A 57,671-nucleotide genomic window follows, 5' to 3' on the forward strand; every position below is an offset into this window, starting at 1 on the left:
GGCAACTAAAAGCACTAATTTCCAATCCACGTTGATGGATACTTTCAATAAAAGCATTACGTTGAAGTTCATCATCTAATAAGTTATCCATTGGACAGAATTGATTCCCAGGGTTACCTCCTGTTCCTATTTCCACCATTTTGACTCCAGCATTTGCTACATAATCTAACATTTCTTCAAATTGTTTATCTTGGAACAATACAGAAAACACACCAATTTTCATAAATAATCCTCCTTTAACATTATAACTAGTTCAATTTAATACTTTGACCAGTTTCACTACTTTGATAAATTGCATCTATGATTTTATTTATTTTTAATGCTTGTTCTGGTTGTATGATAAGTGTTTCATTACCAAGACAACTATTTACAAAGTTCTGAGCTTGTCGTTGTGCCGCTATATCTTCATCATGTTCTGCATATGCTTGTTCAGTAAAATAAGTCCCTAATTTCGGTCGATATATTTCAAATGGGTATAAATTTAGACCGCCATCAACTCCAGAGATACTTAAATGTTTTGTGTCTTCTTTTATATTTGCTGACCACGAACACTCAAATTGAAGCGTTGAATTATCATTAAAAGATATATAGCTTGTCACGTGATCATCTACATCAAACTTTTCATGGTCAAATGGTCCCCAATCATTCAATTGATTTGGTAATTTGCTAAGACGATTATAAGTTTTACCTAACACCTCTTTTGGTTCAATATCATTTAGTAACCAAAGTGACAAGTCGAGCATATGACAGCCATAATCTATTAGACTACCTCCGCCCTGCAACGTTTTATTTGTAAACACACCCCATCCAGGAACTTTACGTCTACGTAATGCTTGTACGCGGGTAACTAGAGGATCACCTACTACACCATTATCAATAGCTTTTTTTGCCGTAATCGCTGCATCTGTGAAGCGGTAATGATATCCTATTGCCAACAATTTATCAGCTTGTTTTGCGGCATCCACCATAGCTTCACATTCAGTTAAATTCATGGCCATTGGTTTTTCACAAAACACATTAACTCCTGCTTCTAGAGCAGCAATACTTATTTCCGCATGAAATTTATTTGGTGTACAAATAGCTACTGCATCAACTTGTTCAAACATTGTATGATATGATTCATGGATATTTTCAATGTGAAAATCATTTGCAACATTTTTTGCCAACGCTATATCAACATCTTGAACTGCCACAACATCCACTAGATGATTTAAATTTTGAAAAGCTGGAATGTGTCTGTTACATGCAATGCCACCGCATCCAATAATACCCACTTTTAATTTATCCATAAGCAGACAACTCCCAACATTATTTTTTTGATATTTCTTCTAATGGTTGCGCGTTTCCATATTGATGTCTTGGCGTATTATTGTTAAATGCCCACTTCACAGCATTCTTAATAACCTTTTGCACATTTACATTGTAATAAGTAGGATAGCTTTCATGGCCCGGTCTAAAGTAAAATATTTTTCCATTACCTCTTTTAAAAGTCACTCCACTTCTAAAGACTTCTCCACCTTCAAACCAACTGATGAAAACTGTTTCGTCTGGTGACGGTATATCGAAATGTTCTCCGTACATTTCTTCTTTTTCAAGTTCAAAATATGAATCAATTCCTTCAGTGATAGGATGCGTGGGATCAACGACCCAAAGACGTTCTTTTTCATCTGCCTCTCGCCATTTAAGGTCACATGATGTGCCCATTAAACTCTTGAAAATTTTTGAAAAATGTCCTGAATGTAATACAACTAACCCCATACCTTCTAATACTTTTTGTTTCACTTTTTCTACCACTTCTTCATCAACTTCTTCATGTACTTTATGCCCCCACCAAATAAGTACATCTGTTTGTGCTAACACATCATCTGTTAAACCATGTTGAGGTTCATCTAATGTTGCTGTAGTCACAATATGATCATCTGTTAAAAATGATGCTATTACATGATGTATACCGTTTGGATAAACAGCCTGTACATCTTCATTTTCTTGTTCATGTCTAAATTCATTCCATATTGTAATATTCATAAAATACCTCCATAAGCTTTATTTATCATTTAAATAAACAGCTTGTCCTGTTTTAGCTGATTCGTATATAGCTTCTAATATCTGAGTTACAACAAACGCTTCTTTAGGTTTAACCACGGGTTCTAAGTTGTGAGTAATACTATTTATCCAAGCTCTCGCTTCTTCTTCTGCTTCATCTATCTTTTCACCTTCATAAAAATCAACACCAGCATTTTCTAATTCAATTTCAGAAGTATACAGTGTTTTTAAGTCTTCACCGTGTATACGTAAGCCATTTTTCATGTCAGCGCCACCATCAGTACCTGACAATGAACATTTAGCTTCATCAACGTCTAAAGAATTAAGCGCCCAACTTGATTCTAATATAATTGTGGCCCCGTTCTTCATCTTGATAAATCCAAATGCAGAGTCTTCTACCGTGAATTTATTTGGATCCCAAGAACCCCAAGCATTAGCTGCATTCGCTTGTTTACCTAATTTATGAAATGTAGAACCCATCACGGATTCAGGCTCATAATTATCCATCATCCATAATGTGAGATCTAACGCATGTGTTCCTATATCAATTAACGGGCCACCTCCCTGTTTCTCTTCATCTAGAAAAACACCCCATGTTGGTACTGCACGTCTTCGAATAGCATGAGCCTTACTAAAATATATATCTCCTAGATCCCCACGTTGCGTTACTTTTCGTAAATATTGACTATCAGCACGAAATCTATTTTGATAACCAATAGTTAACTTTTTATTGTTGTGCACTGCAGCATCAATCATTAATTGTGCTTCTTCAGAAGTTTTAGCCATAGGTTTTTCACACATCACATGCTTGTTTGCATTTAATGCTGCTACAGTAATCTCTTGATGCGTATTATTCGGTGTACAAACATGAATAACTTCAATCGAATTATCTTTTAATAATTCAATGTAATCTTCATACACTGTTGCATTTTTATCACCATAGCGCTTTGCCGCTGCTTCAGCTTTTGTTTTATCTATATCACAAAAGGCAATCATTGATACCTCCGAAATTTTTGCTAAACTTGGTAAATGTTTACCATTTGCTATACCTCCACAACCAATAACACCAACTTTAACTGTCATCATCTCATCTCCTTAATTTTTGAACTTTCTAAAAGAAAACGCTTACAATAAAATACAAAAAAATATTTAAGTCTTCTTTCTTACTTTAACTCCTTTAAAATTATAGTAGAATAAAAAATTAAAAACACCAATAAGTTTGACGTATTTAGAATTTATATATTAACATTAGAATATATTTTCAAAATTCGGAAATTTTTCCAATGGATAGGTGGAATCTTTTTATATGGTACTAGATCATCTTATTAATAAACATTTTGAACAACTAACAGAAAATGATTTACATATTATCAATATTATCAGACAAAACATTGATCAAATTTCGAACATGAAAATCCATGATTTAAGTAAACTTACACACACATCTATCTCTACGATTCATAGGTTAGTTAAAAAAATGGGATTTGAAGGTTATAGTAATTTCAAGTTTTACTTGAAAATGGATACAAACACATCACCTACGCAATTCACGGATGCAGATACAATTGTTGAAGATGTTCAAAGGACTGTTGAACATCTTGAAATGTTTGACTATCAACCACTTAATGAATTAATTGAAGCTGCTCCATTCATCTATATCTTTGGCACAGGTATGGCGCAACAAAACGTAGCTCGTGAAGCTCAAAGACATATGCTATCTATTTCTAAAAGAGCTATTGTTATTAACGATGAAACGGAATTACGTTTAGCTATAAACCAAATGTCCTATGATGATTTACTTTTTGTTATATCATTATCAGGAGAAACTAAAAATTTAATAGAGCCTATTCAACTCATCAAGGCCCGCGAACTACTTTACGTGTCAATTACGACTTTGCACGATAACTATATTGCTAAACATGCTGCATTTAATATTTACGTTAATAGTGCACCTATTCAATTTTTTAATAATACAGAATACTACAGTTTCACACCTTATTATGTGGTATTTGATTTTATAGCAAGAACTTATCATAATTATAAAATTAATAGTTAGTTTTCATGTACATCCACGTCTGTTTTTATTACTACAAAATTTCAAATAAGTCATTATATACGCTATATCGATAAAAAGTGGGGCGTTGTTTGAAAAACTCATCTCATGTTTTACTTTCTACACTGCCCCACTAATTTAAAATATTAACAAGGCTAACTTAATTTGTTTAAAATTTGTTCCACTTCTTCTCTTACTTGTGAAACCGAAAGTCCAACAATAACTTGAATATTTTTACCACTTTTAACAAGACCATGGGCCCCGCCTTCTGCTTTAAAATAATTATCTGCTGCTACCTTTTCAGGATCATTTACAGTCACTCGTAGTCTTGTGGCACAATTAGTAACATCAACTATATTATCTGCACCACCTAACCCTTCTATATATACATCTGCTTTCATTTGATATTCACTATAACTATCAGAAAGCGAATCTTGTTTTTTATTTTCGCGGTAGTCTTTTTTTTTATATAGTTTAGTATCTTTATTGTCATCTTTTTCTCTACCAGGCATTGGAATATCAAACTTCAAAATTATAAACCTAAACAAGTAATAATAAATAAAGATAAAAATAATACCTATTACAAATTGAGCTAAATAGGTGCCCCAATGTGTTCCAAATAAAGGAATCCAATTGGTTGCTGCTATTTCAATAAAACCGCCACCTAAATTTCCAACTAAGCCAAATGCATGCATAATTGTAACCATTGTTGCACCTAAAATAGCATGTATCAAGAATAAGAAAGGTGCTATAAATATGAATGTAAATTCTAATGGTTCGGTAATTCCTGCAAAAACAGCAGTCAATGTGGCTGCCAATAATAGTGCACCTACCTCTTTCTTTTTATGAGGTTTAGCTGTGGAATATATCGCCAGCGCTATGCCAATTGAACCAAATATTTTTGTGTTACCTTGTAATAAGAATCCACCACCAGGGAATATATCTTTCAATGATTTAGTTGTCTCAGAATATTCAGTAAGATGTGATATCCAATATGATTTAATACCACCATCTACAACAGCTGGACCATACTCAAATGGTGTATAGATAAAATGATGTAAACCTGTTGGTATCAATATCCTTTCTAAGAAGTGAAATAACCACACGCCAACATAACTTGATGAAGCAAGAAAGACTTGTAACGACGCAATCCAACCTTGAACAATCGGCCACCCCCAACTTGTTAAAAATGCAATTGGAATCATACAAAAGAATGCAAGCATAACTACAAAGGGTGACCCCTGGAATATACCTAATGATTCAGGCAATTTCTTATCATAATAACGGTTATGTAACCATATTGCGATACCCGAGATAATTAAAGCACCAATAATATTAGTATCTAAGGTTTTAATACCTACTAATTCTGTCAGTCCTGTCGCATCGTCAACATTCTCTTTAAAGTTAACGCCAAAAGCAGGTCCCCACGTCATTAATATGCCATTAATAAAATAATTAAACATCATATAAGTAACTACAGAAGACATCACTGCATGTCCTGCTGATTTTTTCGCTAATGAAATAGGTAATCCAATTACAAAAATGAGTTCTATATTTTCAAATACAGTCCATCCTCCGTTTTCAATTAATGACCATATTTGAAACCATAAACCATCAGGATTGGCGAGCCCTCCCATAATAGCTTCATTTTTGAAAAGTGTCGCAATTCCAATAATAATACCGAAAAATGGGAACAATAACACAGGTACTATCATCGCTCCACCGAACCTACGTATTGCATTGCCAATGTTTCGTCCAATATTCATAATCATCATCCTTTTCATACAACTTGGAAGCGCTTTCTTAAAATGATGATATGCTTAAATATTTATAAGTTCAATATAATAACCTGATTCTGACATAATGTACCCTTGAATGATTTTATTTCCATCAAAAGGTAAATTTTCCAATCTTTTAATAAAGCAGCAATTATAAATATATCTCCTAAATTACAAATTCTTGATTCTATTTATTAAAAAAACAGCACTTTAATCCTCGTATTCGGATTAAAATACTGCATTCACCTTAGTATTCATTATTTATTGACCATGATAAATATTAAATTCAAGTGGTTTCACTTCATTGTCTAACCATTCTTGATAAATTAATTTTTTCTTCACTTTATTATCGATAATTGTAATACCACAATCACCGCCGCCTGCGCCTGATGTCTTAGCTGCACCACCGTATTTTTCGGCTACAGAGCATAAAACTTTCAAGTGCGCTGTCTCAATATCAATCGTTGCCTCTTTATCCATCGATTGAATAATCTCACGGTTTGTACGAATCATTTGCTGTACGCCTTTAATGTGGTTTGTTTTGAAGGCGTGAATCAGTTTTTCTACGCATAAATGTGAGCGTTCTAAGAATTTACCATAAAATGTGGGATCTGATTTTAAGCGTTTAACTTCACTAACAAGATGATGTGATGACGCGGGAGATCCTGTCCAACCAATTAGCACCTCCATGTTTTCAGGAGGCTGTAATGGTTCAATATGTAGACCAGGCCAGTTTTTATTTAGTACTTCGTTGACAGAAGTATCCTCTATTTGTTGTGAAACCCACTCATGATCAAATGTACTATACGCTAGCCACCCTGTATAAATACTTACAGCAATATCTCCACATGAACTTAAGCTTTGTAACTTCATATTAGCAATCACGGCTAATTTATATATATATAGGTTGGATAAATGTGTCTCATAAAATTCATTTAATACTTTTACAACTGAAACGAGCACAGCTGCACTAGACCCTAGCCCATACTTATGACCATTCGCATCGTCTAGATTACTATCTATCGTTAAATTAAAATGCTTCAAACTGATATTGTTACTACGAACATACTGCTCAAACACTTCAATCGCAGTAATGACATACTTCAATTGTTTAGCAGCATGTACATCTGAAACAACAATTCTATCTTCACGTCTTTGGAAAGTCACAGGTTCATGGTGTAATGTTTTTGAATGTATTGTGCCTTGAGAAACACTAGAATCTTCAATAGTAGCTGTTACAAATCGATCTACTGCAATTAATACAGATTTATATCCAGGTTCAGTAACAGCATATTCACCTGCAATATATAGCTTACCTGGTGCTTTGACTTGAATCATTTTATCTCTTCCTTACTCAATAATTTCAACGCCTGTGCTTATAATATCACTCGCAATGATTTGTGTTTCGTCAAATGATTTATATAAGGCATCCATCACTGCTTGTTGATTTTTCTTTTCAACTAAAATTTTCACATTAGGTCCAGCATCCATTGTAAAGTAGCACGGATAACCCGCTTCTCGACATTGGTGTACAATATCCATTACAAGATAACTATCATCTACCATATACGTAAATGGTGGTTGTGCTCCTAAGTTCGTTGCATGCATACGTAAACCATTTGCCTCTATAACTTCACCTAATTGCTTAAAGTCTTTCTGGTTTATTGCATGCTTAACTGCTGTTATATCTTCATCTACATGATCCAACCAATATTGATAAAATCGAGATGTATCACGTGTTAGTGACATACCAGCACGGCTAGATACTTTTTTAGATTTATTGTTGATTACTACGAATATCATTGCTAAGTCATTTTCCCAATTGTCTGCTTCAACAGGAAAACTGTATGATGTTTCATCATCATGACCTTTTTCCCATTCTACAAAGCCACCGTAGATACTTCTTGATGCTGATCCAGAACCTCTACGAGCTAACCTAGATAAGGCTTTACCCGTTAATCCAAGATTTAAAGCCTTGTCACACGCAGCTGCTAATGCGGCATACGCACTTGCTGAAGAAGCAAGTCCTGCTGCAGTTGGTACATAATTCTCACTTTCAATATACGCATGCGCAGATGTTCCACCTAATTCTCTGACGATATCCATAAATTTACTTATCTTAACGGCCTCATTTTCTTCAACCACTCCACCATTTAAAATAAGCGTATCTTTGGCATAACTCTCATCAAAAGTAACTTTTGTTTCAGTATAAAAACGGTCTAATGTTACAGAAAGACTATTATTCATCGGAATGATATAAGTTTCGTCAGCCTTCCCCCAATATTTAATCAGTGCAATGTTTGTATGCGCACGTGCTTTACCACTATTGACCAACCTCATTACCCTCCTAAGTATTCAATCCATGTATGATGTGCACCTAAATCTGTTGCACATTTAACGATGTTCTCTGCTATTTCTAAATCAGTAGCTAATACAATCATACTACCACCTCTACCACCACCAGTTAACTTACCGGCAATAGCACCTTGTTGCTTACTTACTTGTAATATTTCTTCAATCTTCTCATGACTTACAGTTAATGTTCTCAAATTCTCTTGGCATAAATTAAATACAGAGGCTAATTGTTCGAAATCATGGTGTTCAATTGATTCACTTGCTTCATGTACAAGTTTACCAATATGCTTTACATTTTGCAGATATTTACGATCTTCCTTACATAAATTATGCACATCTTCTACTGCTTGTTTCGTAGAACCACGAACACCTGTATCGATAACAACCATATAGCCATTTAAATCTAATGGTTTTAAGTTTTGTACTTGTCCTTGTTGAAACCACACAGGCTTATTGGAAACAATAGTTTGTGTATCAATACCGCTTGGTTTACCGTGTGCAATGCGCTCAGCCCAATTCGCTTCTTCAATTAACAGTGCATCAGATAACGGTTTTTTAAGATAATCAAAACTTGCACGCACAAAAGCCACTGCCATAGCAGCACTAGAACCTAATCCTCTAGAAGGTGGTAAGTTTGTATCAATCGATACTTTTATAGGCGTTTTAATACTATATTTTTCAATAAATCTTGTAATTACTGCTTTTAAATGTTCAGGTGCCTTGCTTAATTCACCTTCAAATACTTCACTTTTGATAAAAGAAACACTTGTTTCCTTCAAAGATTCAATTGTTGCTTTTACTTTACCAGTCGTGAATGGAATTGCAATTGCTGGTTCACCAAATGTTACAGCATGTTCACCAATTAATATTACCTTACCATTCGCTTCCCCGTATCCTTGTTGTGCCATATTTTCAATCACCTTTAGTATTTTCTTTAAATTGTATTTATATGTACTTATTTGTACAGTTCAGGCTTCTATTCATTTACCCATAAAAATGCATTCATCATTTAAATCATATTTCCAAGGAAATCTTCTGTTTTCATTCTATGAAAATGAAAAAGAAGGCGTATTTAAGTATGCAATTTTTAAATTTAGCTAAAATCTCATTAGCATTAAACATTTTCATTATTTTTGCAAACATCATTTTATATTATCTCACAAATTCTATATAATGCCATACGACTCTGGTCATAGTTTATCAAATTCTATAAACTACACCTTCTTACATTATGATAGAGACCTATAAACAACCATCGCAAAAATTAATACCAGATGCTAATTCATGTTCATACTTACTCATTATAAAACGCCTAGGCCATATATTCAAAAACTTACATTGAAAATGGCCAAATTTATTAATTATTAGTTTTTAAACCATACTTTCACTATATTACTTATTTCATTTCTATAATTCAACAGATTTAAAAACCTATTGCTATAAATCTTATTTAATTTAACAAAATAAAAAAAGACTAGTATGTATACTTAATCTTCAAGTACCCATACTAGCCTTACTCTAATCTAATTCATTGTTTGATTGATTTTAGCGTTACGCTCTATCATTTTTTCAAAATAACCTTCATATAATTGCCATTCCTCATCAGTTATTGGCTCCATGTTCAAGCGTCCGCCTAAATCTTTGATTGCATACAACAATTGGAACATCACATCTTGGACTGTTATCTTCTTATTTAATAGCGTTTCTAAAGACGCCATACAAGATGGTTCAATATTTGGATAAGTGAATTTGGTTTCGCCATCTTTTAATGCACGTTCATAAAAGGACTGCATCATCTCAGCTCTTTCACTGCCATCACCTTCTACACAAAGGTAAACTTGAACTGCAATACCACCACGAACGCGTCTTTGCGAAATACCAGCAAACTTTTTACCATTAATGCTCAAGTCAAATTTACCTGGACAATATGACCTTTCGATTTCATGTGTCGCTATTTCAACATCTTCATCTTCAAACATTTTAGCAATTAATAAATACATTACTGAAAAAGCTTCATCAATCGTTATGTCATGTTTCCCTTTAAAAATCAATGATATGTTCAGCACACCTTGATCTAAGACCACACCTAGTCCGCCCGAGTTTCTAACAATAGCATTATAACCACGCTCTTCAGTAAGATAACGTATACCATCTTGCAAATAAGGTAACCTTGAATCATGAATACCTAATATTACAGTATGTTGATGTACCCATGTGCGAACAACACTACATGATAAATCTTTCCCTACACTTTCAGAAAATGTATCATCAAATGCAAATGACTGCATAGGCGCCAAACCCGAAGAATGATCTATATAACGCCAATCTGAGGTATTAAAATATTTACTTGCTAAATCCATTATTGTAATGATTGTGCAGCAGTAATGATTGATAGATTATATACGTCTTCTATAGAACAGCCACGTGATAAATCATTTACTGGTGAGTTAAGACCTTGTAATACTGGACCAACTGCATCAAAGCCACCAAGACGTTGAGCAATTTTATAACCGATATTTCCAGCTTCTAAACTTGGAAATACGAATACATTTGCATCGCCTTGAATTTTAGCGTCTGGTGCTTTTTTCTTCGCAACTTCTGGTACAATTGCTGCGTCAAATTGGAATTCACCATCTACAACGACGTCTTCAATATTATCAGCTTTAATTTTCTCTTGAGCTATGTCTACAGCGTTTGAGACTTTTTCAACATCATCTGATTTAGCAGAGCCTTTTGTTGAGAAACTTAACATTGCCACGCGTGGTGACATACCGAAACTTTTAGCAGACTTAGCACTTTCAACTGCAATTTCAGCTAAATCTTGTGCTTCAAGTGTAGGATTAATTGCACAATCACCAAAAATGTATTGCTGATCGTCTTTAATCATAAAGAAGATACCTGAAGTTTTAGAGACACCAGGCTTTGTTTTGATAATTTGTAATGCTGGACGCACAGTATCTCCAGTAGAATGAGCCGCACCACTAACAAGACCTTCTGCTTTACCAGTATAAACAAGCATTGTGCCGAAGTAGTTAACATTTTTCAACATTTCTTGTGCTTGTTCTTCTGTTGCTTTACCTTTACGACGTTCAACAAAAGCAGTTACTAATTCTTGTTTTAATTCACTTGTTTCTGGATCAATAATTTCTAAATTTGCAATATCTAAACCTTTGTCATTAGCTAAGGCTTTAATATTTGCTTCGTTACCTAATACTACAGGTGTCACATAGTCTGTCCCTTGTAATTGTGTTGCTGCTGTTAGTACTCGTTCGTCTTCTCCTTCAGGTAAGACTATTTTCACGTTTTTTCCTGAAAGTTTTTCTTGTAATACATCTAATAAAGACATAAGGGCCTCCTCAAAATTTCAATTCTTTTTATTTTACGAATACCATTATACGTTATTTTTTCTTAGAATTCCATGTCACCAATTTGTAATCATTTACTTATGTTTTAATACTCCCTTTATGGTAAAATTTTGTAGTGAAGACATAAAAATTTTCATAAAAGGAGAGATTTAAATGCCACAAGCACCAGAAACACTAGATGGATGGTACAGTTTACATTTATTATATGCTATTGATTGGTCAAGCCTACGTTTAGTTCCGAATGAAGAACGTCAAAATCTCGTAGAAGAGTTACAATCATTTTTAAATAAACATGAATCAGCTCGCATAAACAATACTGGTGACCATGCATTTTACAATATAACAGGTCAAAAAGCAGATATTCTTTTATGGGCATTACGACCAGAAATGAAAGACTTAAACGCCTTTGAAAATGAATTCAATAAATTAAGAATCACTGATTTCTTAATCCCAACATATTCATATGTTTCAATCATAGAATTAGGAAATTATCTTGCTGGAAAATCTGATGAAGATCCTTATGAAAACCCTCATATTAAACCAAGATTATTCCCTGAATTACCACATTCTGAATATATCTGTTTCTATCCAATGGATAAACGTCGTAATGAAACTTATAACTGGTACATGCTCCCACTTGAAGAACGTCAAGAGCTTATGTATGCACACGGCAAAATCGGTCGTCAATACGCTGGAAAAATCAAACAATTTATTACAGGCTCAATGGGATTCGATGACTTTGAATGGGGAGTAACATTATTTGCAGATGATCCATTACAATTCAAAAAAATCGTCTCTGAGATGAGATTTGATGAAACAACAGCACGCTATGGTGACTTCGGTAGTTTCTATGTAGGCCACATTGTTAAGAAAGAAAATTTACAAGACCTTTTTTCATTATAAATATATGAAGAAAGAAAAACAGAATGAGAAGTAGTTTACATTAGTGCTACTAGCTCATTGAAAAAATTTCACATTACGATTAGAAAAGACCTCGTCACTAGCTTAACTAATGACGAGGTCTTTTAATTTTGAGACAAGGGCGACGCCCTTATACTCATTTTATTGTAGTGTGTTTGGGAGAACTTTAGCCACTACTTAATTTAAATATTAACTGTTTATATTGTCGCTACTCAATATATGTCTGTAACAGTTAACTAATACTATTTTAACCTATTTGAAATATTTGAAACATAAATGTATCAGAACAATTGCACGAAATACATTAATTCCCTTATATAATAAGTTCAGAGCGATTCTTATAACAAAATGTAATAATAAAGTGTTACAATAAAAAATATTAATTCAATAACTTATTCCCACTCTATGAGAATGATTCAATAGTGTTGGTTAAATACATTTTTATTTGGTGATTAAATGACAATTTATAATCAAGCAATCGAGAGTTATGATGAAAAAATGGCAAAAGATGTTATTATGCTTGCTGGAAGAATTCTATTAGAATCAGGTGCAGAAGGTTCACGCGTGGAAGATACAATGACTAGGATGGCTTTTACTTTAGGCTATAAAGAGAGCAATAGTTTTGTTACAAATACTGTCATCAATTTTATGCTACATAATGAATCTTATCCAAGGATTTTCCGGATTAAAACACGTGACACGAACCTACTTCGCATTTCACGAACAAATGGCGTTTCTAGAAGACTGTCACTTGGTGATATTTCTTTAGAAGACGCATTTCAAGAATTACAAAAAATATACAATGAACAAAGCATTCAAAGTCATTATCTTTTTTACAAATTTATAGCTGCCGCAATTATTTCAGTTAGCTTTTTATACTTACAAGGTGGCTATTTAATAGACGTTTTTACCGCATTAGTAGCCGGGTCTTTGGGCTATATTGTAGTAGAATTATTACATCAAAAATTGCATGCTCAATTTATTCCTGAATTTATGGGGGCGTTAGTAATTGGCTTAATAACAATTATAGGACATCACCTCATTCCAGGTGGTTCAGTCGCCACTATTATAATTGCTGCAGTTATGCCAATCGTACCAGGTGTGTTAATCACAAATGCCATTCAAGATTTGTTCGGTGGACATATGTTGATGTTTACCACTAAATCCTTAGAAGCACTCGTCACTGCTTTTGGTATCGGAGCTGGCGTTAGTACAATACTAATTATTTTTTAGGAGTTATGTTTATGTTTTGGATATTAAATTTTATATTTAGCTATACCGCCTCCCTCTTTTTCGGTGTAATATTTGATGTTCCTAAACGTCTATATAACATTGTAGGACTTGTTGGAGCTTGTGGTTGGATGGTTTATATTTTATTTTATGATGGATTTTCTACGCACACGATCTACTCTAGTTTCTTCGGAAGTCTAGCTTTAGGTTGTTTAAGTCATATCATGGCTCGTGTTAAAAAAGAACCGGTTATCATCTTTATGATTCCAGGAATAATTCCATTAGTCCCTGGTGGACTAGCCTTTGATGCAACTAAGAATCTAGTACTGTTAGAGTTTAGTAAAGCTATAAATACAATGTTAGAAGTCACACTTATAGCTGGTGCAATAGCGTTAGGATTGCTCTTCGCTGACCAAATAGCCAAACTAATTGTTTCCGGAACAAAAATACGTAAAAAACGCGTGTGAATTATATATTTACGTCAATAGACACAAAAAAGAGGACAGCTAATCACTATAGATTGCTGTCCTTCTTTTTAAATGATTAAACTTTTATTAATCCATGCTAAATACATATTTTTACGAAAAGTAATAACTATTTATTGGCTTTCTCTGACTTATGTTCATTTATTAAATCTACGACGTCATCTTCTGAACGATTTAAAATCAATCTGCTTAATTTATCGTTGTCCATACGCTTCAGTTTTGGATAGCGCACTACAAAGAAGATTAAACCAATCACTAACCAACTACCTAATGCAATATATGAAGGTACAGATAGTGACGCTGGTGAACCAGGTACTAATAATAACAATAAGAAAATAAATGATACGATTGAACCTAAGATTGCAAATGTTTTATAAACAGGGCTATACGTATTGCTAGATTTATTGAAGCTAAATAACCTAGCTGCTGACAGACAAGTAATAAAGTATGCAATAGATACTCCTGTTGACGACATATCGACAATCCAAGTCAAGGCGGTACGTCCTAACCACGGTGCAATTAAAGTAATAGCAACTAAGAAGATAATTGCAATATATGGCGTTTTGTATCTATTGTGCAATTTACTAAATACTGATGGCATAATACCTGAACGGCCCATAGAGAATAGCAAACGACTAGAGCTCATTAAGAAACCATTTAATCCAGTGAAAATTCCCATGATAATAGCAATTGCTAACACTGCTAAGCCAATATAACCAAAGGCTTCCTGTGTTACAGCACCTGTTAACCATAAGTTTCCATTTAAACTGGTCGATGAAGTACTTAACCAACTAGTGTATAATATCATCAATACATAGGTAAACGCTGCAGCTAACAAACTATATACAATAAGTTTGAATGTTTTATTAGGCGAAAAATCAAATTCTTCAGCTGTCTGTGGTATATTATCAAATCCAACATATGCCCATGGCGCAATTGCCACAATCATTATGATTGAAGTAAACCATCCCTTACTTTCATTAGTTAATGGTTGTAAATTTTCAAAGGAAAAGTTATTACCAAAGAAAGAACCGAAAAATAATAATAATATTGTAATAACCATTGCTACACAGAAATAGTATTGCAGAGATCCTGAAACACTTGCACCTTTAATCGCTATAAACATAAAAACAATTAATAATAATGAAGCAATCAGAATTTCAGTGATATACACATCCCATCCTGCTATCGTATATAATTTACCACTTTCTAAAATATCAGGTAATAAAAATTTAATTAATAAACTAAATGCTGTGGCGTTTAATGCAACCACACAAATATACCCAAATGTTAAGAACCAGGATGAGAAGAAACTTACGTACCTCCCAAATCCTAAAAAGCTAAATGCAAAGGCTCCGCCTGAAACCGGAAAACGTTCTACTAATGCACCATAACTTACCGCAATGAGTATCATTAATAATGCACCAATTACGATACCTATAGCTGCAGAAATCGGGCCTGATTGACCTATCCAGTCACCTGGTAATATAAAAGCGCCCCAACCTATACACGATCCATAGGCGATTGCCCATACAAATTTCTCAGATAAGTTCTGTTTTAAATCTCCTCTATCTATCTGTTTTTCATTTTGACTCATAAATAAAATTCACCTCATGGAGTGTATTATACCCATAAGATGAATTCTATAACAATTATAAATTTATAATTTAATCGTTGCTATAACTAACATTAGCCAGCCAGCAATAAATAGTACGCCGCCAATTGGCGTAACCGCGCCTAATATACGAATTTGAGTTAAAGCTAAAATATACAATGAACCACTGAAAAATATAATACCAAAGAATAGTAACCAACCTGCCCAATTGACATTAATCGATGTAGTACCACTAATGATACCTATCGCTAATAATCCTAGACCATGATACATCTGATAAGTTGTTGCCTTTTCCCAAATTGATAAGTATTTTTCCGATAGTTTATTTTCTAATCCATGTGCTCCAAAAGCACCTGTACCCACTGCCATCATCGCATTAAGAGCACCTAAAATAATAAACACTTTCATCATGTTAATTTCCATCCTTCCATCATTTAAAAATCAAAAATTGAGTCACCATTACCTATTTCATCATCTGTAACCAATTTATTAGAATTTAATCCAGTGTCGGTTGTCACATCCTGACTGGAACTATTTGGAACTTTTCCACCCATTGCTCTGATTTCATTTTCAGAAATATGCGATTTAGTATTTCCTTGTTGTACTGTTGATGATTTAAAAGAAGATGATACATTAAAATTATTGTCAGTATAACGTTGTTTATTAGAACGAGTCTCAGTAACTAATGATGTTAATGTATGAATCGCATATATATGCTTCTCAAAATCAACATTACTTTGAGCTTCGTCTGCTTGGACTAACTCCTGTTCAATCAATTGAATAATCTTTTCTTTTTCCATATATTAATCCTCACTCTCACACCAATTCACTGGTTGAATGCCATTTGTTTGTAAATATTTATTTGTCAGAGAATACGGTTTTGATCCAAAGAAACCACGATATGCTGACAACGGGCTTGGATGTGGAGACTGAATAATATGGTGTTTTGTAGTGTCTATTAGCTTAATTTTCTGTTGCGCGGGTTTCCCCCATAAAATAAACACGACATTTTTCAATTGTTCAGATACCGCTTTTATCACTTCATCAGTAAAGGTTTCCCAGCCAATATTTTTATGGGAATGCGCTTGCCCTTGGCGAACCGTCAAAACAGTATTTAATAATAAGACACCCTCACGTGCCCAATCCTGTAAATGTGGAGATTTTCTTATACAACCAATATCATCTTCAAGTTCTTTATACATATTTCGTAAAGAAGGTGGAAACTTGGCATCTGGCTGCACTGAAAAAGCTAATCCATGTGCTTGATTCGGTCCATGATAAGGGTCTTGACCTAATATGACCACTTTCACGTCTTCAAAAGGCGTTAAATCAAATGCTTGATAAATGTTTTCTCTATCTGGATACACCACTTCAGTAGTATATTCTTTTTCTAAAAAATCGTGCATGGCAGTAAAGTTATGTCGCGTAGTTATATCATGAAAAATATCCGACCATTCCATATCGTCTCACCTCATTCATATAGTAACATAAAGAACCACTTTTTTGCTTTAGCAAAATTAGTGGTTCTTACACATGAGCCTGTGCTCAGGTGTTCCTCTGACTTTTCTCGGTAACGAGATACTTTTACACTTTTTTGCTTTAGCAAAATTAGTGGTTCTTACACTTGAGCCTGTGCTCAGGTGTTCCTCTGACTTTTCTCGGTAACGAGATACTTTCACTCTTTTTTGCTTTAGCAAAATTAGTGGTTCTTACACATGAGCCTGTGCTCAGGTGTTCCTCTGACTTTTCTCGGTAACGAGATACTTTCACTCTTTTTTGCTTTAGCAAAATTAGTGGTTCTTACACATGAGCCTATGCTCAGGTCTTCGTTTATTAATTTAATGACCTTTAATTACGTAAACCCTTTTTAAATCTTGTAATCTTCTCAAACCCTCCTTTATCAACACCTCATTATTTAGAATACATGTTAAACATGGTATGATAAGTGCAAAAGATATTTAGGAGTGAAATTTAATGGCATTGAAAAAAACATTAACAATTGCCGGTTCAGATACTAGTGCTGGAGCAGGTATGCAAGCTGATTTAAAAACCTTTCAGGAATTAAACACATACGGCATTGTAGCACTAACTTCAATCGTAACAATGGATGAAAAAACATGGTCACATGATGTGACACCAATTCCATTTGATGTATTCGAGAAACAATTAGAAACAGCAATTTCAATTGGTCCAGATGCAGTGAAAACAGGCATGCTAGGTACACAAGAAATTATTAAACGCGCTGGCGAAGCATTTGTTGAGTCTGGAGCAGACTACTTTATTGTAGATCCAGTGATGGTATGTAAAGGAGAAAACGAAGTACTAAACCCAGGTAACACAGATGCAATGGTAGAACATTTATTACCAAAAGCTACTGTTGTAACACCAAACTTATTTGAAGCTGGTCAGCTTGCCAATTTAGGTACTTTGAAATCAATAGATGATATGAAAAAAGCCGCTGAAATTATTCATCAACAAGGTGCAAAACACGTTATTATTAAAGGTGGCAAAGCATTAGACCAAGATAAATCATATGACCTTTACTTTGATGGCAAACAGTTCTATCAATTAACAACAGATATGTTCCAACAAAGTTATAACCACGGTGCTGGTTGTACATTCGCAGCAGCTACAACTGCATACTTAGCAAATGGTAAATCACCTAAAGACGCTGTTATCGCTGCAAAAGCATTTGTTGCTTCAGCAATTAAAAATGGTTGGAAAATGAATGACTTTGTTGGTCCCGTTGATCACGGCGCATTTAACCGCGTTGAACACATTGACGTAGAAGTTACAGAAGTTTAAATAAGAACAGGAACACACCTCAAAAAATACTAACAATGAGGTGTGTTTTCTTTATATATTATGGAAGGTTTTGAAAAATGAGTTATGATCAATTATATAATATAAACTTCAAAAAACCTATAAAACTACACCAAACACACAATATTATTTAAATATTTAAATAATATACGACATTAGTCTGATAAAAAGTTGATACTGTAGACTCATGTATTCACTTTGTTTTTCTATTAATATAATAAGTGTAGAGAGATAAAGGAGGGAATCACAACATGATTATCTACAAACAAGCTTTTGAAAATGGTAACCCAATATATGAAATTATCACCAAGACTTTCAAAACAATTTCTGTTAAATTCGATGAAAATTTCAACATGAATGAATTATATAAGTTACTCTCTCTACTTGAAAATGATGTTGATAACATGAAGTTAAGTTATTAAGCATATTTTCTATACATCGAAGACTTATGCAGAAAATGCAATAGGAAGAATTCAGAATTTAAGATATACAATTAACTCCCCTTTAAGAAATATGAAGTTAAAAAAGCAAAGCATGTATAAGTTGTCCCCTTATACACACTTTGAACACACAACCCTATAAACACTCACCCTAAGTGGTACATAGTTAGACAAAGATTGTCCCCTTTGTTTGCTTGGAGAGCAACCTCGAAGCAGTTCTAACTTATGTACCACTATTTTTATACATATAGCAACTTAAATTCTTCACATACTACGACAATTGATTCATTAAACTCCAATCCTAAAGACTCATAATACGGCTTAAAGAAATCTATATGTGCTTTACGCCAATATGCTAAAGACTTGTCACCTTCGCCTTCTAAGTATGCATGATGTTCAGTCACTTGATTAAAAGGAGTTTGATAAACTCGTGTTGTTTGAATTACACATTGGGGATTTCCTTTTTCATTTAAGATAACACTAACCTCTCCTACTTGAGGGAGTGGTTCCTCTTCAACTTTATAAGATTCATAACCACTCGTCGTAGCAGTTTTCTCACCTCGTTTTACTAATTCTGCTAATTCATCTTCATCAACTCCAAAAGACCATGCTTCAAATTTCATACCTTTATATTCTGGGAATACTTCAATAAATTTTCTCCAATACTGTTCTACTGTATCAGCCATATTCATCCTCCTAAGTTTTCTCAATTAATTTTAAGATAACATAAAAAAACAGCCCTGGACATTGAATGGCTGGAACTGTTTAATCATTATAGACAATTGATAACTGGAATGAACATAAGTAGTTTTAATCATTTCAATCCGTTTATTGAGTTAGTGATGCCTACACATGAGTATTAACTCGAGTGTTTCTTTCATCAAAAATATTTTATTCTTCGTCACACTTAATAGAAAGGGACAGAAATCATTTTATAAAAATTGATTTCTGTCCCTCTTTTGAATATATTTAAAACTTTTAATTACACGCGTTTATCTTTCGCCCACCACAATGCTTTATCAGGATTATCTTTATAGTACTCATACTCTTCATCGCTTTCGACATTAGGATATGAACCTTTAAGTGATTTTCCTGCTGTACTTACATGTAACAACGAAATAACGATAATACCTACAATACTCACGGCTGTTAAATAATAAGCCGGAGATAATGGGTCACCTGTTTTCGCTACCAGTGAAGTCGCGATTAATGGAGTCGTACCACCAAATAAAGATACTGATACATTAAAAGTTACAGCTAAAGTTCTATATCTAATATGTGTATAAAACATAGTTGGTAACGAACCTGGCATAGTTCCTTCGTATGTCGATAAGAAGAAACCTAAGATAAAGATACCAACGATAATGAAAATAATTGACGTTGTTTGGAAAAGTGAAAAAGCAGCAATACTTAACACTGCAGTACCAACCAAACCAATTAAAAATACATTTTTCTCACCAATTCTATCAGCAAGTCGACCAAACATTAATGCTAATGGAATCATTACTGCCATAACAACTGTGATTAAGATAGATACTGTTGTGCCATCTAATTTAACAATTTGTTGTAAATATGATGGCATGTATGAAGTTACCATATAATTTGTACAGTTAAAGAATGCAACTGCAACAAAACATACAATAATATCTTTATAATAATATCTAATAATAGTTAAGAAACCAATGTTATCTCTTTTCGGTTTATCTGCAAGTTCATTTTCGTATACTGGCGATTCTTCTAGTTTTCTTCTTAAATAAAAACCAAAGATACCTAAGAATAAGCCTAAGATAAATGGAATTCTCCAACCCCACGAAGCCATTTGATCATCATTTAAAAAGAAGAACAATAATCCACTTAATACTGATGCAGCAATATAACCTGATAATGTACCAATTTCAAGTCCAGAACCAAGTGTATTTCGTTTTCTATCTGGGGAAGATTCTGCTATATATACCATTGCACCTGCATATTCTCCACCTGTTGAAAATCCTTGTAACACTCTACCTAATAAGAGTAATATTGGGGCCCAAACACCAATTTGATCATATGTAGGTAATATACCTATGAGTAGCGTCGAGAATGCCATCATAATAATGGTTGTTGTTAATACTACTTTCCTACCGTATTTATCTCCGATCATACCAAAAATAATACCACCGACTGGTCTAAGTAAGAACGCGATTGCAAATGTTGCAAACGTAAAAACCATTTTGAGTTGATCATTTTCTACCGAACTGAAGAAATTTTGTCCGAGTATCACCGCTAAATAAGAATATAAACCAAAGTCAAACCATTCCATTGCGTTTCCGATACCTGTGGCAAACACAGTTTTTTTAGCAGTTTTGGAATCAACCTTATTTATACTACTTTTATCAAAATCCTTTTCATAATCCATGAATATGTCCACTCCCTTTAACATGTTATACAATTATACGTAGTTAATGAATATTGTCAAACTGACCTCAACCTTTTAATCACTTTTTTCTTTATTTTTATGCAAAAAATGCATACCGTTCTATTTGTTTTTTGTACATATAAAACTTATAACAAAATAAAAAATGAGTTCCATTAGGTAAATATGGATACTCATTTTTTCGTTATATGAATTTTTATTTTGTCATTTTCATTTAAAATAATTAATTTATTAGGTTTTTCAAATTTTACTTTAATAACTTCTGATATTTCAATAGGTTCAATAAATTTCACTTTGTAAGATGACCAATTTACTTTTGTTTTTGTAAGTGCTATTTGAACTACCATTTGACCAGGAACAATTTGCTTATGTACTGGATTATGATCATTAATTAATGTTAAATATTTACTTACTTGTTCTAAATTTAGTTCAAACATTTTAAATCGACTCCAAAAAGGTTTGCGTAATAGATATACATTTATATTTATTTTTATTAATTTCTAATTTGACTATATACTTCATATATTGACGAACTTTTTTACATTCAACAATATACATATGTGCTAAATAATATTCATTTACACTTAGAGGTTGTATTTGAGTAACCTCAGTTTCTTTGAGTAAAATTGCATTTTCTATAAATTCTTGAAACAAAGTAAACTCTGGCCATAGCTTTGCGCACAAAAGTGTCGGGACTATATTAGTTGGCTCATCACCAAATAATTGATTGTAAATATTCGCTTCCTTATCATTGAATATAATTTCTCTAACTTCATGACCATCGTTCAAATAATGCTGCATTCCCCATGCCACCTCCAATCCCCATAGTTGCAATAGTTCTATGGTAATCTTTCATATAAAACAAGCGTGTGACCAACGCTGCGCCACTTGCGCCATATGGGTGTCCTGCAGCAATTGCGCCACCATATATATTCAATTTATCTAGTGGTATACCTAGCTCTCTTTGACTTGCTAATACTTGAGATGCAAATGCTTCATTTAATTCTATAGCGTCTAATTCATCTATTGTATATTTATTTCTCTTAAGTAGTGTGCTTACTGCAGGCACAGGACCAATACCGAGTATAGTAGGATCTATTCCTATTGTAATGCCATCTTTAAAAATTAAACCTTCTTGTAAACCATAAGCTTCTGCCGTTGCTTTATTCATAACTAATAATACTACTGCACCATCGTTCTTCATACAACAATTTCCTGCAGTGACTGTCCCTTCAGTTAACAATGGTTTCAAACGATTTAATGTGCGTTCATTCATTTTTTCTTTAATACTTTCATCTCTGTTAAAAATTTCACCTTTTACTTCCAACGGAACAATTTCTTGATTAATATGCTTTTGTTTATAAGCCATAATTGTCTTGCTGTGACTTTTCCATGCAAATGCATCTTGATCTTTTCTTGAAATATTATATGTTTGCGCTACATGTTCCGCAGCTTGAATCATAGATGGATCTTGGCTATCTGGTGCAAAAGAGGCGCGTTCAAAAAATTCAGGTAACTGTGTATCATATACAGACTGTGGCCTTTTAATCTTCCATGGCGCTCTACTTGTACTTTCTACACCACCAGCAATATATATGGAACCTGCGCCAGCTTGAATCATTCTACAGGCCTGTATCACCGCTTCTAACCCAGAACCACATTGCCTATCTAATGTAAGTCCTGGAATATTTTGATTCAATCCAGCTTCTAGCAAAGATTTTCTAGCAATATTGCCACCGTTTCCTACCACATTACCTAAAATAACATCATCAATTTCTGACATTATATGTGTATATTGTTCATTAAAATGCTCAAATAATGGTTTTAATAATGCTTCTGGTTCTAAATGTTTTAATTTGCCACCATATTTACCAAATGGAGTTCGTTTTGCTGCGACTATAACTGCTTCATTCATTATTTTAACTCACCCTTTAAATAAAGACTTCTCATATATTTGCGTGCAATTTTACCACTTTGTGTATAATGCATTTCACTTACTTTCACCAACTTCGATGGCACCTGATAACGAGCCAAATATCGAGTTAAAAAATATTTAAACTCACGATACTTCACTTGGCGCTTACCTGTATAAAGCAATACAGCGATCTCGCCAAATTTTGAATGAGGCTCACTAATGACTAATACTTCATTGAATTCTTTAAAATTTTGAGCAAAATGTTCTATTTCACTTGGGTAAACATTTCGTCCTCCAATAATCATTCGATCATGTTGGCGTCCATGTAAATATAAGTAGCCTTCTGAATTTAATGATGCAAAATCACCAATTTCTATCCAGTAATCATTTGGAGTTGGGTTCCCAATATATCCACTAAAAACCATATTGCTCTTAACTTTTAATTTACCAATACCATGTTCATCAACTTGTTCAAGATCGATTGTAACATTAGGAAACAGTTTTCCTACAGAATGGTTAGGCGCATCATTATTATAGTTATAACTAATAAAACTTGCCTCCGAAGTTCCAAAGAACTCTATTAATGTAGCATTAGGAAAATGCATTGCTACACTATCTCGTAAACTAGGTTGCAATTTATCTCCAGTCGTAAAAATATATCTAATTTGTTGAACAGTACTGTCCCAGGCAACACAATTATCTAACATTGTAGGAACTACAAATAAAGCACAATGTTTTATTGCTTTGTCTGTTTTCATTATATTCATTAATACTTGAGCATTAAATTGTTGCTGCCCGATAAATTTACGACCACTATACAAAGCAAACACACACACAAATAAAGATAAAGAGTGTGAGAGTGGTCCTGGCGCAATCATCGTATCTATTTCATTTTTCATTAATTTTTCAGTTTCTTCATATGAATATAGCCATGACAACTCATTTCTATAATATGCTTTAGGTAGTCCTGTCGTTCCAGAAGTAAAACCAATATGTAATATACCTTCTATCTCTGTGGTATTTTGTTCTATTTGTTTAAATAATATGACTTTTAAATCATTGTTTATAAGATATGCAATATCGTATTTTTCTACTAGTTTGTTTACTTGCTCATGAGTCCATCGAAAATCCATAACACAAGGTATGCATCCTTTTTTGATTAAAGCCAAATAATACAATACTGTAGACATTGGGTTGTTCATCGTAAGTGCAACACATTGATTTTCAGGAATATCATGTAATTGTTCTACAATCTCTACTATGCGTTCTTGCAATGTTTTATAACTTATAAGTTCTGCATCAAATTGAAGTGCACACTCGTACGGTTGATATTGCGCGTGCCTTTCAATATTTTTTAATAATTGCATTTTCATCACCTTATTGTTAACTATAATATTTTTAATGTTAACATTTTTTATATAGATTTCATATTGTTCAGTATAGCTATATACTTTTTTCTTTTGCAAATCCTTTTATATTTTATTATTGCGATTTCTATAACAACAATTCCATTTTAAATAAAAAAAGTCGACATGATTTCAGGACAGAAACACTATCCTCGAATCATATCGACCTCATTTATTATACGATTTAGAATGCTCTCAACAATATTTGTAAGAAATAGAATTTTTAATACTGGTAACTTTGATGGCTCTAAAAATCAGCTACAGTTATTAACTATATCAATCATCCACTTTATTTAAAGCAATTTATTTATGGACTGTTTCCAAAGCTGATTTTTCAACTGCATTGGCTACCGTTGTTACTACTTCTGAATTTAATGCGTGTGGAATTACATAGTCTTTACTTAATTCACTTTCAGCAATAACATTTGCAATACCTTGTGCAGCAGCTACTTTCATTTCAGTCGTAATATCTTGCTTACGCGCATTTAAAATGCCTCTAAAGATACCTGGGAACGCTAGTAAATTATTAATTTGATTTGGATAATCAGAACGCCCAGTTCCTACAACAGCAGCTCCTGCAGCAATTGCTTCCTCTGGAAAGATTTCAGGTATTGGATTAGCTAAGGCAAAGATAATTGGCTGATCGCTCATCGCTTTAACGTGACTTTCATTTAAAACATTTGGTGCTGAAACACCTATAAACACATCTGCCTCTTGAATCACATCATCTAAATCACCTCGTTTTTGTGTTAAATTAGTCACTTCAGCAATGGCTTTTTGTGCATCATTCATCCATTCCTCGCCTTGACAAACTACACCTTCAATACTTAATAATACGATATCTTTATATCCAGCGCTTAATAATAATTTAGCAATTGCAATACCTGCTGACCCTGCACCATTAATCACTATTTGTACTTCATAACCTTCTTTTTCTACAACTTTTAATGCGTTAATTAATGCGGCAAGCACAACAATAGCCGTTCCATGTTGATCGTCATGAAAAACAGGAATGTCTAATTCTTCTTTTAATCTTTTTTCAATTTCAAAACAACGAGGTGCTGCAATATCTTCTAAATTTATTCCTGCAAAATTAGGTTGAAGTGCTTTTATAATATTAATAATTTCTTCAGTATCTTTAGTATCCAAGCAAATAGGAAATGCATCTAAATCTGCAAACTTTTTGAATAATATACTCTTTCCTTCCATGACCGGTATCGCAGCTTTAGGTCCAATATCACCTAACCCTAACACCGCTGTCCCGTCTGAAACAATACCAATCATATTACCTCTAGACGTCAATGTATTCACCTTTTCTTCATCTTCAGCAATTACATTACACACTTCTGAAACACCAGGTGTGTATACTGTACTTAAATCTTCTTGCGTATTTACATCTACTTTACTATTAATTTCCAATTTTCCTGCATGTTTTTTATGAAGCTCTATAGATTCAGCTTTATAGTTTGTTATAGTCATGTATTTCTACTCCCTTAATTAATTGTTATTTCGTCTTTTATTTATAAATGGTTGTGAATACATTCTTACTAACTTAATAATTTCATTAAGAATGTTGCAGCTATTACTGTTGATACGCCACCTAATCTTGTTGCTACTTGCGCAAATGGCATTAATGACATGCGTTTTGATGCTGATAAAATTGCAACATCTCCTGTGCCACCCAAGCCACTATGACATCCTGTAACAATTGCAGCGTCAACTGGATACATTTTCATCAATTTGCCCACAAAAAATCCTGAGCCAATCATCGTTATAACAACTGAAGCACAAATCACAATATATGCAGGTGAAACAATCTTAACAACTTCTTCTAATGGTATATACAACATACCTAGTCCAACCATAAGTGGCCAAGTCAAACTCGTAGATATAAATTTGTATAGTTGGTGTGCACCTTGTTCCATTTTATTAGGCATTAATTGTAAACATTTAATCAATGTAGCCAATAAAATCATAATAACTGGTCCTGGAATACCAATAAACTTGTGTGCAAGATCACCAAAAATAAAGAATGTACAGGCTATTAATAATCCTGCTCCCATAAGTGAAAAATCTACTTTCTTATTATCGTCGTTTGTATCAGCTGCCATCTCTTTATCATCAGATGCCTTTACCAATGTTCCATTACCAGATAATGACTTTTGCTTTTCACCTAGTCTCATCATTAATCCAGCTGTCACTACTGCAATAATATTGCCGATAACGGCTGCTGGTATCATTTGCGCAACAAAGGATTCAGCAGATTCCCCTAAAATTGATGAATATGCTATTGATAAAGGTAAAATGCCTTCTCCAATTCCTCCCCCAATAATAGGTACAATAATATAAAATAATGTATGCTTAATTTCATAACCAAATAACATACCTACAAGTAATCCAACAATAACTGCTGTTAAAGTACCTACAATTAACGGAATAAACATACGGGTAAATCCTTGTATTAAAACTTTACTCTTCATTCCTAAAATACTACCGACAACAAGACATGAAATATAAAAATATAAGAAATTTGATGTTTTCATTAACGTTGTGACGGCGTTCATCGAAGCTGTATTAAAGACACCTAAAAATACTAAAGTAGATGGTATTAATAAAGCTAAAATTGCAGGACCACCTATATCTTTTAAAATTGGAATTTTCATTCCTAAATCACCAAACAGCACCCCTAAAATCATAATGATCGCAAAACCACCAATCATATCAGCCGGTAACGCATTGTAAACAGAGGCAATAAATATGATCACTGCTAATGTTATATATAGAGGTAAAGGTATAATACCTACCTTCATATATGTTAATTTCGACCAGATTCGGCCATCTTTTTCTGCCTCATCTATAGTAAGCGCTTTCATTTCACTTTTAGATATCATTGACATCCCCCTTAAATAATGAATATTTTCATAATATTGCTAAACGAGGAGGAATGATAGATTATGTAAATTTTTAAATCTTTTTGTAATTAAAAAAACCAAAAATATGTAAAATTATTAAATAATAACGGGTAAACAGAATAATATTTTGGGTTAAACATGATTATAAGTAGAGTTATTTTAATAATCATTTTTACCTAGGTTATAAACTTTGATAAATTAGATGTAACATCAAATGAGTTTGTTACATATAGGAGTGATTCAATGACAAAATCTGTACAAGTTTATCACTATGACGCTTTTAGTACTGAAGCAAATAGAGGCAATCCAGCGGGTATAGTATTATGTGGTGATGACTTAAAAGTTGAAGAAATGCAGGCAATTGCCTTAAAAGTTGGATTCAATGAAACTGCTTTTCCACTTAAATCTAATAAAGCTGATTTAAGAATACGCTTTTTTACGCCAGGTCATGAAATGAACCTATGCGGTCATGCAACTATTGCAACACTTTACGCATTAAAAACTAAGGGTTTATTACAAAATAAAACAGACTTTACAATCGAAACAAATGCTGGTGTGTTACCAATAAAAATTGATAACTCAAGTGATGCTGTATATATTACTATGCAACAATCCTCACCACAGTTTAAAACATTCTCTGGTTCTAAGGTTGATTTAGCTAATGTTTTGGGTATAGAAACAAGTGATTTTGACGATGATTTACCTATTGTTTATGGAAGCACGGGTGTTTGTACCCTTATTACCCCGGTTAAAAACCTTAAAGTTTGTGAAAAATTGAATCCAAATAATGAACTATTTCCTTTAATATTAAAAGAAATGCCACATGTTTCTATTCATCCATTCTGCATGGAAACGCATCATTTCAACACTGATATGCATGCGAGACATTTTTCCTCGCCCTTTTCGGGTACTAAAGAAGACCCAGTCACAGGTACCGCTTCCGGTGTTATGGGAGCATATTACATTAAATATATAAAACAGAGGCAGAGGACATCGAATCCATTAACGCTACTCATCGAACAAGGTCAAGAAATAGAAAAGGATGGTAAAGTGAACGTTGAAGTTACAACTCATGCTGATGATTATGATATAAAAATTTCTGGAAATGCTGTTTATGTCAAAACCTTTAACGTTGTTTTAGATGTCATTTAAACTAATAAAAGCATGTGGATCATATGTTTATGCCACATGCTTTATTTTAAATTGTTTTTGAAAATATAAAATTTGTTTTAGTATGACCATATTTTTGTATACTATCAACAAAATTTTCTGCATCTATCATCCTTTTAAATCTTACTTTAAAAATAAAACAACTTTCTCCTGAAATCCTATAACAAAATTCCACATTATCTTGTTCTGCTATATACATCTTAAAATCTTTATATAAATTATTTTTAATCACTATATCTATTATGAGTTCAATGTCATATCCTAGCGTTTTATAATCAATTTCAATTGTATATTTGTTTATAACACCTACATCTCTCAATTTATTTAATCTTTCTCCCACCGAAGGCGTTGAAAGGTTAACTTCATTACTAATATAATTTAGAGAAACTTTACTATCTTCTTTTAAAATTTTTAAGATTTTTCTATCTGTTAAGTCCATTTATATAATCCCCTTCAATTTAGTAATAATATTTACATTATACCTAATTTTTAATATGCAATTAAATTTATAAGTATCATAAAATTACTAAGTTAAAGGAGGAATATATATGTCTATAATTCAATTGTCTGCTTACGGTGAGACACCTTTCCAAAAATTATTAGGTTATAACAAGGAAATTATGTATAACTGGAATAACCTTAGTAAATCATTAGAAAAGGAACGTTTATTATCTCAAGTCTTAAAAGAAGAATTACGCAGAATGCTAGCTCAAAAGAACGGTTGCAAATACTGTAAAGCCAAAGGAAAACCAAGCCATGAATTAACTGATGAAAAATCAGCCATTTGTATTGGTTTTGTAGAAGTATATCTCACATTAGGAAATGAAATCCCTGATTATGCTATTAAATTATTGAAAGATCATCTAACTCCTTCAGAAATAAGTGAATTGATAGCATTTGTATCTTTTACTACTTGCCAACAACACTTTGGAGCAATTATGCAGTTAGAACCATAACCAAATCAGATATTAGTTTCAATAGTTTAATCTAAAAATAAACATTAGTAGTATGAAAGGGAACGATTTGCACTAAAATACATTTATATAACTGATCTAACTCCAGTAAAGATACTCAGAAAATTAAAAAGCTTGATATAAAATATTCAGCTTAACTGAAATTCATGCATAATAACTATTAATTTCTATTCTAGTCATCTACTAACTTTATAAATAAAATAGAAACCTATTTTTATATATAAAAGTCATAGCATAACAAACTAGAATGTAAACCTTTTACAAATTGAAGTATTAACAATAAAGTCTCTTGTCTGTTAATACTTCAAAATTAGATTTCACACGTATTCATTCGATTGATTAGTTGTTATAGTGATACCTATTAATGTAATAACGCCACCTATGATAGCTACAATATTAGGAACCTCTCCAAGTATAAAAAACGCCAAAACAAGAGAAACTGCTGGTGTTAAGTAAAGAGCCATTGTAGCATCGGAAACTCCCACTTTATTTATGGTATATGCTAAAGCAATGTATGGGATAACTGTTGGAAATGCACCTAGATATAAAACAGATAACATTGATATCACACTTGCATTTTGCAATTCAGTAAATGTATCAGGTAAAAATATCAAAGTGAACAATGTACCAGCGATAATAGTATAAATAGTAAATGGTATAAATCCATATTTTTCTAAATAATTCGATTGAAAAGTAAAATATATACTTTCCCCTATGGAAGCTACTAATACTAAAATAATACCTACAATCATAGCATGTAATGTCGCATCATCCCCCAACGATATAAATGCTACTCCAACGAATGCAATAATTGAACCTAACCATGCTATTTTAGAAAATTTTTCTCTTAAGAAATAAGTAGCTAAAAGTGTCGCAAATATTGGTGTAGTCGAGACAATTAGACTCGCAACACCAGCACTTACGTAATATTCTCCAAAACTTAGTGCTGTATGATATACAGTAAACCCACAAAAGCCTAAAACCAATATAATAGGAATATCTTTAAGTACTGGTAATGAGACTTTCTTAATTATTGCTATAACTAGAAGGATTATACTCGCAATCATTAGTCTTAATGCAGATAAATTTTCTGCTTTAAAATCATATAATGCTACTTTTATCATAGGAAACGCTGAAGCCCACAAAAATATAGTAATCATGAAAGCAAAAAAGACTTTTATTTTGGTTTGTTTGTTACTCATAAATTACTCACACTTATCACGGAAATAATATATACTTTATCTCTTTTCATCTCTGAACGCCCACCTTCAATTTAATATGTGTTCAGAATAAAGAATTAACGTTACACTAGGTACAACCAATTCGATCAAAATTAACCCAACCAATTTTAAAAGGAAGGTATTTATGAAATATAAGGATATTGCTTCATATATAAGAGAGAAAATCATTAATGGGGACTGGTTTTATGGAATGCGTATTCCTTCACAAAGAAAATTAGCAAACCAATTTAATGTAAACAGAGTTACAATCATCAAAAGTATTGAATTATTAGAAGCTGAAGGATTTATATACACTTCAAGAGGAAGCGGTACTTATGTTAATGATTATTTAAACAAAACATATATTATAAATAAATGGGAAGAAATGATGGAATGGAGCTCAAGTACCCGTAGCCAATACACTGTACAACTTATTAATAAATTAGAAACAAATCAATCATATGTACATGTAAGCAAAGGCGAATTAGGTGACGAAATTCTACCACATGAAGACTTAAAAAAAGCAATGCATCGTGTTTCAAACTACATAGGCGATCTGTCGTTTGGCTATAACAATGGGTATGGTTATATTAAATTGAGGGAAATTATTGCCAAAAGACTACAAAGACACAATATTTCCGTATCAAGTAAAAATATATTAATAACTTCTGGTGCGCTTCACGCTATTCAATTACTTTCAATAGGTTTTTTGAGCCAAAATACAATCATATTTCGAAACACACCTTCTTATGTCGACTCTACAAATGTCTTCGATATATTAAATATGCGTAGTATCAATATAAATTACAATCAACCTAAAGAATCAAAGGAACTATTAAACAGTTACCCAAATGCTTACATTAAAGCATTTTATGTAGAATCAACATTTAATAATCCTACAGGCGCAGTACTTTCATCAAAAGCACGAGAAAATATATTAAACTATAGTAAAGTACACAATATCCCAATAATTGAAGACGATATTTACAGAGATTTGTGGTTTGAAAATAAACCAAATATACCAATCAAAGCATTTGATACGAATGGCAATGTTATTTACATTAATAGCTTTTCAAAAACAATTGCGCCAGCCATGCGTATTGGTTGGATAGCTGCTTCTGAGAAAATTGTAGAACAACTTGGAGATATTAGAATGCAAATTGATTACGGGTCTAGTATATTATCTCAAATGGTTGTTTATGAAATGTTGAATAGTGGCGAATATGATAATCACACTAAATTTGTACGTAAAGCACTAAAACAAAAAAGAGATTATATGTTAAAAATATTGAATGAAAACTTTTCAACAATAGCGACGTGGAATGTTCCTGAAGGCGGATTTTTCATATGGGTGACATTAAAAGATAGTATTAATATTAAAAAACTTTTTATTGAACTTGCAGATAAAGAACATATTCTTATTAACCCAGGATATATTTATGGAAGTACAGATAATACTATTAGATTATCTTATTCCTATGAAAATGATACAAATATTAAATATGCATTAGATAAACTTCGTTATTATATCGATCAATTTTAGTATGAAGTCTATATGTTTTACTTTCAATATTCATCAAATATGTAAAAGTTATTTTCACATATAAAATCCCCCTAAACGACGGGATTTCGAACCATAATTTAGGGGATTGTTTTCATTACAAAACATTCAACTTTATTTAATTAAACACGTTTTTTCACTTACAATTTTTTCTATAAATTCATCAATATTATATATTTCTCTTTTATTTTAATCAAACGCCTTTGTTTTAATATCATGTTTCTTTAGAAATTGTTCTACTTTTTCTTGTTTTTTTCCATTAACTCTATCTTTATATTTAGCATTCAGATCTTCAATTTCTCCTACAGCTTTTAATTTTGCTTTATCTGAATGTGACTCATTTTTCGTTTCATTTACTTTATCATTAATTTTACTCATTAATTCATTCACAGAAGTTACATAATCACTAACTTCAAAACTTCCTTTTTCATATTGTTCAGGTATTTGATTTGATTCTATAAAATGCTTAAAGTTTTCATCATTCTTGTGAGCCATTTTTGTTAATCTATTTAATTTTGCTTGATCCTTCTCATTTAACTCATCTCTCTCACTCATTTTTGAAGTGTTTTCCTCCAACGCGTTAAACGTATCTAAATATTGCTTAATACTTGAATCCATTTCTTCTTCACTAATAGTTTCATCTATTTTCTGACTTGAAAATATTTCAGTTGGTGTTTCTGTCGCTTGTGCTTCTTTATCAGGAGTTTCATATTCTGATTTAGCATTATTGCAAGCTGTTAATAGTAATGTTAACGCAATTAGTAATGAGTATTTTATAGCTTTCATTATCAAACCCTCTTTTCCTAAAATATATTTGCTACGATTATAACATATTAATAACTATGTTATTATACATATAGTATTTTTCTCAAAATATTAACTATTTTATAATTAATATAAACATTTAAAGTTTAGTAAAAAATGAATTGCTAATTATTTGATGATAAGTGAAGTATTTTTCTCTAAAAAATTTGTTAAATCTATCTCTTATTTATCACTTTACTTTAAGTACGAATAACTAGCATTTTCCAAAAATTAAATTTAAAGAAAGTAGTGAAGATATGATTACAAAAAATACCAAGTATCCTTATACTAAATTAATGATTGATATTATAGGCATACTTTCCTTTATTGGCGTGATAATTACTATAATTATAAATTTCTATATGCATAAGAGTAATACTACTTTTGAAATGGGTTTTAATGTCTCTGGCAGTAGCTTTACCCTTTTATGTGTCTTACTTTGTATTACAATTTTATGTGCTATTGCTTCAACTATATTGAAAAGAATAAAATAATTTTCTTGTTAAAAAGCTCCCCAAAACCTATATAGTAGGTTTCGGGGAGCTTTCCTATTCATATTACGTCATATAATTACTAGAATTTATAAATTTTAACGCTATAAGTTTTAAAACAAATTAGTATTATGTTCAAGTTTCTAACTAGTCAAAGAAATTCATTAACGTCATCACAAAAGTCAAAGCACAAGCAATTAGGATGACTGTCTTACCCTTTTCTGTTTTCTCATTTCCTCGTTTGTACTCTTTAAGTACAAACAACCAAGAAAGTATCACTAAAATACCCAAAATAATACTGATAAGTTTCATTTTCAATCCTCCATTTATAAAGATTAACGCTAAAAAAACTAGTTTTTATGCACATCGACTATATACCTTTATTTTTAAACCATCACTTGTAATCTGCTTATTGAGTTTGTGAGATTACCCATGAGCATTTGTCCATTTCTATCTTTTATAAATACAAATAGTCAAAACAAAAGTTGAATATAGTTTAATCGCTAACCTATTATTGCTTATTTCTAATTTTTCAGACTTAAAAATTCTTAGGTAATGTTTTAACAACTGTAAATAGTACAATTGTTTGAATGATCAGCATTATTACCAACCCTAGTCTTATTAATGAATGATCTATCATAAAAATCGAGAATCCAACAACAATGTAAACACTAATCAATAACTTAAATTTATTTTTCAAAGTATAGCCTTTGTTGTTTTTAAAACTTTCTACATAAGTTATATAAATTTTAGTATTTACTAACCAATTTTCAAATCTCTCCGAACTCTTGGAAAAACAAATAACAGCAACTAATAAAAATGGAGTCGTAGGTAATAACGGTAATATAGCTCCTACAAAACCAATAATTGTAAATAATACACCCATAGTAATTAAAAAGTATTTCAAAAAAACACTCCTAAAGTTAATTAATTCTAATTATAAACTAATTAGATATCTTTTTGAACTTTAGACTTCAATCATAATGCAAGTTGAACAGTAGATATTAAATCTGTAGTTATGAACACTACAAATATTTACTTGAGGCACTATTAAATACTTTCTAGGTGATTGATATATATCTTTGTAGAAAATCGATATTTTTCTTTTTGAACTTATATAAATAAACTGGTCTACCAATACCATAAGTGAGCGATTCTTCAAGAATATCTATTTCTACTAAAAACTTTAAATATTTACGTACAGAAACTCTAGATATATGGGCCGCTTCTGCAATTTCTGCCGTAGAAAACTCAATTTTTTCTGATTGATTCACATTATTAACAATCGCTTGCAAAGTACTCTTCGTTAAACCTTTAGGGAGTGTAGCTTTAGCTTCATTAATGGTATTACGCTTATTAAGTAGAGCCTCATCTAACGCGATTTGATCTACTACTTCACGTTGATTAAATATTTGAAATTTATTCTTATATTTAACTAATGCTTGTTCAAATCTTTCAAATTCAAATGGTTTAATTAAGTAATCAACCACTCCATAGTGTAGTGCAGTTTGAACTTTTTCTATGTCTGAAGCTGCAGTAATTAGAATCGCGTCTGTTTTCAACTGATGCTGACGTATATAATTTAGCAACGTTAATCCACTTTCATCTGGTAAATAGACATCTAATAACACCAAATCAACCTTCTTAAATTGAAGTATTGCTGTGGCATCTTTAATGTTATGTGCGATATCGTTTATATTAAATCCTTCTATTTTTTCTAAAAATTGTTGGTTTAATTGAGCGACCATCGGATCATCTTCAACAATTAATACATCAATCATCTTTACCCCTTCTTTCAATCATATGGGATTTCAACTATAAATTTAGTGTGTCCATCCAAATCTTTATCGACGTTAATCGAGCCATTGAGCTTCTTAACGCTTTCTTTTATTAAATATAAACCATACCCTCTATTATTACCTTTTGTAGAGTAACCTTTTTCGAAGATTTTATGTTGCATATGTGGTGTTAGACCTTCCCCAGAATCCGTTATATCAAATTTAAACTTTTGTTGTGTATAGTTTAAATTAACTTTAATTATTTTGTCATTCTGATGCTCTAAAGCATCTATACTATTATCAATTAAATTGCCAATTACGGTAATGATTTCATGTGTTAATCGACTATCACGAGGTTCGGGGACCACTTCATTTATATGAATCGTTAATTCTATATTTTTCTCTCTAGTCAAACTCAATTTACCGATTAGAAACCCTGCCAATGCTGCATCTTTAATTTGTGTAGCAATATTAACATTTTCTTGGGCACTATAACTCACAATTTCTCGAATATATTGTTTTACTTCCTCATAATTTTCCATTTGTAACATGCCCATAATAACATGTAATCTATTACTAAATTCATGAGATTGTGCTCTTAATGTTTCCGCATAAGTTTTCACCCCAACTAGCTGTTCAGATAATCTATTCATCTCTGTCTTATCTCTAAAAGTTGAAATAGCACCAACGATTTGGTTATTAACATATAATGGTACTCTGTTAACCAATATTTTCACGCCGTTAATATTTTGTTCATCATCAACTTGAGGTTGTCCAATTTCTACCACTTTATCTAATTGCGTTGAATCCAAATATTCATTTATTTTCATGCCAATTGGATATGCAGCTAACCCCGCTTTTTTAAATATTTGTATAGCTGATTTATTTACTAAATTAATTTTACCTTCTCTATCTACTGCAACGATACCTTCATGTACAGATTGCAACATCGTATTTCTTTCTTCTAATCGTTTCGCAATAATTGCAGGTTCTAAACCATGTAATATCTTTTTAATATATCTTGCTAATAAATATGCACCTACAATACCGAAAAACAGACCTATAATCAGACCAATACAAATATCTTTCATTCCCGATGCAAATGCTTCATTTACAGTTTCAATTGGGATGCCAACTGCGACTAAACCAATCTGTTCACCATTGTCATAAATCGGGGTAAATGATCTTAACGATTTGCCTAAAGTTCCTTTAGATTCAGTTATGATTTCTTTACCTTTTAAGGCTGGGGATTCATCTCCTCCTTGAAACTTTTTACCTATTAAACCAGAATTGGGATGCGATTTTCTTATACTATTCATATCCATGACAACAATAAAACTAACATCTGTAGCTGATTTAATTTCTGAAGCATAACGCTGTATTTGTTGCTCCTTACTTTTATCTTTCAAACCTCTTTTGACAATATTCGATTGCGCCGTTGTTCTAGACACAGCTTCGGCCTTCTCTTCAGCAGTTTTATGAATAGAGTTTTTAACTGTATTACCTATCAAAATACTAGTAATAACTAAAGAAATTAGCACAACAATACACACAAAAATAATAATTATTGTACTTAATTTCCATTGTCGTTTCTTCAAACATCTCACCTTCATCTCATTAGATGCTAAAACATCAATATATCCTAGCTTTATATTATTAACCACGCCTAATTAGTTAGAAATTTTTTTGTTAACCAAATTTATTTATTTTTATCTATTTAATCAATATTAAAATATATAAACATTTTTTGAAAGCCTTTACTTTAACAAATCACAAAACACTAATAAATACATTATATATTTATAATATAAATTCCAACGACATAATAAACATAAACAACCACTATCTTATTAATGTTCTTAGAAATATTATTAACTGTAGCGTACAATCTAAAATCTTATTGATTCACGAAAATTACGCACAAAAAAACTGTCAACAAAGTCGGGGACTTGTTGACAGTTAAAAGACGCTAGTGATTTATGTGCTAACCTCTTAACCATCTTTATTATTCTAAATTTGCATGGTTTTGTTGCATGGTTTCTTCATCAGTATTTAGTTCTGACATTAAATCTAAAACGATGCTGTCTAAGAATATTTGTGATGCTTGTTCGAATAAACTGCCTAATGGTTGAGCCGAGCCTTCTGCATCGTATTTAGTACCCGCTGGCAACTCAATAATTGCATTAGTCAATTGACCGATTGGTGAATTTGGGCTTGTCGTCAATAAAACAACTTCAGCGCCAACACTTTTAGCTTTATCAGCTAAAAGTTTCAAGTGTTCAGTTTTTCCTGATCCAGAAATAATTACAAATAAATCTTCTGAAGTAATGGAAGGTGTCGTTGACTCTCCAACAACATATGCATATTTGCCTAGTTGATTTAAACGCATGGCAAAACTATTTGCTACAAAGCCAGAGCGACCCTTTCCAGCAACAAAAACTTGTTTCGCTTTAACAACCTGTGCTAAAAAAACTTCAGCTTCATTATCTTTCACATGTGAAAGTGTATGGTCTAGTTCATCTAAGATTAGACGATAGTTTGTAATTTCAGTCATATTATCTGCCTTCAATCGCATCTTTACATTGTTTTGCAGCTTCTACTGGATCATCTGCATTAGCAATACCGCCACCAACTACAACTAAATCTGGGTCTTCTGCTACCACTTCTTTAATCGTATCCGGTTTAATACCACCGATTACCGCAACTTTAGAACTTTTAATTACTGATTTGACCTGGCGTAAACTTTCTAATGGTGATTCGCCCTCAGCCTGTAAATCATAACCAGTGTGAACTGCAATATAGTCCGCACCTAATTCATCTAATTCTTTTGCACGTTTTTGTAAATCTTGTACTGCTATCATATCGACTAATAATTCTTTACCATGTTTATGTGCTTCTTCTACTGCAGCCTTGATAGAAGCATCTTCAGCAACACCTAGAATAGTTACAACATCTGCACCAAACTTCACTGCTTGGCTTACTTCATAGTCTGCTGCATCCATAATTTTAAGGTCAGCTAAAACTTTAACGCCTTCAATATTATCATTTAAATGTTGTACTGCTGGTAACCCTTCATTTATCACAATCGGTGTACCAATTTCTACAATATCTACATAGTCTTTAACTTTATTTGCAAGCTCTGCCGCTTCCTCTTTGTTTAATAAATCAATTGCTAGTTGTAATTCCAAAATGATCATCCCTTCTTGAATTAGATTATCAAAGTCCCATTGGACTAAGCTTACGTTTTAAAATCTTACGCTTAAAATGTTTACCCTTTTCTGTATGATTAAAACTCAGTCACTATATCCTAGGTGCTGCATCATCATCAACATAAATTTCTACATTAGGATGTGCATGTAATATTGTAGCTGGCACATCACTATTCACTTCATTTTCAGCTAATTTCTCAATAGCCGCTCTTTTCTTCTCTCCAAATGCGAGTAAAATGATTCTCTGTGCTTTTAAAATTGTAGAAAGTCCCATAGAAATAGCCTGACTTGGTACTTCATCTTCATTTTCAAAATAGCGACTATTCGCATTAATTGTGCTTTCTGTTAAATTTACAACATGTGTTGCGCTATTCACATCTGTACCAGGCTCGTTAAAACCGATGTGTCCATTTTCGCCGATGCCTAATATTTGAATGTCTACTGGGCCTTGTTGATTGATCAAATATTCATAACGTTTTGTTTCTTCATCTAAATTCTCCGCATTTCCATTTGGAATATGAACTAATGACGGATTAAAGTGAGGATAACGTTTGAATAACACTTCGTTCATATATGTGTGATAACTTTGTACGTGTGTAGTATCAATACCAACATATTCGTCTAAATTAAACGTTTCTATTTGAGATACATCTAACTTGTTTTTATTTAATAGCTCGACTAAAAATTTATAGACTTCGACCATGGTGCCACCTGTAGCTAGACCTAATTTACTATGACATTGTTGACTCATTTGCTTGTATAATTCACAAGCTACATAAAAAGAAGCATAACTTCTCGTTCCAAGGTTCGTTATTTTCATAAACAAATGTCCTCCTATTAAGATGATCAAACTACTTTATACTACATATGGTTACAACATATATTATACGTTTTTCTGATGGTTTTAAAAGAATTTCAATTTTATAACTCACATCATTTTATATAATATAAATTATTTACAATAAAATGAGCAGAGTTATACATTTCTATTGCTGTTTTTAGTAAAATAGATAGATAATCAAAATTACAGTACAATTCTGGTATATAAAATTTACTTTTCAGGTAGCAAATGTACAAAAGTCGGTTTAAACTAGACTGTAGATATATTTTAAAGTACATTATTTGTACTAAATTTAAATCAAATGAATTTTGTAATGTTGGGTTTTGAAAGCAAGGAGGCAAAATTTTGGAAGAAATCAATCATGAAAAAGTACAATCTTTACTTTCTTCATATGAGCATAAACCTGTATACCTACATGTCGAAACAACAAATGGTGCTTATGCTGCACACTTTGACCAACGTGTATTTAATGCAGGAACCTTTTTAAGAAATATTCAAGTTACTTATGAACATGCGCAACTTAAAGGCGGCAACAAAGATCCTTTCCGTGTTGGACTCAAATTAAAAGATAACGGCTGGGTTTATGTTCAAGGGTTAACACATTACGAAGTAAATGAAAATGGCGAGTTTCTATTAGCAGGATTTAACTATGAAGGTCAATTAGCTGCTGCGTTAGAAATAAGTACTCAACCATTTAAAGCTTAAGGAGGCGTATTATGTCAGAGGAAAGCCAAGTATTAGTAATTTTTCCACACCCAGATGATGAATCGTTCTCATCTGCAGGCACACTCGCACGTTATATCGACAATGGCGTTCCGGTCACTTATGCATGTTTAACACTTGGGCAAATGGGTCGTAATTTAGGTAACCCACCTTTTGCAACACGTGAAACATTACCGGACATTAGAGAAAAAGAATTAGAAAATGCCATGGAAGCAATAGGCATAACTGATTTACGTAAAATGGGATTAAGAGATAAAACGGTTGAATTTGAACCCCATGATGAAATGGATGCTATGGTTAAATCCTTAATTGATGAATTACAACCATCTGTGATTATTTCGTTCTACCCTCAGTTCGCTGTACACCCAGACCATGAAGCTACTGCTGAAGCAGTCGTAAGAACTGTGGGTCGTATGGCAGCATCTGAAAGACCACGTTTACAACTTGTAGCATTTAGTAATGACGCACCTGAAAAATTAGGTGAACCCGACATTCTAAATGAGATCAGTGATTATAAAGAGGTAAAACTTCGCGCATTTGAAGCACACGCATCACAAACAGGACCATTTTTAGAACAATTAGCAACACCTGATGTTCCTGGAGAAGTGCACAGTTTCTTAGAAGTAGAACCTTATTGGACTTATAACTTTGAATCTTAAGTGGAGGCAATAGCATGACAGAATTTGACTTATCTACTCGAGAAGGTCGTTGGAAACATTTCGGTTCCGTCGACCCTATTGAAGGCACTAAACCAACTGTAAAAGAAAACATGAAAGACTTGCAAAGCACGCATAAAGACTTCTTATTTGAAATAGAAGAAGTCGGCATTAAAAATCTTGTATACCCTGTACTTGTTGATCGTTTCCAAACTGCTGGAAATTTTAGTTTCTCAACAAGCCTTAATCAAGATGAAAAAGGTATCAATATGAGCCGTATTTTAGAAAGTGTTGAAAAACACTATCATAATGGCATCGAATTAGATTTTGACTCTCTTTATCAACTGCTACGTAGTTTACAAGAAAGCATGAACCAAAATGCTGCTGGCCTAGATGTATCAGCAAAGTGGTTTTTTGATCGATACAGCCCAGTAACTCAAATTAAAGCTGTGGGTCATGCAGATGTTACTTATGGTTTAGCAATAGATAAAAAAGAAGTAACGCGCAAGGAAATCACTATTCAAGCTGCAGTAACGACACTCTGCCCTTGTTCTAAAGAAATCAGCGAATACTCTGCCCATAACCAACGTGGTATTGTAACTGTCAAAGCATACATCAACAAAGATGTTGAGCTAGTAGACGATTACAAAGGGAAAATTCTTGATGCCATGGAAGCGAACGCAAGCTCTATATTATACCCTATTCTTAAACGTCCAGATGAAAAAAGCGTTACAGAACGCGCTTATGAAAACCCAAGATTTGTAGAAGATTTAATTCGTTTAATCGCTGCTGACTTAGTCGGTTTTGAATGGCTTGATGGATTCGACATAGAATGTCGTAATGAAGAGTCTATACATCAACATGACGCCTTTGCAAAATTAAAATATAGAAAATAAAATATAGCAATTTTAAAAAGTGTACAAAATGTCTGATTAACATCGACATTTTGTACATTTTTTTATTTGCATATATAACTTAAATTTTATGTACCTGTATTGTAAGCTGTGATTTATTAAATTTTAGTATGTTAGATTAAAATTTTAACATTCACTTAGAATCAACTTCTCTATTTTAAAAAAATAAATATTAACATTTAATTTTAACTAATGTTCTATATACGATTTCCATATTAAAATGATTATGCTAGTAACTTCAAATCAATTTTTATTCGATAAGTGTGGGGTAATGTTAAAGATGGACTATAAAATTAAACTTTATAAACTTATAAAAAACACAGATTATAATCTAAGTACACCGCACTTTTTAAATATTTATTGGGTCGCCAAAGGCAAAGTCACATTATTAAAAAATGACATATTTGAACAATATATTTCTGGTGATATTTTTTACATCCATGACTATGAATATATCGAGCTTATATCTATCGATGCTGACTTACTTTGTTTGTCAATAAACAACTATCATTACATAAACGATACTGAACAAACGATATCTAAAGGAATAGATACACATCTTGAAGATAGAGAGCATCATATATTAAAATCACAATTTACAAATATTTTTATAGCTTTAGAGGAAGAATGCCATGTGCCTGTAGAGACGTTTTTATCACTTTTAACAACAATACATACATTAAGCGTGTGTAATAATCAACTTGGCTATGAATCAAATAATTATAAATATGCGCTAATTAAAAATGTAACAATTTACATCCACAACCATATAGAAGATAAGTTAAATTGTCAGCAAATTGCCGAAGTATTTTTTGTGAATTCTAGTTTCTTATCTCGAACTTTTACAATGATTGTGGGTAGTACGTTATCACAATACATTGTTGCTGCAAAAATTCATTTTTCAAATTGTTCATTACTGAATGGAGATACATTAGATAACGTATGGAAAACATATAAATTCCGTACGTTTCAAAATTATTTACAACAGTTTGAAAAGGTTAAAGGCTATGCTCCCTATCAATCTTGAAATAAATAAAACTTATTAAAGGCATAGTCAATCTGAATGTGCACTATAAAGTGAACCAATAAGATAAATCTTTATACAAAGTTTAAAAAGAATTGAGAGGGAAATTATGAATACAATTTATTACGAAGAAAATAGAAATACAATTAAACGAGCCCTAAAGAAAAATTTAGACATGTCATTTTTAGAAATTGTCATTCTAGAAAAACTGAATTATCTCAACAAAGAAAAAATAGATGCTGTAGAACTTAAAAAGCATTTAAATATTGAAAACACCCCTCTATCAGTACAAATTAATCATTTAAGTAACTTAGGATTGTTTAAAAAATCAAGAGACGTTTATGATGAAAGACGTATCTTCTTACATGATATAGATTTTCCGAAAATAGAATCTATTATTAAGCAATATAATTTAATTGTCGATACGATATTAAATAGAAAAGACTAATCAACCAAGTTTATAAAATAAATAATAGGCTGGAACGTATATACGTTCCAGCCTATTATTGAGATGTAGTGTATTATATAAGGTCTTCGCGACTTTTTATAACTATTTTACGCTAATTAACACCCTATTTTAGTTCATAAATAAAATGGTACGCTCACCCTATTTTAAATGTTCGTAAGGGCTATTTTTAACAAATGAGATTATTTGATCTACAAATAAACGCGCACGTAATTGGAACTCTTCATTATCTAAGTATAATGTACCATCTTCAAGTTTTTTATAATCTGTATCATGCGTAGCGATTTGCGTTGGCACTGCAATACCTAATAACGTTCTAACAATCAGTCGTAAATGTGATAATGGTTCAGAACTTACAATACCACCACTATTACCAATCAAGCCAACTGGTTTCATTTTAAATTCATCCATTGTTAAATGATCTAATGCATTTTTTAAAATACCAGAATATGAACCATGGTAATTCGGACTACCTAACACAAAGAAGTCTGCTGCTCTCGCTTTTTCCTTTAATATGTTTAAATTGTTTTTATAATCTTCACTTGGTTGTGAAGCGCCTGATACATCAAGTTGGTGGATTGGGTGCTCTGCCAAATCGAAGATATCAACTTCAAAGTCATGCTCTTCAAAATGACCTTTTAAATATTTTGATAATGCAGTAGTATGCGAACCTAATTTCGCGCTACCTACTATAATTAAACCTTTCATTTATTACTTCACCTCATACTATTTTTCGTTATTTTCCTTAAGCAGCTTCATAATCGCCTTACCAACGCCACTTTCTTCATTAGAGTCTGTTGCGTATGTTGCTACTACTTTTACTTCTGGTGCAGCATTATCCATAGCTACAGAATAACCTACACGTTCAAGCATTGAAATGTCATTCATGTTATCACCGATTGCCATAACATTTTTCATGTCAATATTTAATCGTTCAGCAATTGTTTCTAAAGCTATACCTTTTTGTGCATCTGAATGAGTAATTTCAATATTACCTCTAGATGATGATGATATTGCAAGACTCTCTGATTGAGCTAACCTTTCACTGACGCGGTCAATTTTTGACAAATCACTATCAAATGCTAAAATTTTCATTACAATTTCACCTGGCGTATCTTCAATTTTGTCATAATTATCTACCACTTTTAAAGTGCCGTTATCAATACGCTTTTGAATACCAGCTTTAATCTTTTCTACATCCGCATGTTGTCCTGCACGTTCAGCAATATCTATATAAATTTCTAAGTCACGTTGCGGATTTTCTGTATAGATACCTAAGTTTGTATACACTTGGTAATAGATGTCTTCATTTTTGAGTTCATGCGTAATTCTATTGATTAATTCACGGTTCAAATTAGAAGTGCTCATGATATTAAATGATTCATCTCTCACTTCTGCACCATTCAAACAAATATAGGGCATTTTTAAGTCTGTTTGATTCACGGGTGCATTCGCCTCATAAAAAGCACGGCCTGTTGCTATAACAACAGTAATACCTTGTGACTGCGCATATTTAATGGCTTTAATATTTTCCTCGGATATTTCATGTGCGGCATTAAGTAACGTACCATCCATATCTGTAGCAATTAAGTTTATCATTCGTTTACCTCGTTCCCTTCTTAGATCGATTACACAAATTTAATTACATTTCATTCTCATTTGCCATAATTTTGTAACATATTCTTATTTTACCAAAAGTTTAGTTATTTGTATTATCGGCTGTTTGTATGATCTTTTTCTTCTTTCTAATATTCCTAAAAAATTCAGTCAATAATTGACTACATGCTTCTTCCATTACACCTATTTCTACTTGTGCACGGTGATTAAACCTAGGTTCTTGTAAGAGGTCCATCAGACTACCCGCACATCCCCCTTTGGGATCTTTTGCACCATATATCACATGTGGAATACGGCTCATCACAATTGCACCAGCACACATAACACAAGGTTCTAAGGTCACATAGAGTTGACACTCTTCCAATCGCCAGCTATTTAAGAGCTTCGATGCTTTTTGAATAGCAAGATATTCTGCATGTGCGGTTGGATCTTTTTTTGATTCTCTTAAATTGTGTGCTCTTGCAATAATTTCATCATTCTTAACAATCACAGCGCCAATAGGTACTTCACCTATATCGCCAGCTTTTTTAGCTTCTTCAATCGCCATTTTCATATAAAATTGGTGATTTGTCATGTGTCTCACACACCTCACATATGGTACAATATTTAATGTCTATTTTAACATTGGAGCGGAAAATATGAAAAAACATTTTATCGCAATAGAAGGCCCGATTGGAGTCGGAAAGTCTTCTTTAGCACATAAACTCAGTCAAACTTATAAATATTACGAAGAAAAAGAAATTATTACAGAAAATCCTTTTTTATCAGATTTCTATGATGACATTTCAAAATGGAGTTTCCAAACAGAAATGTTCTTCTTATGTAATCGGTATAAACAATTTCAAGATCTTGCTTTAATTGATAATGGAATTGTTAGCGATTATCACATATATAAAAATAAGATATTTGCAAATAATACCTTAACCCCATCAGAATATAATAAATTCTCAAGAATCTACGATATTTTAACCGAAGATTTAGAAATGCCAAATATTATCATCTTCTTAGATGCTGATTTAGCAATGCTAAAAACACGTATTGCACATCGTAATCGTAGCTTCGAACATCAAATTGCAGATGATTATTTATTAAATCTTAAGCGTGACTATAATGCATATTATGAATCTCTTAAATCAGAAGGCGCACGTGTTATACGAATCGATACTACTCAACTTGACTTTGTTAAGTATGATGAAGATTATAATTATATTTTAGAATTAGTGAAACCACTTATTGGAGGACATGAGCATGAATAAATATGGTATTCCACAAGATGCTGTAATTACTATCGCTGGTACAGTAGGCGTTGGTAAATCAACCTTAACAAAGGCTTTAGCAGAACGCTTTAACTTTAAAACTTCATTTGAAAACGTCGATAATAATCCATACCTTGATAAATTTTATAATGACTTTGAACGTTGGAGCTTCCATTTACAAATTTATTTCTTAGCAGAACGCTTTAAAGAACAAAAACGTATGTTTGAATACGGAGGCGGTTTTATTCAAGATCGTTCTATTTATGAAGATGTTGATATTTTTGCCAAAATGCATGAAGAACAAGGAACAATGAGTCCTGAAGACTTCCAAACTTATTCTGAGCTGTTCAACGCTATGGTAATGACACCTTATTTCCCTAAACCAGACGTCTTAATTTATTTAGAATGTGACTATGAAGATGTGATTCAACGAATTAAACAACGTGGTCGTCAAATGGAAATTGAGACAGATGTAGCATATTGGCAAAAGTTATTCCAACGCTATGAAGATTGGATTTCCGAATTTAACGCGTGCCCTGTGGTTCGTGTAAACATTAATGAATATGACTTACACGAAGATCCCGAATCATTAAACCCAGTTATCGATAAAATACGCCATGTCATTGACACATACCGTAAAGTTGATCAACGCTAGACTCTAACTTTGCATTAAAAGTCACTCCCACTAAACTTTTTAGTCGGAGTGACTTTTTTATTCGGATCTCGTAATTTATTCAATATGACGTCGATAAATTATTTTTTCAATTTCATCTTCTGTAACATATTTACTATAGTAATATTCATCTGTTTGTACTAAACCAAAGGTGCTAGCCTTATCTTGGTCTTCGGTACCAATATATAATTGTCCTTCAGTATCTTGATAGAGGTCAAACACAGCACCACCGTATCTCGCTTCTTGGTACAGTGCATACAGTTCATCTATATCATCGCGCGCAACATGTTTAAAATACAACGTGTGTGCCGTATGATTTGTTGTATTTGCTTCAAAACCGTGCGCTAAAGCTCGTTCGTCTTCAGTGACCAATACAACTTCATTACTAATAATTTCCACTACTTTATAAGTTTCACCTTGATAATCGGCGTATTTACCATCAATCATCTAATCACCTCGACACTTATATTAAATATAAAAAAATCATAATATACGTTACGTATATTATGACATAATTTAGAGGTTAAGCCTATTGATTTATTATTTCCACAATATCATTTGCAGTTTCTACTATGTAATCTGCATTTGTAAATTCTTGTTCTAAACCAACGCCTGTTAACACTGCGATTTTCAAGCCTAATTTCGCATTAACGCCTGTTTGCATATCATTTGCAGTATCACCTACAATAGTTACATCTTGAGGAGCTACATCATAATGATCAAATAACGGGTTAAGTACTTCTGGATTTGGTTTTTCAACTGCGTTTGCTTCTGTTGAAATAACCACATCAAAGAAATGATCGAATTTCGTAATTTCTAGAAACTGCTCCACGCCTTTTTTAGAATCACTTGTTACAATTCCCATTTTATAACCTTGGCGTTTTAAGGTTTTAAGTGTCTCCTCAATACCTTCTACTAAGATATTTTCTGGAACACGATTATCTACAAGTGTTTGACTTCTACTTTGTGCCCATTCAGTAACATCTTGGCCTGCAATATCACAGAATGCTTGAACCATTTCATCTAAGGCGCCTGAAGCCATGATCGTACCTGGTTGAATTTCTCCATCTACTACACCTAAATACGCATATGCTGCCTCTCTATCATCAATTTCATCTTGGTAAACTTCCATAAAATCATCTACAAGTTGTAAACCAATCTTCATCCAACTACGGTCGAAATATATGATTGTGCCATCTTTATCAAATAAAATCCATTTCATCGCTAGAACAGCTCCTATAGTTTCACACTATCTTTGTTTTTAAAACCTATTTTATTTTAATATAAAACTAACTCTGTATACAAATAATGAAACTGCATTCGTTATATCATTTTCGTTTGTTCTTATAGTCGTTCACTACCAACCATATTAAGGTTACTCCAATAGCTATAGCAAAAGTCACAAACTGAAAGATGCCTAAATGTATCGATCCCCCTTTGATACTATAGATATCCATTACTCCCTTTAAAGAAATAAATAAAATAATTTCAAAGTTCAAAATAGCAACAAAAGTTGTATGCGTTTTAATCGCCTTTTTTGTCGGTTGTTTTCCTGTTAATTTAATATCTAGATTTACCAATTTCGGATAATATTTATATAGTGAATACATTAAAAACCATATCATTAAACCTATAAATGGTATCAAAAACAATGAATTTTTATCCCCCCATCCGTCTGAATGATTATATAAATCATAGTGAATTGGTACCGTTTTAGGCAAAGTATTATAATTTATCCCCGTATACAGCATTAACAAAATAATTATAATAAAACTGGCAATGTTCAATATTCTATTCACATCTATACTCCTTTCAAAACAACTTATACTTCACCAATAATTGTATTAAATAATATTTTTCAAATATTTAATGCTATAAAAATTTGTGTTTATATTTAAATACAAATGTATTTTCTTTAAAAATTAGTTTTGTTTTATGGGTTAGGCAATTACTTTTATTGTTGTTGCAGAATTAATCGGGTTATATTTTGCTAAAAGAGAAAAACAAATGTCTCCATCTAGTTGGTTTAAAGGCGTTGGTTTCATTATAATTTCTATGATTGTCATTAGTGGGTTTTATCACATCGATGATATACAAAAAGGTGCTAAAGATGATATGAAAGAGAAAAATTAACCTCAGTCATCTTCAAACTAATAATTCTATCGGAATACATTTCATCAAATTATACATAAAGTGAGGCTGAGACATACATTGATATGTCTCAGCCTCACATATTATATTAGTTATTAAAATTTACTCACATAATTTAGATTATTGTGTGTGTTAATATCTTGGTACAACGACTCTCCAGCCTTGTGGATCTTCAAGTTTACCACTTTGAATGCCAGTATAATTATCGTATAAGTTTTGAGTAACTTCCCCTGTTTCATTATTATTAATAACGATCTCAGTTTCACCATATTTCAACTGACCTACCGGAGAGATAACTGCTGCTGTACCTGTACCAAATACTTCTGTTAATTCACCTTTATTGTGTGCTTCAATAAGTTCGTCGATAGATACTCGACGTTCTTCCACTTCATAGCCTAAATTTTGCGCTAATTCAATCACAGTTTTACGTGTAATACCTGGTAAAATACTACCATTTAGTTCTGGCGTTACAAGTTTACCATTTTCTACGAAGAAGATATTCATACTACCAACTTCTTCTACATATTTTTGTTCAACGCCATCTAACCACAATACTTGATCATAACCTTGTGCTGATGCATTCGTTTGTGCTAATAGGCTAGCAGCGTAGTTACCTGCAACTTTTGCATGACCTACACCGCCACGAACAGCACGCACATATTCATCTTCTACATAAATTTTTGTTGGGCTTAACGACTCCCCACCATAATATGAACCTGATGGTGACAAAATAATTAATAATTTATATGAATAAGAAGGACGTACGCCTAAAATACCTTCTGTGGCGAAAACATATGGACGTATGTATAACGATTGACCTTCACCTTCTGGTACCCAATCACGTTCTATATCTACTAATTGCTTTAAACCTTCTAACACTGCCTCTTCATCAACTTTCGGCATATCTAATCGTGCCAATGAATTATTAATACGTTTAAAGTTCTCAGAGGGACGGAATAAATCTACCTCACCGTCATGCTTGTAAGCTTTCAAACCTTCAAATACTGCTTGACCGTAATGTAAGGCTTGTGCTGCCGGAGAGAGTTCAATTGGTCCATAAGGCACAATCTTTAAATCATGCCATCCTTGATCAATATCGTAGTCGAAACTTAACATATAATCTGTGAAATATTTCCCAAAACCTAAATCGCTTGGATCCGGTTTTTCTTTAAGTGTTTCTCGTTGTACAAATTCAATTTTTTCTGACATGATTTTTCCTCCTAAAGGTATTTCTTTGAGTATTACATTAAATTATATCAATCCAACGAGTGCTGTTCAATAATTTTCAAAAAATTTAAAATAAAGAAATAATAAGGGAGAGGAACAGAAATCAATTTTCATACGCTGTTTCCTTTGTATTTAACCTCTAGTTATAGCAACGGAAAATTAAAAAATTCAAATAATAAATATACATGATTTAAAGTTTATGGATAATTAGCATTAATTTTCATCATTGATAATAGTACTTTAAAAAATGGTGTTTTAGAATGGATCCATTCCCGCTTATCTTAATATATTTATTAATAAAAATAGCGTAAACATGTTATCAAATTCAAAATTTTAACAACATATCTACGCCACATTAGACTTTCTATCACTTAACAGACGAAAATACATAGTATTTAGTTTTAATTTATAACAGCAAATACTCCATTTTTAATTATCATTATTGCTGTTTGAGTTTTTAAATTCTATTGAATAGCAGCTGATCTTATTTTATCTTACTGCAGCTGTTTCTTTACCTTCGATAGCATCTAACATCACTTTAGTCATTTTGTTTAAATCATATTGTGGATCAAAGCCCCATTCTGCTCTTGCACAACTTACATCAATACTATCTGGCCAACTATTAGCAATTGATTGTCTCACTGGGTCTACATCATAGTCTAATTTAAAGTCTGGATAATATTCTTGAATTGCTGCTTTAACCATTTCTGGTTCAATACTCATCGCACTTAAATTATAAGCATTACGGTTTATTAATTTAACTCCGTCTGCTTCCATAAGTTGGATAATGGCGTCGATCGCATCTTCCATATACATCATATCCATAAATGTGCCTTTTTCAATAAAGCTTGAATAATGTCCTTCTCTTACAGCTTTAAAATAAATATCGACTGCATAGTCAGTTGTACCGCCACCAGGCTCTTTAATATGTGAAATTAAACCTGGGAATCTTACACTACGTGTATCAACACCAAACTTTTCAAAGTAATACTGACATAACAATTCACCTGCAACTTTGTTCACGCCATACATTGAAGTTGGGCGCTGAATCGTTACTTGTGGCGTATTAACTTTAGGTGTTGATGGACCGAACGCACCAATAGAACTTGGTGTGAAGAATAATAAATCATGTTCACGTGCAACCTCTAAAGCATTCATTAATCCGCCCATATTTAAATCCCATGCAAACAAAGGATTTTTTTCAGCAGTAGCTGATAATAAAGCAGCCATATGCATAATCGTGTCTGGCTTAAATGATTCAACAAGTTCATTCATACGTGCTTTATCAGTCACATCCAATATTGCAAATGGACCATTTGCAATTGCAGAATCAGCTTCTGGCTCTTTAATATCAGTAGCTAAAACATTATCATTCCCATATAATGTTCTACACTTCACTACTAACTCAGTTCCTATTTGTCCTAATGCACCAGTAATAATAATTTTTTTCATATTTATATCTCCCTTGTATATTACAGAAATCGTAATGTATTTTCCCAGTGTACAATACTCGTATTTTCAACAATATTATACTATAAAAACGCTTTTTTGTATACTTTGAGTGAACATTTGCTTTGAATTTTAGCAGTGTAAATCGCTAATGTCTACTATTTAGCCATTACATTTTCACTATTTCTAGTTGTTATATCTCTATTTAATAAAAAATTCGTCTAGTAAATGGTGAGAATTTCCAATATTTGACACACATGTCATATGTTGGTATAAGTTATTTATTAAGTATTTATGGAGATGGTAATATGTTGCAAACAAATGCTACATTGTTAATACAAAGTTCTCGATTAAAATAGTCGATGCTTTGTAGAATTTTTTCTTTTCACAGGGCATCTATCTTATGCATGCAGTTATTAAAATGTGAAAGGAATATCAAATTATGGAAAAACAACTATACCCTTATCAATTTAATTATATAAAAGAACGTATCGCGCATTTAATCAATGTGTATAATTCAGTTAATGACATTAATACTATCGCTTCTATCCAAGAGACTACACGTGAACAAATTCTCAATACGTTTCAAAGAGTAGATCCTTCTATTCAATTAGAAATTGAAAAGTTGATGAATTATCAATTATCAAAAATGCAAGCTGAAAAAATCTTAAGTACACTTCAAGGTTATGTGTTGCCTTTCGAGCATCCTTCTAAAAAACAAGTAGATAAAGTTTTTAGAAAAGTAAAGAAATTGAAAACACCACTTATCAGTAATGAAGTGCTATTAGAAAGTACATTTATTGGTTGGAACGATGTTGCTTCCAATAGAAAATATATAATCTATTATAATGATTTTGGAAATTTAGATGGCTTTTATGGGGATATTTCAAACCAAACAGTTAAAGGCTTTTGTTCCATTTGTAATAAGGAGTCTCGTGTCACCTTATTCATGAGAAAAACACGCACCACTAGTGATGGACAATACACTAAAAAAGGGGATTATATCTGCTTCGATAGTACGGTTTGTAATCAACAAATCTCTGATTTATCCTACTTTTATCATTTTCTCAATAAAATACAATAATTAAAAAGCAGAGCCTATAAGGACTTCAATGTCGCCCTATAGGTTCTGCTTTATTTTTGCGATTAATCAGTTTCTTAAATATTCTATAAACGTCTTTATTGTTTGTTCATTAGTTCTATCTGATTGTGTAAGTGCCGTAAAATAAATATAATAATCGAACGGCGCCCCAATAGGTAACATTTCTATCAAGCCATTCAATATAAACGGATCATCTTCCAACATCAAACTTGATACAATACTTATCCCTAAACCCTCTGACACAGTTTTAATTAACACACTTGGATTATTAGTACGGAACACAATTTTCAATGGCCCATTGTCATCTTCAAATTGCTTGAAATTGTGATGATAGAAATTGCGATCGTACAAAACAAAAGGATATTCACTAATCGCTTTCATCTCTACCGTGTTTTGCAATGATAATTTTGATTTTTTAGGCACAATCAACCTAAAATCTGTAGCAATATTCAATGAATGCGCTACAATGTGCTGCCCAAACTGTTCATTTTCAGCTTTGCCAATCAATCCTATATCAACTACCTGAGCTTCAACCATTTTTAAAATTTCATCTCTATCACTTTCGATTACTTCCACTTCAATATGTGGGTAATCTCTCTTAAACGCAGATAATGCTTTAGGAATAATTTTATTGAATAGTGTAGGAATCGTTGCAATTGTTAATGAACCCTCGATATTAGAATGCAACGCGTCTACCTCAGATAATAATTCACTACGCGCTTCAATAATATTAATCATTAGCGGAATCAGTTTCTTCCCAACTTCAGTTGGCAAAGTCCCTTTACGTGAGCGGTTAAATATTTTATACCCTACTTCTGATTCTAGGTTTGCGATTGACTGACTCATCGCAGATTGACTGATATGCATAATATCTGCTGCTTTAACGATTGATTCTGTTTCATATATTTTTTGAATATAAGTTAATTGTTCAAAGTTCATTATCTCACCCCTTTTACATAAGCAATGCTTATATAAATATCAAAAATTCTAATTTTACATTAGCATACATTAATCATTATAATATATAGTGCATGAAAAATTAATTAAAGGACGGTCTTCGTATGTATGATAAACTCTGGTCAAAAGATTTTATCTCCGTTACAATTGTAAATTTTTTAATGTATTTGATTCATTATACATTAATCGTTACAGTCACTATATTTACTATTGATAAATATCACGCTTCAGAAAGTATGGGAGGATTAGCGGCAGGCATATTTATTATCGGCATGCTATTCGGACGTTTGGCTTCTGGACGTGTGATTGACAATTTGCAACCTAAAAAAGTTCTGCTCTTTGGTATTATCTTTTCTATCATAACAGTTGGCTTGTATTTCGCAATTCACAGCTTGTTAATTCTAATGATTGTGCGACTGTTACATGGAATTGCCTTTGGGCTATCTTCAACTGCAACCGGTACGATTTCATCAAGAATTATTCCAGAAAAACGCAAAGGTGAAGGCATTGGTTATTATGCACTTAGTGTAACAACTGCATCCGCGATTGGACCATTTTGCGGCATAATATTAAATCAACAATTTGGTTTCCAATCTATCTTTATAGTTAGTCTTATCGTTATTATCGCCGCTTTAATTGTGTCTTTATTGATCAAAGGATTACCAAAAGTATCTGTAAAAACATCTAATACTGAGAAAATCACAGGCATAGCTGCATATATTCAAAAAGAAGCCCTACCAATTTCATTTGTTATTATTTTCGTAGGTATTGCTTATTCAAGTGTATTATCATTCTTAACAGTTTACACAGAACAAATCAATCTTGCTACAGCATCAAGTTTCTTTTTTATTGTTTATGCAGTGAGTACCTTTGTAACTCGGCCATTTACAGGTAAGATTTACGATAACTACGGTGAAAATAAGGTCATGTACCCTGTGTTAATCAGCTTTATTATCGGTCTAATATTATTAAGTTTAACCCACACAAGTATTTCATTACTCATTGCTGCAGTGTTTATCGGAATCGGCTATGGTACGATAATACCTACTGCCCAAGCCATTGCTATTCAACAATCACCTACAGATAAAATCGGCTTAGCTACATCTACGTTTTATATGTTTGCAGATTTCGGCGCAGGCATTGGCCCATTTGTGCTAGGAGTTGTCATTCCATTGATTGGATATCGAAACCTATACTTAACTATGTCAATTTTAGTAATTGTTTCGATAGTACTTTATTACTTTATGCATGGTAAACAACGTGCTCGTCAGCCGTATTAATATGTTCTAAATTATAATAAAAAAGGAAGTAATAATGTCATTACCTCCCTTCCAGAAGATAGACAAACTTTAGGGGTTCAGTGCCTAGCTCCCCTAAGGTTTGTCTATTTAATATTTGTATAGTTATTTTTTTAAATAGCAGTGTTCTTTCATACCAAAGTTAGCTCTTTTATCAATTGATTTATTCAACATAATAAACGCCGCCACCGTTTAATTTAATATTATGGTCTTTCCAGTGTAATATTAGCAGTGATTTGGGCGAGTCTTGCGGGAAGAGCACTAGCAGAAGACTACAGGCTGAGTCAGTGACCTCGGAAAGCATGCACAAAAAACAGCTAACAAAGTTGGAGAATTTGTCGACAGTTTGGCAGTGAGGTAATAATTTCATCACCTCGCTTCTCTTCATACATAACGGCATGTTATAATTACTGTTTATTCTATTACTTATACGAGCTATCTTAATAGCATACACATTTGATTATTCATATTTCTTTAAAATATTATTTAACTTCGTTATATAATTTCGTTTGAGTTGCTCCGGATAAACAATCTCCACATGTTCCCCTAGTGAAATTAAGTAATCAGTCATATAACCCAATTCTTCATTATTGTATCCACCTACAATGTAAGGGGTATTTTCAATATATTCCAATTTCATATTCGGGTAGTTTTTCTTCAAAAATAGTTCTATTCCAAAAGTCGTTAATTTGCATTTGAACGGTATGTCATTAAATGTTTCTTCGTGATGTTGCTTAATCTCCTCTAATTTTTGTCTAGAAAACGTGTCTCCATCTTCATTAGTCTCTAAATCCACAATATAATCACAGCGATATGTACCCCAGACATGTTTATTTAGGTCATAAGCACTACAGAACCATATCCCATTTCTATAAAACAAATCATAAATTTGAAGTTCTGTTTCTTCGTATTTATATTGCGTATAAGTAATATAGACACTATTCTCATTCATAATCGATGTTAATATTTGATCTAAATAAACTGAGTTATTAATTGGTGCTACATTGTAATAATGAATATATTTTAATACTTTGGCAATATCATTTTGCTTTTGATCGGGTAGACTAGCAAATAATTTTTCTTTTATTTGCTTATAAGATTTTTCAAAGGGGGTCGTAGATAATATATCTAAAGCTTTAAGCGCAAAAAATATAGCCAAAATTTCATTATTATTAAAATAAATAGGTGTTAATAAATTTTGAGAAATTAATTTATAACCGCCATATCGGCCATTTTCTACATAAAGTGCCAAACCCATTGTTTCAAGTTCTTGAATATCTCTAAGTGCAGTTCTTTTAGAAATATTAAAAGCCTGCATAATATCTTTTAAATGAAAAGTAGATTTATTACTTAAGAAAATGAGTTCTTGATTAAGTCTTTCAGATTTTTTCATAATACCTCCTTCAATGGTGCCGTATTTAGACACCTTTAAATTTTATACTTATCTTATCAAATAACTAAGGAGTATGTACTATGAAAACTTTAATAATTAACGCTCATCCTAATTTCGAAAATAAAGATAATTTTTCTTACAAACTACAAAATATATTTTTAACAAAATATAAAGAGACTTTTCCAAATGAAATACCAGAAATATTAAATCTATACGAAATTAATTTACCTCGTCTAGAATCTACACAGTTGTTAAATATTTGGAACAAGCAACGTGAAAACGAATCACTGACAATAGAAGAACAACAAATATCTGATATGACATCATCTTTACTTTCACAATTTAAGTCACATCATAGAATAGTGATTATTTCGCCGCTTCACAATTTTAATATTACGTCTCGTTTGAAAGATTATATAGACAATATTATGATTGCACGCCAAACATTTAAATATACCTCTGATGGTTCAGTCGGCTTGATGACTGATAACTATAAAGCTCTATATTTACAAGCTAGTGGCTCAATTTATACAAACGACGATCGTTATAAACCTTTAGAATTTTCTTATCAATATCTACAAGCCATGTTTACAGATATTATGGCATTTGATGATTTTTATATTGTTCGCGCTCAAGGAACAGCAATATTGCCTGAATCGACTGTTTTACAAAATGCTGAAACCAACTTAGATCAAAATTTTACAGCTTTTTATGATTTATAATAAAAAATATTAATAGACTAAGCTTTTATATGAAGAAATAATGGACTCTTTTTTAAAGTTTTCGCTTTAAAAAAGAGTCCATTAAAATGTTTCATTTTATTTTATTCATTTAATTTATTACCTTTATTTGGTAATGGCGTTTTTTTCAACATTGTAGCCATGTGCATTGTATTATAGGCAAGCCATTTGATATGTCTTTTAGTGAATTCATTTTCATGATTTATATCCATATAAGAAGGAC

The 57,671-nt window shown here is 32.3% G+C and carries 63 protein-coding genes (2 of these 63 only partly in view); 20 read left to right on the forward strand and 43 right to left on the reverse strand.

Annotated elements, in window-relative coordinates:
* The 4 genes in view from ACW5YJ_RS13290 to ACW5YJ_RS13305 are tightly spaced (at most 25 nt apart) and all read right to left on the reverse strand, a layout consistent with a single transcriptional unit that may run on beyond the window.
* A protein-coding gene (locus tag ACW5YJ_RS13290; RefSeq protein ID WP_017722659.1) for a sugar phosphate isomerase/epimerase family protein crosses the window boundary here: on the reverse strand, nucleotides 1-223 show its beginning. It extends 746 nt beyond the left edge of the window; 223 of the gene's 969 nt are visible here — the first part of the coding sequence; its start codon is at nucleotides 221-223; its stop codon lies beyond the left edge, outside the window.
* Nucleotides 224-248: 25 nt separating this feature from the next.
* The gene (locus tag ACW5YJ_RS13295) at nucleotides 249-1,289 is read right to left on the reverse strand and encodes a Gfo/Idh/MocA family protein (protein ID WP_107551202.1); all 1,041 of its coding nucleotides are present in this window, start codon (nucleotides 1,287-1,289) and stop codon (nucleotides 249-251) included.
* Nucleotides 1,290-1,308: 19 nt separating this feature from the next.
* Nucleotides 1,309-2,025, reverse strand: coding sequence for a ThuA domain-containing protein (locus ACW5YJ_RS13300; protein WP_017722661.1), 717 nt, complete (start codon nucleotides 2,023-2,025; stop codon nucleotides 1,309-1,311).
* Between the two features lie 18 nt (nucleotides 2,026-2,043).
* The gene (locus ACW5YJ_RS13305; protein ID WP_017722662.1) at nucleotides 2,044-3,126 is read right to left on the reverse strand and encodes a Gfo/Idh/MocA family protein; all 1,083 of its coding nucleotides are present in this window, start codon (nucleotides 3,124-3,126) and stop codon (nucleotides 2,044-2,046) included.
* A 223-nt stretch (nucleotides 3,127-3,349) separates the two neighbouring features.
* On the opposite strand from ACW5YJ_RS13305, the gene ACW5YJ_RS13310 reads away from it, so the two are divergent.
* The gene (locus ACW5YJ_RS13310) at nucleotides 3,350-4,099 is read left to right on the forward strand and encodes a MurR/RpiR family transcriptional regulator (RefSeq protein ID WP_017722663.1); all 750 of its coding nucleotides are present in this window, start codon (nucleotides 3,350-3,352) and stop codon (nucleotides 4,097-4,099) included.
* A 152-nt stretch (nucleotides 4,100-4,251) separates the two neighbouring features.
* Here ACW5YJ_RS13310 and ACW5YJ_RS13315 read toward each other — a convergent pair whose 3' ends face one another.
* The 6 genes from ACW5YJ_RS13315 to pta all read right to left on the reverse strand — a co-directional run bounded on the left by ACW5YJ_RS13315 (nucleotide 4,252) and on the right by pta (nucleotide 11,575).
* Nucleotides 4,252-5,862: an alpha-glucoside-specific PTS transporter subunit IIBC gene (locus tag ACW5YJ_RS13315; RefSeq protein WP_457338273.1), complete on the reverse strand. Its 1,611-nt coding sequence runs from the start codon at nucleotides 5,860-5,862 to the stop codon at nucleotides 4,252-4,254.
* Nucleotides 5,863-6,135: 273 nt separating this feature from the next.
* Nucleotides 6,136-7,212: a phosphomevalonate kinase gene (locus ACW5YJ_RS13320; RefSeq protein ID WP_107551200.1), complete on the reverse strand. Its 1,077-nt coding sequence runs from the start codon at nucleotides 7,210-7,212 to the stop codon at nucleotides 6,136-6,138.
* A 12-nt stretch (nucleotides 7,213-7,224) separates the two neighbouring features.
* Nucleotides 7,225-8,208: a diphosphomevalonate decarboxylase gene (mvaD, locus tag ACW5YJ_RS13325; protein ID WP_107551199.1), complete on the reverse strand. Its 984-nt coding sequence runs from the start codon at nucleotides 8,206-8,208 to the stop codon at nucleotides 7,225-7,227.
* Between the two features lie 5 nt (nucleotides 8,209-8,213).
* Nucleotides 8,214-9,137 carry a mevalonate kinase gene (gene mvk / locus ACW5YJ_RS13330; protein WP_017722667.1) on the reverse strand — a complete coding sequence of 308 codons (924 nt, stop codon included), beginning with the start codon at nucleotides 9,135-9,137 and terminating at the stop codon, nucleotides 8,214-8,216.
* A 615-nt stretch (nucleotides 9,138-9,752) separates the two neighbouring features.
* Nucleotides 9,753-10,589, reverse strand: coding sequence for a lipoate--protein ligase family protein (locus tag ACW5YJ_RS13335; RefSeq protein ID WP_026113489.1), 837 nt, complete (start codon nucleotides 10,587-10,589; stop codon nucleotides 9,753-9,755).
* Nucleotides 10,589-11,575: a phosphate acetyltransferase gene (pta, locus tag ACW5YJ_RS13340; RefSeq protein ID WP_017722669.1), complete on the reverse strand. Its 987-nt coding sequence runs from the start codon at nucleotides 11,573-11,575 to the stop codon at nucleotides 10,589-10,591. The genes ACW5YJ_RS13335 and pta overlap by 1 nt, the downstream gene beginning before the upstream one ends.
* Nucleotides 11,576-11,747: 172 nt before the next feature.
* Here pta and hemQ point away from each other — a divergent pair, with 172 nt between their 5' ends.
* From hemQ to ACW5YJ_RS13355, 3 genes are all read left to right on the forward strand, one after another.
* A complete protein-coding gene (gene hemQ, locus ACW5YJ_RS13345) occupies nucleotides 11,748-12,497 on the forward strand; it encodes a hydrogen peroxide-dependent heme synthase (RefSeq protein WP_119603961.1) in 750 nt (249 codons plus the stop codon).
* 480 nt (nucleotides 12,498-12,977) lie between these two features.
* On the forward strand, nucleotides 12,978-13,748 hold the full coding sequence (locus ACW5YJ_RS13350; protein ID WP_371094546.1) for a threonine/serine exporter family protein: 771 nt from the start codon (nucleotides 12,978-12,980) through the stop codon (nucleotides 13,746-13,748).
* A gap of 11 nt (nucleotides 13,749-13,759) precedes the next feature.
* The gene (locus ACW5YJ_RS13355) at nucleotides 13,760-14,212 is read left to right on the forward strand and encodes a threonine/serine exporter family protein (protein ID WP_047172793.1); all 453 of its coding nucleotides are present in this window, start codon (nucleotides 13,760-13,762) and stop codon (nucleotides 14,210-14,212) included.
* 127 nt (nucleotides 14,213-14,339) lie between these two features.
* Here ACW5YJ_RS13355 and ACW5YJ_RS13360 read toward each other — a convergent pair whose 3' ends face one another.
* From ACW5YJ_RS13360 to ACW5YJ_RS13375, 4 genes are all read right to left on the reverse strand, one after another.
* The gene (locus ACW5YJ_RS13360) at nucleotides 14,340-15,827 is read right to left on the reverse strand and encodes an APC family permease (RefSeq protein WP_426432532.1); all 1,488 of its coding nucleotides are present in this window, start codon (nucleotides 15,825-15,827) and stop codon (nucleotides 14,340-14,342) included.
* A 63-nt stretch (nucleotides 15,828-15,890) separates the two neighbouring features.
* A complete protein-coding gene (locus tag ACW5YJ_RS13365) occupies nucleotides 15,891-16,253 on the reverse strand; it encodes a DUF423 domain-containing protein (protein ID WP_039834355.1) in 363 nt (120 codons plus the stop codon).
* A 26-nt stretch (nucleotides 16,254-16,279) separates the two neighbouring features.
* The gene (locus tag ACW5YJ_RS13370; protein WP_171916500.1) at nucleotides 16,280-16,645 is read right to left on the reverse strand and encodes a DUF5327 family protein; all 366 of its coding nucleotides are present in this window, start codon (nucleotides 16,643-16,645) and stop codon (nucleotides 16,280-16,282) included.
* Between the two features lie 3 nt (nucleotides 16,646-16,648).
* The gene (locus tag ACW5YJ_RS13375) at nucleotides 16,649-17,305 is read right to left on the reverse strand and encodes a uracil-DNA glycosylase (protein ID WP_017722676.1); all 657 of its coding nucleotides are present in this window, start codon (nucleotides 17,303-17,305) and stop codon (nucleotides 16,649-16,651) included.
* Nucleotides 17,306-17,819: 514 nt separating this feature from the next.
* Between ACW5YJ_RS13375 and thiD the strand changes: the two genes are divergently transcribed.
* Both thiD and vraX read left to right on the forward strand, forming a co-directional pair.
* Entirely contained in the window at nucleotides 17,820-18,650 is an 831-nt protein-coding gene (gene thiD / locus ACW5YJ_RS13380; protein ID WP_107552048.1) for a bifunctional hydroxymethylpyrimidine kinase/phosphomethylpyrimidine kinase, read from the forward strand.
* A 269-nt stretch (nucleotides 18,651-18,919) separates the two neighbouring features.
* A complete protein-coding gene (gene vraX / locus ACW5YJ_RS13385) occupies nucleotides 18,920-19,090 on the forward strand; it encodes a C1q-binding complement inhibitor VraX (RefSeq protein WP_017723548.1) in 171 nt (56 codons plus the stop codon).
* Nucleotides 19,091-19,347: 257 nt separating this feature from the next.
* Here the strand turns inward: vraX and ACW5YJ_RS13390 are convergent, their stop codons facing one another.
* The 8 genes from ACW5YJ_RS13390 to ACW5YJ_RS13425 form a co-directional block, all read right to left on the reverse strand.
* Nucleotides 19,348-19,794 carry an ASCH domain-containing protein gene (locus ACW5YJ_RS13390; RefSeq protein ID WP_119603959.1) on the reverse strand — a complete coding sequence of 149 codons (447 nt, stop codon included), beginning with the start codon at nucleotides 19,792-19,794 and terminating at the stop codon, nucleotides 19,348-19,350.
* A 296-nt stretch (nucleotides 19,795-20,090) separates the two neighbouring features.
* Nucleotides 20,091-21,503, reverse strand: coding sequence for an MFS transporter (locus ACW5YJ_RS13395; protein ID WP_107552049.1), 1,413 nt, complete (start codon nucleotides 21,501-21,503; stop codon nucleotides 20,091-20,093).
* Between the two features lie 191 nt (nucleotides 21,504-21,694).
* Nucleotides 21,695-21,958, reverse strand: coding sequence for a hypothetical protein (locus tag ACW5YJ_RS13400; RefSeq protein ID WP_017723545.1), 264 nt, complete (start codon nucleotides 21,956-21,958; stop codon nucleotides 21,695-21,697).
* Between the two features lies 1 nt (nucleotide 21,959).
* Nucleotides 21,960-22,322 (reverse strand): hypothetical protein, encoded by a 363-nt coding sequence (locus tag ACW5YJ_RS13405; RefSeq protein WP_017723544.1) that lies wholly within the window; start codon nucleotides 22,320-22,322, stop codon nucleotides 21,960-21,962.
* Nucleotides 22,294-23,436, reverse strand: a complete 1,143-nt coding sequence (locus ACW5YJ_RS13410) for a thiolase family protein (RefSeq protein WP_017723543.1) — start codon at nucleotides 23,434-23,436, stop codon at nucleotides 22,294-22,296. The genes ACW5YJ_RS13405 and ACW5YJ_RS13410 overlap by 29 nt, the downstream gene beginning before the upstream one ends.
* A complete protein-coding gene (locus ACW5YJ_RS13415; RefSeq protein WP_017723542.1) occupies nucleotides 23,436-24,803 on the reverse strand; it encodes an AMP-binding protein in 1,368 nt (455 codons plus the stop codon). Before ACW5YJ_RS13415 ends, ACW5YJ_RS13410 begins: the two co-directional genes overlap by 1 nt.
* A gap of 342 nt (nucleotides 24,804-25,145) precedes the next feature.
* A complete protein-coding gene (locus ACW5YJ_RS13420) occupies nucleotides 25,146-26,321 on the reverse strand; it encodes an NAD(P)-dependent malic enzyme (protein ID WP_017723541.1) in 1,176 nt (391 codons plus the stop codon).
* A 68-nt stretch (nucleotides 26,322-26,389) separates the two neighbouring features.
* Nucleotides 26,390-27,715 (reverse strand): 2-hydroxycarboxylate transporter family protein, encoded by a 1,326-nt coding sequence (locus ACW5YJ_RS13425; protein WP_371094545.1) that lies wholly within the window; start codon nucleotides 27,713-27,715, stop codon nucleotides 26,390-26,392.
* A gap of 282 nt (nucleotides 27,716-27,997) precedes the next feature.
* Between ACW5YJ_RS13425 and ACW5YJ_RS13430 the strand changes: the two genes are divergently transcribed.
* Complete coding sequence (locus ACW5YJ_RS13430; protein WP_119603955.1) at nucleotides 27,998-28,906, forward strand: PhzF family phenazine biosynthesis isomerase; 909 nt, start codon at nucleotides 27,998-28,000, stop codon at nucleotides 28,904-28,906.
* A gap of 46 nt (nucleotides 28,907-28,952) precedes the next feature.
* On the opposite strand, the gene ACW5YJ_RS13435 is transcribed toward ACW5YJ_RS13430, so the two are convergent.
* Nucleotides 28,953-29,363: an Lrp/AsnC family transcriptional regulator gene (locus ACW5YJ_RS13435; protein ID WP_457338274.1), complete on the reverse strand. Its 411-nt coding sequence runs from the start codon at nucleotides 29,361-29,363 to the stop codon at nucleotides 28,953-28,955.
* Nucleotides 29,364-29,472: 109 nt separating this feature from the next.
* On the opposite strand from ACW5YJ_RS13435, the gene ACW5YJ_RS13440 reads away from it, so the two are divergent.
* Nucleotides 29,473-29,880 (forward strand): carboxymuconolactone decarboxylase family protein, encoded by a 408-nt coding sequence (locus ACW5YJ_RS13440; protein WP_119603953.1) that lies wholly within the window; start codon nucleotides 29,473-29,475, stop codon nucleotides 29,878-29,880.
* A gap of 335 nt (nucleotides 29,881-30,215) precedes the next feature.
* Here the strand turns inward: ACW5YJ_RS13440 and ACW5YJ_RS13445 are convergent, their stop codons facing one another.
* Nucleotides 30,216-31,058, reverse strand: coding sequence for a DMT family transporter (locus ACW5YJ_RS13445; protein WP_358246497.1), 843 nt, complete (start codon nucleotides 31,056-31,058; stop codon nucleotides 30,216-30,218).
* A 205-nt stretch (nucleotides 31,059-31,263) separates the two neighbouring features.
* Here ACW5YJ_RS13445 and ACW5YJ_RS13450 point away from each other — a divergent pair, with 205 nt between their 5' ends.
* Entirely contained in the window at nucleotides 31,264-32,661 is a 1,398-nt protein-coding gene (locus ACW5YJ_RS13450; RefSeq protein WP_457338275.1) for an aminotransferase-like domain-containing protein, read from the forward strand.
* Between the two features lie 207 nt (nucleotides 32,662-32,868).
* Here the strand turns inward: ACW5YJ_RS13450 and ACW5YJ_RS13455 are convergent, their stop codons facing one another.
* The 8 genes from ACW5YJ_RS13455 to nagB all read right to left on the reverse strand — a co-directional run bounded on the left by ACW5YJ_RS13455 (nucleotide 32,869) and on the right by nagB (nucleotide 39,781).
* Complete coding sequence (locus ACW5YJ_RS13455; RefSeq protein WP_457338276.1) at nucleotides 32,869-33,465, reverse strand: NDxxF motif lipoprotein; 597 nt, start codon at nucleotides 33,463-33,465, stop codon at nucleotides 32,869-32,871.
* A gap of 656 nt (nucleotides 33,466-34,121) precedes the next feature.
* Nucleotides 34,122-34,286, reverse strand: coding sequence for a hypothetical protein (locus ACW5YJ_RS13460; protein WP_017723537.1), 165 nt, complete (start codon nucleotides 34,284-34,286; stop codon nucleotides 34,122-34,124).
* 226 nt (nucleotides 34,287-34,512) lie between these two features.
* Entirely contained in the window at nucleotides 34,513-34,881 is a 369-nt protein-coding gene (locus tag ACW5YJ_RS13465) for a YbaN family protein (RefSeq protein ID WP_017723536.1), read from the reverse strand.
* A 154-nt stretch (nucleotides 34,882-35,035) separates the two neighbouring features.
* Nucleotides 35,036-35,755, reverse strand: coding sequence for a response regulator (locus tag ACW5YJ_RS13470; protein WP_017723535.1), 720 nt, complete (start codon nucleotides 35,753-35,755; stop codon nucleotides 35,036-35,038).
* Nucleotides 35,756-35,769: 14 nt separating this feature from the next.
* Nucleotides 35,770-37,350 carry a DcuS/MalK family sensor histidine kinase gene (dcuS, locus tag ACW5YJ_RS13475; RefSeq protein ID WP_457338277.1) on the reverse strand — a complete coding sequence of 527 codons (1,581 nt, stop codon included), beginning with the start codon at nucleotides 37,348-37,350 and terminating at the stop codon, nucleotides 35,770-35,772.
* Nucleotides 37,351-37,757: 407 nt separating this feature from the next.
* On the reverse strand, nucleotides 37,758-38,306 hold the full coding sequence (hxlB, locus tag ACW5YJ_RS13480; protein ID WP_017723533.1) for a 6-phospho-3-hexuloisomerase: 549 nt from the start codon (nucleotides 38,304-38,306) through the stop codon (nucleotides 37,758-37,760).
* 1 nt (nucleotide 38,307) lies between these two features.
* Entirely contained in the window at nucleotides 38,308-38,940 is a 633-nt protein-coding gene (gene hxlA, locus ACW5YJ_RS13485) for a 3-hexulose-6-phosphate synthase (RefSeq protein ID WP_029377852.1), read from the reverse strand.
* 112 nt (nucleotides 38,941-39,052) lie between these two features.
* Nucleotides 39,053-39,781 carry a glucosamine-6-phosphate deaminase gene (gene nagB, locus ACW5YJ_RS13490; protein ID WP_119604161.1) on the reverse strand — a complete coding sequence of 243 codons (729 nt, stop codon included), beginning with the start codon at nucleotides 39,779-39,781 and terminating at the stop codon, nucleotides 39,053-39,055.
* Nucleotides 39,782-40,147: 366 nt separating this feature from the next.
* On the opposite strand from nagB, the gene ACW5YJ_RS13495 reads away from it, so the two are divergent.
* The 5 genes from ACW5YJ_RS13495 (at nucleotide 40,148) to ACW5YJ_RS13515 (ending at nucleotide 43,567) form a co-directional block, all read left to right on the forward strand.
* Nucleotides 40,148-40,507, forward strand: a complete 360-nt coding sequence (locus tag ACW5YJ_RS13495; protein ID WP_017723530.1) for a YojF family protein — start codon at nucleotides 40,148-40,150, stop codon at nucleotides 40,505-40,507.
* Nucleotides 40,508-40,518: 11 nt separating this feature from the next.
* Entirely contained in the window at nucleotides 40,519-41,184 is a 666-nt protein-coding gene (gene bshB2, locus ACW5YJ_RS13500; RefSeq protein WP_017723529.1) for a bacillithiol biosynthesis deacetylase BshB2, read from the forward strand.
* Nucleotides 41,185-41,198: 14 nt separating this feature from the next.
* Complete coding sequence (gene folE2 / locus ACW5YJ_RS13505) at nucleotides 41,199-42,077, forward strand: GTP cyclohydrolase FolE2 (protein WP_017723528.1); 879 nt, start codon at nucleotides 41,199-41,201, stop codon at nucleotides 42,075-42,077.
* A gap of 298 nt (nucleotides 42,078-42,375) precedes the next feature.
* A complete protein-coding gene (locus ACW5YJ_RS13510) occupies nucleotides 42,376-43,122 on the forward strand; it encodes a hypothetical protein (RefSeq protein ID WP_017723527.1) in 747 nt (248 codons plus the stop codon).
* Between the two features lie 106 nt (nucleotides 43,123-43,228).
* Nucleotides 43,229-43,567: a transcriptional regulator, SarA/Rot family gene (locus tag ACW5YJ_RS13515; RefSeq protein ID WP_171914375.1), complete on the forward strand. Its 339-nt coding sequence runs from the start codon at nucleotides 43,229-43,231 to the stop codon at nucleotides 43,565-43,567.
* Between the two features lie 159 nt (nucleotides 43,568-43,726).
* Here the strand turns inward: ACW5YJ_RS13515 and ACW5YJ_RS13520 are convergent, their stop codons facing one another.
* The 3 genes from ACW5YJ_RS13520 to tadA all read right to left on the reverse strand — a co-directional run bounded on the left by ACW5YJ_RS13520 (nucleotide 43,727) and on the right by tadA (nucleotide 45,776).
* Nucleotides 43,727-44,293, reverse strand: a complete 567-nt coding sequence (locus ACW5YJ_RS13520) for an NADPH-dependent FMN reductase (RefSeq protein WP_426432525.1) — start codon at nucleotides 44,291-44,293, stop codon at nucleotides 43,727-43,729.
* Between the two features lie 18 nt (nucleotides 44,294-44,311).
* Nucleotides 44,312-45,184, reverse strand: a complete 873-nt coding sequence (locus ACW5YJ_RS13525; RefSeq protein WP_017723524.1) for a Cof-type HAD-IIB family hydrolase — start codon at nucleotides 45,182-45,184, stop codon at nucleotides 44,312-44,314.
* Nucleotides 45,185-45,284: 100 nt separating this feature from the next.
* Complete coding sequence (gene tadA, locus ACW5YJ_RS13530; protein WP_017723523.1) at nucleotides 45,285-45,776, reverse strand: tRNA adenosine(34) deaminase TadA; 492 nt, start codon at nucleotides 45,774-45,776, stop codon at nucleotides 45,285-45,287.
* Between the two features lie 64 nt (nucleotides 45,777-45,840).
* On the opposite strand from tadA, the gene ACW5YJ_RS13535 reads away from it, so the two are divergent.
* Nucleotides 45,841-46,458: a deoxynucleoside kinase gene (locus tag ACW5YJ_RS13535; protein WP_017723522.1), complete on the forward strand. Its 618-nt coding sequence runs from the start codon at nucleotides 45,841-45,843 to the stop codon at nucleotides 46,456-46,458.
* Nucleotides 46,451-47,113 carry a deoxynucleoside kinase gene (locus tag ACW5YJ_RS13540; protein WP_017723521.1) on the forward strand — a complete coding sequence of 221 codons (663 nt, stop codon included), beginning with the start codon at nucleotides 46,451-46,453 and terminating at the stop codon, nucleotides 47,111-47,113. Before ACW5YJ_RS13535 ends, ACW5YJ_RS13540 begins: the two co-directional genes overlap by 8 nt.
* A 75-nt stretch (nucleotides 47,114-47,188) precedes the next feature.
* On the opposite strand, the gene ACW5YJ_RS13545 is transcribed toward ACW5YJ_RS13540, so the two are convergent.
* The 3 genes from ACW5YJ_RS13545 to ACW5YJ_RS13555 all read right to left on the reverse strand — a co-directional run bounded on the left by ACW5YJ_RS13545 (nucleotide 47,189) and on the right by ACW5YJ_RS13555 (nucleotide 48,930).
* The gene (locus tag ACW5YJ_RS13545) at nucleotides 47,189-47,578 is read right to left on the reverse strand and encodes a hypothetical protein (RefSeq protein WP_017723520.1); all 390 of its coding nucleotides are present in this window, start codon (nucleotides 47,576-47,578) and stop codon (nucleotides 47,189-47,191) included.
* Nucleotides 47,579-47,660: 82 nt separating this feature from the next.
* Nucleotides 47,661-48,353, reverse strand: coding sequence for an HAD family hydrolase (locus tag ACW5YJ_RS13550; RefSeq protein WP_017723519.1), 693 nt, complete (start codon nucleotides 48,351-48,353; stop codon nucleotides 47,661-47,663).
* A gap of 106 nt (nucleotides 48,354-48,459) precedes the next feature.
* Nucleotides 48,460-48,930: a DUF1648 domain-containing protein gene (locus tag ACW5YJ_RS13555; protein WP_017723518.1), complete on the reverse strand. Its 471-nt coding sequence runs from the start codon at nucleotides 48,928-48,930 to the stop codon at nucleotides 48,460-48,462.
* A gap of 208 nt (nucleotides 48,931-49,138) precedes the next feature.
* On the opposite strand from ACW5YJ_RS13555, the gene ACW5YJ_RS13560 reads away from it, so the two are divergent.
* Nucleotides 49,139-49,264 (forward strand): hypothetical protein, encoded by a 126-nt coding sequence (locus ACW5YJ_RS13560; protein ID WP_017723517.1) that lies wholly within the window; start codon nucleotides 49,139-49,141, stop codon nucleotides 49,262-49,264.
* A gap of 150 nt (nucleotides 49,265-49,414) precedes the next feature.
* On the opposite strand, the gene ACW5YJ_RS13565 is transcribed toward ACW5YJ_RS13560, so the two are convergent.
* Both ACW5YJ_RS13565 and ACW5YJ_RS13570 read right to left on the reverse strand, forming a co-directional pair.
* The gene (locus tag ACW5YJ_RS13565) at nucleotides 49,415-50,491 is read right to left on the reverse strand and encodes a branched-chain amino acid aminotransferase (RefSeq protein ID WP_017723516.1); all 1,077 of its coding nucleotides are present in this window, start codon (nucleotides 50,489-50,491) and stop codon (nucleotides 49,415-49,417) included.
* A 507-nt stretch (nucleotides 50,492-50,998) separates the two neighbouring features.
* Nucleotides 50,999-51,961, reverse strand: a complete 963-nt coding sequence (locus tag ACW5YJ_RS13570) for an NAD-dependent epimerase/dehydratase family protein (protein ID WP_017723515.1) — start codon at nucleotides 51,959-51,961, stop codon at nucleotides 50,999-51,001.
* A gap of 439 nt (nucleotides 51,962-52,400) precedes the next feature.
* On the opposite strand from ACW5YJ_RS13570, the gene ACW5YJ_RS13575 reads away from it, so the two are divergent.
* Nucleotides 52,401-53,042: a FusB/FusC family EF-G-binding protein gene (locus tag ACW5YJ_RS13575; RefSeq protein WP_107552396.1), complete on the forward strand. Its 642-nt coding sequence runs from the start codon at nucleotides 52,401-52,403 to the stop codon at nucleotides 53,040-53,042.
* Nucleotides 53,043-53,108: 66 nt separating this feature from the next.
* On the opposite strand, the gene ACW5YJ_RS13580 is transcribed toward ACW5YJ_RS13575, so the two are convergent.
* Nucleotides 53,109-53,999: a LysR family transcriptional regulator gene (locus ACW5YJ_RS13580; RefSeq protein WP_017723513.1), complete on the reverse strand. Its 891-nt coding sequence runs from the start codon at nucleotides 53,997-53,999 to the stop codon at nucleotides 53,109-53,111.
* 122 nt (nucleotides 54,000-54,121) lie between these two features.
* Here ACW5YJ_RS13580 and ACW5YJ_RS13585 point away from each other — a divergent pair, with 122 nt between their 5' ends.
* Nucleotides 54,122-55,297: an MFS transporter gene (locus ACW5YJ_RS13585; protein ID WP_457338278.1), complete on the forward strand. Its 1,176-nt coding sequence runs from the start codon at nucleotides 54,122-54,124 to the stop codon at nucleotides 55,295-55,297.
* Between the two features lie 478 nt (nucleotides 55,298-55,775).
* Here ACW5YJ_RS13585 and ACW5YJ_RS13590 read toward each other — a convergent pair whose 3' ends face one another.
* Complete coding sequence (locus tag ACW5YJ_RS13590; protein WP_017723511.1) at nucleotides 55,776-56,708, reverse strand: helix-turn-helix transcriptional regulator; 933 nt, start codon at nucleotides 56,706-56,708, stop codon at nucleotides 55,776-55,778.
* A gap of 80 nt (nucleotides 56,709-56,788) precedes the next feature.
* Here ACW5YJ_RS13590 and ACW5YJ_RS13595 point away from each other — a divergent pair, with 80 nt between their 5' ends.
* The gene (locus tag ACW5YJ_RS13595; RefSeq protein WP_171914796.1) at nucleotides 56,789-57,430 is read left to right on the forward strand and encodes an FMN-dependent NADH-azoreductase; all 642 of its coding nucleotides are present in this window, start codon (nucleotides 56,789-56,791) and stop codon (nucleotides 57,428-57,430) included.
* Nucleotides 57,431-57,531: 101 nt separating this feature from the next.
* On the opposite strand, the gene ACW5YJ_RS13600 is transcribed toward ACW5YJ_RS13595, so the two are convergent.
* Nucleotides 57,532-57,671, reverse strand: partial view of a flavodoxin family protein gene (locus ACW5YJ_RS13600; protein ID WP_119603764.1) — the end only. Its footprint extends 478 nt past the window's final position; only the last 140 of its 618 coding nucleotides appear in the window; its start codon lies beyond the right edge, outside the window; it ends in the stop codon at nucleotides 57,532-57,534.

It is taken from the genome of Staphylococcus sp. mip270_02 (genome assembly GCF_054031535.1).

Bases quoted from the DNA above. Each gene is read 5' to 3' on its own strand.
- ACW5YJ_RS13295 (WP_107551202.1), bottom strand. From the start codon at position 1,289: ATGGATAAATTAAAAGTGGGTATTATTGGATGCGGTGGCATTGCATGT.
- ACW5YJ_RS13300 (WP_017722661.1), bottom strand. From the start codon at position 2,025: ATGAATATTACAATATGGAATGAATTTAGACATGAACAAGAAAATGAA.
- ACW5YJ_RS13305 (WP_017722662.1), bottom strand. From the start codon at position 3,126: ATGACAGTTAAAGTTGGTGTTATTGGTTGTGGAGGTATAGCAAATGGT.
- ACW5YJ_RS13310 (WP_017722663.1), top strand. From the start codon at position 3,350: ATGGTACTAGATCATCTTATTAATAAACATTTTGAACAACTAACAGAA.
- ACW5YJ_RS13315 (WP_457338273.1), bottom strand. From the start codon at position 5,862: ATGAATATTGGACGAAACATTGGCAATGCAATACGTAGGTTCGGTGGA.
- ACW5YJ_RS13320 (WP_107551200.1), bottom strand. From the start codon at position 7,212: ATGATTCAAGTCAAAGCACCAGGTAAGCTATATATTGCAGGTGAATAT.
- mvk (WP_017722667.1), bottom strand. From the start codon at position 9,137: ATGGCACAACAAGGATACGGGGAAGCGAATGGTAAGGTAATATTAATT.
- ACW5YJ_RS13335 (WP_026113489.1), bottom strand. From the start codon at position 10,589: ATGGATTTAGCAAGTAAATATTTTAATACCTCAGATTGGCGTTATATA.
- pta (WP_017722669.1), bottom strand. From the start codon at position 11,575: ATGTCTTTATTAGATGTATTACAAGAAAAACTTTCAGGAAAAAACGTG.
- hemQ (WP_119603961.1), top strand. From the start codon at position 11,748: ATGCCACAAGCACCAGAAACACTAGATGGATGGTACAGTTTACATTTA.
- ACW5YJ_RS13355 (WP_047172793.1), top strand. From the start codon at position 13,760: ATGTTTTGGATATTAAATTTTATATTTAGCTATACCGCCTCCCTCTTT.
- ACW5YJ_RS13360 (WP_426432532.1), bottom strand. From the start codon at position 15,827: ATGAGTCAAAATGAAAAACAGATAGATAGAGGAGATTTAAAACAGAAC.
- ACW5YJ_RS13365 (WP_039834355.1), bottom strand. From the start codon at position 16,253: ATGAAAGTGTTTATTATTTTAGGTGCTCTTAATGCGATGATGGCAGTG.
- ACW5YJ_RS13370 (WP_171916500.1), bottom strand. From the start codon at position 16,645: ATGGAAAAAGAAAAGATTATTCAATTGATTGAACAGGAGTTAGTCCAA.
- ACW5YJ_RS13375 (WP_017722676.1), bottom strand. From the start codon at position 17,305: ATGGAATGGTCGGATATTTTTCATGATATAACTACGCGACATAACTTT.
- thiD (WP_107552048.1), top strand. From the start codon at position 17,820: ATGGCATTGAAAAAAACATTAACAATTGCCGGTTCAGATACTAGTGCT.
- vraX (WP_017723548.1), top strand. From the start codon at position 18,920: ATGATTATCTACAAACAAGCTTTTGAAAATGGTAACCCAATATATGAA.
- ACW5YJ_RS13390 (WP_119603959.1), bottom strand. From the start codon at position 19,794: ATGGCTGATACAGTAGAACAGTATTGGAGAAAATTTATTGAAGTATTC.
- ACW5YJ_RS13395 (WP_107552049.1), bottom strand. From the start codon at position 21,503: ATGGATTATGAAAAGGATTTTGATAAAAGTAGTATAAATAAGGTTGAT.
- ACW5YJ_RS13400 (WP_017723545.1), bottom strand. From the start codon at position 21,958: ATGTTTGAACTAAATTTAGAACAAGTAAGTAAATATTTAACATTAATT.
- ACW5YJ_RS13405 (WP_017723544.1), bottom strand. From the start codon at position 22,322: ATGCAGCATTATTTGAACGATGGTCATGAAGTTAGAGAAATTATATTC.
- ACW5YJ_RS13410 (WP_017723543.1), bottom strand. From the start codon at position 23,436: ATGAATGAAGCAGTTATAGTCGCAGCAAAACGAACTCCATTTGGTAAA.
- ACW5YJ_RS13415 (WP_017723542.1), bottom strand. From the start codon at position 24,803: ATGCAATTATTAAAAAATATTGAAAGGCACGCGCAATATCAACCGTAC.
- ACW5YJ_RS13420 (WP_017723541.1), bottom strand. From the start codon at position 26,321: ATGACTATAACAAACTATAAAGCTGAATCTATAGAGCTTCATAAAAAA.
- ACW5YJ_RS13425 (WP_371094545.1), bottom strand. From the start codon at position 27,715: ATGAAAGCGCTTACTATAGATGAGGCAGAAAAAGATGGCCGAATCTGG.
- ACW5YJ_RS13430 (WP_119603955.1), top strand. From the start codon at position 27,998: ATGACAAAATCTGTACAAGTTTATCACTATGACGCTTTTAGTACTGAA.
- ACW5YJ_RS13435 (WP_457338274.1), bottom strand. From the start codon at position 29,363: ATGGACTTAACAGATAGAAAAATCTTAAAAATTTTAAAAGAAGATAGT.
- ACW5YJ_RS13440 (WP_119603953.1), top strand. From the start codon at position 29,473: ATGTCTATAATTCAATTGTCTGCTTACGGTGAGACACCTTTCCAAAAA.
- ACW5YJ_RS13445 (WP_358246497.1), bottom strand. From the start codon at position 31,058: ATGATTACTATATTTTTGTGGGCTTCAGCGTTTCCTATGATAAAAGTA.
- ACW5YJ_RS13450 (WP_457338275.1), top strand. From the start codon at position 31,264: ATGAAATATAAGGATATTGCTTCATATATAAGAGAGAAAATCATTAAT.
- ACW5YJ_RS13455 (WP_457338276.1), bottom strand. From the start codon at position 33,465: ATGAAAGCTATAAAATACTCATTACTAATTGCGTTAACATTACTATTA.
- ACW5YJ_RS13460 (WP_017723537.1), bottom strand. From the start codon at position 34,286: ATGAAACTTATCAGTATTATTTTGGGTATTTTAGTGATACTTTCTTGG.
- ACW5YJ_RS13470 (WP_017723535.1), bottom strand. From the start codon at position 35,755: ATGATTGATGTATTAATTGTTGAAGATGATCCGATGGTCGCTCAATTA.
- hxlB (WP_017723533.1), bottom strand. From the start codon at position 38,306: ATGACTGAAATTACAAACTATCGTCTAATCTTAGATGAACTAGACCAT.
- nagB (WP_119604161.1), bottom strand. From the start codon at position 39,781: ATGAAAATAACGAACCTTGGAACGAGAAGTTATGCTTCTTTTTATGTA.
- bshB2 (WP_017723529.1), top strand. From the start codon at position 40,519: ATGTCAGAGGAAAGCCAAGTATTAGTAATTTTTCCACACCCAGATGAT.
- folE2 (WP_017723528.1), top strand. From the start codon at position 41,199: ATGACAGAATTTGACTTATCTACTCGAGAAGGTCGTTGGAAACATTTC.
- ACW5YJ_RS13510 (WP_017723527.1), top strand. From the start codon at position 42,376: ATGGACTATAAAATTAAACTTTATAAACTTATAAAAAACACAGATTAT.
- ACW5YJ_RS13515 (WP_171914375.1), top strand. From the start codon at position 43,229: ATGAATACAATTTATTACGAAGAAAATAGAAATACAATTAAACGAGCC.
- ACW5YJ_RS13520 (WP_426432525.1), bottom strand. From the start codon at position 44,293: ATGAAAGGTTTAATTATAGTAGGTAGCGCGAAATTAGGTTCGCATACT.
- ACW5YJ_RS13525 (WP_017723524.1), bottom strand. From the start codon at position 45,184: ATGATAAACTTAATTGCTACAGATATGGATGGTACGTTACTTAATGCC.
- tadA (WP_017723523.1), bottom strand. From the start codon at position 45,776: ATGACAAATCACCAATTTTATATGAAAATGGCGATTGAAGAAGCTAAA.
- ACW5YJ_RS13535 (WP_017723522.1), top strand. From the start codon at position 45,841: ATGAAAAAACATTTTATCGCAATAGAAGGCCCGATTGGAGTCGGAAAG.
- ACW5YJ_RS13540 (WP_017723521.1), top strand. From the start codon at position 46,451: ATGAATAAATATGGTATTCCACAAGATGCTGTAATTACTATCGCTGGT.
- ACW5YJ_RS13545 (WP_017723520.1), bottom strand. From the start codon at position 47,578: ATGATTGATGGTAAATACGCCGATTATCAAGGTGAAACTTATAAAGTA.
- ACW5YJ_RS13550 (WP_017723519.1), bottom strand. From the start codon at position 48,353: ATGAAATGGATTTTATTTGATAAAGATGGCACAATCATATATTTCGAC.
- ACW5YJ_RS13560 (WP_017723517.1), top strand. From the start codon at position 49,139: ATGTCTCCATCTAGTTGGTTTAAAGGCGTTGGTTTCATTATAATTTCT.
- ACW5YJ_RS13565 (WP_017723516.1), bottom strand. From the start codon at position 50,491: ATGTCAGAAAAAATTGAATTTGTACAACGAGAAACACTTAAAGAAAAA.
- ACW5YJ_RS13570 (WP_017723515.1), bottom strand. From the start codon at position 51,961: ATGAAAAAAATTATTATTACTGGTGCATTAGGACAAATAGGAACTGAG.
- ACW5YJ_RS13575 (WP_107552396.1), top strand. From the start codon at position 52,401: ATGGAAAAACAACTATACCCTTATCAATTTAATTATATAAAAGAACGT.
- ACW5YJ_RS13580 (WP_017723513.1), bottom strand. From the start codon at position 53,999: ATGAACTTTGAACAATTAACTTATATTCAAAAAATATATGAAACAGAA.
- ACW5YJ_RS13585 (WP_457338278.1), top strand. From the start codon at position 54,122: ATGTATGATAAACTCTGGTCAAAAGATTTTATCTCCGTTACAATTGTA.
- ACW5YJ_RS13590 (WP_017723511.1), bottom strand. From the start codon at position 56,708: ATGAAAAAATCTGAAAGACTTAATCAAGAACTCATTTTCTTAAGTAAT.
- ACW5YJ_RS13595 (WP_171914796.1), top strand. From the start codon at position 56,789: ATGAAAACTTTAATAATTAACGCTCATCCTAATTTCGAAAATAAAGAT.